This window comes from Leptospira andrefontaineae (genome assembly GCF_004770105.1).
GTDB classification, from domain to species: Bacteria; Spirochaetota; Leptospiria; order Leptospirales; family Leptospiraceae; genus Leptospira_B; species Leptospira_B andrefontaineae.
Genome location: NZ_RQEY01000019.1, coordinates 346028 through 403698 on the forward strand (window position 1 = coordinate 346028; position 57671 = coordinate 403698).

General features: G+C 38.9%; 46 protein-coding genes and 1 pseudogene (2 of these 47 running past the window's edge). 18 read left to right on the top strand and 29 right to left on the bottom strand.

Features of this window, described 5'->3' with window-relative positions; translation table 11 throughout:
* From EHO65_RS15665 to EHO65_RS15675, 3 genes are all read right to left on the bottom strand, one after another.
* Positions 1-144, bottom strand: the start of a protein-coding gene (locus EHO65_RS15665) for a methyl-accepting chemotaxis protein (RefSeq protein ID WP_135775496.1). Its footprint begins 1425 nt before the window's first position; 144 of the gene's 1569 nt are visible here — the first part of the coding sequence; it begins with the start codon at positions 142-144; the stop codon falls past the left edge of the window.
* A gap of 164 nt (positions 145-308) precedes the next feature.
* Positions 309-3455 carry a SpoIIE family protein phosphatase gene (locus tag EHO65_RS15670; RefSeq protein ID WP_135775497.1) on the bottom strand — a complete coding sequence of 1049 codons (3147 nt, stop codon included), beginning with the start codon at positions 3453-3455 and terminating at the stop codon, positions 309-311.
* 126 nt (positions 3456-3581) lie between these two features.
* Positions 3582-5033 carry an NAD-dependent succinate-semialdehyde dehydrogenase gene (locus EHO65_RS15675; protein ID WP_208744130.1) on the bottom strand — a complete coding sequence of 484 codons (1452 nt, stop codon included), beginning with the start codon at positions 5031-5033 and terminating at the stop codon, positions 3582-3584.
* Between the two features lie 248 nt (positions 5034-5281).
* Here EHO65_RS15675 and EHO65_RS15680 point away from each other — a divergent pair, with 248 nt between their 5' ends.
* Positions 5282-6586, top strand: coding sequence for a hypothetical protein (locus EHO65_RS15680; RefSeq protein WP_135775499.1), 1305 nt, complete (start codon positions 5282-5284; stop codon positions 6584-6586).
* A 39-nt stretch (positions 6587-6625) separates the two neighbouring features.
* On the opposite strand, the gene EHO65_RS15685 is transcribed toward EHO65_RS15680, so the two are convergent.
* Together EHO65_RS15685 and EHO65_RS15690 are read right to left on the bottom strand one after the other, a co-directional pair.
* A complete protein-coding gene (locus EHO65_RS15685) occupies positions 6626-7564 on the bottom strand; it encodes a CPBP family intramembrane glutamic endopeptidase (protein ID WP_135775500.1) in 939 nt (312 codons plus the stop codon).
* Positions 7565-7639: 75 nt separating this feature from the next.
* On the bottom strand, positions 7640-9343 hold the full coding sequence (locus EHO65_RS15690; protein WP_135775501.1) for a GMC family oxidoreductase: 1704 nt from the start codon (positions 9341-9343) through the stop codon (positions 7640-7642).
* A gap of 120 nt (positions 9344-9463) precedes the next feature.
* On the opposite strand from EHO65_RS15690, the gene EHO65_RS15695 reads away from it, so the two are divergent.
* Together EHO65_RS15695 and EHO65_RS15700 are read left to right on the top strand one after the other, a co-directional pair.
* Positions 9464-10900 carry a flavin-containing monooxygenase gene (locus tag EHO65_RS15695; protein WP_135775502.1) on the top strand — a complete coding sequence of 479 codons (1437 nt, stop codon included), beginning with the start codon at positions 9464-9466 and terminating at the stop codon, positions 10898-10900.
* Positions 10881-11915: an alpha/beta hydrolase gene (locus EHO65_RS15700; protein ID WP_135775503.1), complete on the top strand. Its 1035-nt coding sequence runs from the start codon at positions 10881-10883 to the stop codon at positions 11913-11915. The genes EHO65_RS15695 and EHO65_RS15700 overlap by 20 nt, the downstream gene beginning before the upstream one ends.
* An 18-nt stretch (positions 11916-11933) precedes the next feature.
* Here the strand turns inward: EHO65_RS15700 and EHO65_RS15705 are convergent, their stop codons facing one another.
* The 5 genes from EHO65_RS15705 to EHO65_RS15725 all read right to left on the bottom strand — a co-directional run bounded on the left by EHO65_RS15705 (position 11934) and on the right by EHO65_RS15725 (position 19423).
* Positions 11934-12290 (bottom strand): hypothetical protein, encoded by a 357-nt coding sequence (locus EHO65_RS15705; RefSeq protein ID WP_135775504.1) that lies wholly within the window; start codon positions 12288-12290, stop codon positions 11934-11936.
* Positions 12280-14202 carry a S8 family serine peptidase gene (locus EHO65_RS15710; protein ID WP_135775505.1) on the bottom strand — a complete coding sequence of 641 codons (1923 nt, stop codon included), beginning with the start codon at positions 14200-14202 and terminating at the stop codon, positions 12280-12282. Before EHO65_RS15710 ends, EHO65_RS15705 begins: the two co-directional genes overlap by 11 nt.
* Before the next feature lie 9 nt (positions 14203-14211).
* Positions 14212-15633 (bottom strand): choice-of-anchor D domain-containing protein, encoded by a 1422-nt coding sequence (locus EHO65_RS15715; protein WP_244243550.1) that lies wholly within the window; start codon positions 15631-15633, stop codon positions 14212-14214.
* A 359-nt stretch (positions 15634-15992) separates the two neighbouring features.
* On the bottom strand, positions 15993-16529 hold the full coding sequence (locus EHO65_RS15720; RefSeq protein WP_135775507.1) for a hypothetical protein: 537 nt from the start codon (positions 16527-16529) through the stop codon (positions 15993-15995).
* Between the two features lie 14 nt (positions 16530-16543).
* Positions 16544-19423: a choice-of-anchor D domain-containing protein gene (locus tag EHO65_RS15725; protein WP_135775508.1), complete on the bottom strand. Its 2880-nt coding sequence runs from the start codon at positions 19421-19423 to the stop codon at positions 16544-16546.
* 533 nt (positions 19424-19956) lie between these two features.
* Between EHO65_RS15725 and lsa26 the strand changes: the two genes are divergently transcribed.
* The 6 genes from lsa26 (at position 19957) to EHO65_RS15755 (ending at position 24147) form a co-directional block, all read left to right on the top strand.
* Positions 19957-20748, top strand: a complete 792-nt coding sequence (gene lsa26 / locus EHO65_RS15730; protein ID WP_135775509.1) for a surface adhesion protein Lsa26 — start codon at positions 19957-19959, stop codon at positions 20746-20748.
* A gap of 138 nt (positions 20749-20886) precedes the next feature.
* Entirely contained in the window at positions 20887-21315 is a 429-nt protein-coding gene (locus EHO65_RS15735) for a MarR family winged helix-turn-helix transcriptional regulator (RefSeq protein WP_135775510.1), read from the top strand.
* Positions 21316-21369: 54 nt separating this feature from the next.
* A complete protein-coding gene (locus tag EHO65_RS15740; protein WP_135775511.1) occupies positions 21370-22119 on the top strand; it encodes a glucose 1-dehydrogenase in 750 nt (249 codons plus the stop codon).
* 113 nt (positions 22120-22232) lie between these two features.
* Entirely contained in the window at positions 22233-22820 is a 588-nt protein-coding gene (locus EHO65_RS15745; protein ID WP_135775512.1) for a DNA-3-methyladenine glycosylase I, read from the top strand.
* Entirely contained in the window at positions 22817-23473 is a 657-nt protein-coding gene (locus EHO65_RS15750; protein ID WP_135775513.1) for an SAP domain-containing protein, read from the top strand. Before EHO65_RS15745 ends, EHO65_RS15750 begins: the two co-directional genes overlap by 4 nt.
* A 77-nt stretch (positions 23474-23550) precedes the next feature.
* Positions 23551-24147, top strand: a complete 597-nt coding sequence (locus EHO65_RS15755) for a hypothetical protein (RefSeq protein ID WP_135775514.1) — start codon at positions 23551-23553, stop codon at positions 24145-24147.
* Between the two features lie 20 nt (positions 24148-24167).
* On the opposite strand, the gene EHO65_RS15760 is transcribed toward EHO65_RS15755, so the two are convergent.
* Positions 24168-24764 carry a TetR/AcrR family transcriptional regulator gene (locus EHO65_RS15760; RefSeq protein WP_135775515.1) on the bottom strand — a complete coding sequence of 199 codons (597 nt, stop codon included), beginning with the start codon at positions 24762-24764 and terminating at the stop codon, positions 24168-24170.
* 100 nt (positions 24765-24864) lie between these two features.
* Between EHO65_RS15760 and EHO65_RS15765 the strand changes: the two genes are divergently transcribed.
* Together EHO65_RS15765 and EHO65_RS15770 are read left to right on the top strand one after the other, a co-directional pair.
* Positions 24865-25689, top strand: a complete 825-nt coding sequence (locus EHO65_RS15765; protein WP_135775516.1) for an acyl-CoA thioesterase — start codon at positions 24865-24867, stop codon at positions 25687-25689.
* A gap of 45 nt (positions 25690-25734) precedes the next feature.
* Positions 25735-26418 carry a YwaF family protein gene (locus EHO65_RS15770; protein WP_135775517.1) on the top strand — a complete coding sequence of 228 codons (684 nt, stop codon included), beginning with the start codon at positions 25735-25737 and terminating at the stop codon, positions 26416-26418.
* 6 nt (positions 26419-26424) lie between these two features.
* Here the strand turns inward: EHO65_RS15770 and rsx are convergent, their stop codons facing one another.
* The 4 genes from rsx to EHO65_RS15790 all read right to left on the bottom strand — a co-directional run bounded on the left by rsx (position 26425) and on the right by EHO65_RS15790 (position 30872).
* Entirely contained in the window at positions 26425-27783 is a 1359-nt protein-coding gene (gene rsx, locus EHO65_RS15775; RefSeq protein WP_135775518.1) for an LIMLP_03685 family anti-sigma factor, read from the bottom strand.
* A 1-nt stretch (position 27784) separates the two neighbouring features.
* Positions 27785-28315 (bottom strand): RNA polymerase sigma factor, encoded by a 531-nt coding sequence (locus EHO65_RS15780; protein WP_135775519.1) that lies wholly within the window; start codon positions 28313-28315, stop codon positions 27785-27787.
* A gap of 143 nt (positions 28316-28458) precedes the next feature.
* Complete coding sequence (locus EHO65_RS15785; RefSeq protein ID WP_244243551.1) at positions 28459-30261, bottom strand: RICIN domain-containing protein; 1803 nt, start codon at positions 30259-30261, stop codon at positions 28459-28461.
* A gap of 209 nt (positions 30262-30470) precedes the next feature.
* The gene (locus tag EHO65_RS15790) at positions 30471-30872 is read right to left on the bottom strand and encodes a hypothetical protein (RefSeq protein ID WP_135775520.1); all 402 of its coding nucleotides are present in this window, start codon (positions 30870-30872) and stop codon (positions 30471-30473) included.
* Positions 30873-31223: 351 nt separating this feature from the next.
* Between EHO65_RS15790 and EHO65_RS15795 the strand changes: the two genes are divergently transcribed.
* Positions 31224-31520: a DUF433 domain-containing protein gene (locus EHO65_RS15795; RefSeq protein ID WP_135775521.1), complete on the top strand. Its 297-nt coding sequence runs from the start codon at positions 31224-31226 to the stop codon at positions 31518-31520.
* 104 nt (positions 31521-31624) lie between these two features.
* Here EHO65_RS15795 and EHO65_RS15800 read toward each other — a convergent pair whose 3' ends face one another.
* The 6 genes from EHO65_RS15800 to EHO65_RS15825 all read right to left on the bottom strand — a co-directional run bounded on the left by EHO65_RS15800 (position 31625) and on the right by EHO65_RS15825 (position 38816).
* A complete protein-coding gene (locus EHO65_RS15800; protein WP_100722294.1) occupies positions 31625-32152 on the bottom strand; it encodes a NuoI/complex I 23 kDa subunit family protein in 528 nt (175 codons plus the stop codon).
* The gene (locus tag EHO65_RS15805) at positions 32139-33593 is read right to left on the bottom strand and encodes an NADH-quinone oxidoreductase subunit G (protein WP_135775522.1); all 1455 of its coding nucleotides are present in this window, start codon (positions 33591-33593) and stop codon (positions 32139-32141) included. Before EHO65_RS15805 ends, EHO65_RS15800 begins: the two co-directional genes overlap by 14 nt.
* Before the next feature lie 144 nt (positions 33594-33737).
* A complete protein-coding gene (gene aroC, locus EHO65_RS15810; protein ID WP_135775523.1) occupies positions 33738-34883 on the bottom strand; it encodes a chorismate synthase in 1146 nt (381 codons plus the stop codon).
* Positions 34884-34955: 72 nt separating this feature from the next.
* Positions 34956-36443 carry an HD-GYP domain-containing protein gene (locus EHO65_RS15815; RefSeq protein ID WP_135775524.1) on the bottom strand — a complete coding sequence of 496 codons (1488 nt, stop codon included), beginning with the start codon at positions 36441-36443 and terminating at the stop codon, positions 34956-34958.
* Positions 36444-36587: 144 nt separating this feature from the next.
* The gene (locus tag EHO65_RS15820) at positions 36588-38081 is read right to left on the bottom strand and encodes an HD-GYP domain-containing protein (protein WP_135775525.1); all 1494 of its coding nucleotides are present in this window, start codon (positions 38079-38081) and stop codon (positions 36588-36590) included.
* A 123-nt stretch (positions 38082-38204) separates the two neighbouring features.
* On the bottom strand, positions 38205-38816 hold the full coding sequence (locus EHO65_RS15825) for an ACT domain-containing protein (RefSeq protein WP_135775526.1): 612 nt from the start codon (positions 38814-38816) through the stop codon (positions 38205-38207).
* Between the two features lie 266 nt (positions 38817-39082).
* Here EHO65_RS15825 and EHO65_RS15830 point away from each other — a divergent pair, with 266 nt between their 5' ends.
* Positions 39083-40960: an ABC transporter ATP-binding protein gene (locus tag EHO65_RS15830; RefSeq protein ID WP_135775527.1), complete on the top strand. Its 1878-nt coding sequence runs from the start codon at positions 39083-39085 to the stop codon at positions 40958-40960.
* Positions 40961-40964: 4 nt separating this feature from the next.
* On the top strand, positions 40965-41363 hold the full coding sequence (locus EHO65_RS15835; protein ID WP_135775528.1) for an SET domain-containing protein: 399 nt from the start codon (positions 40965-40967) through the stop codon (positions 41361-41363).
* Here the strand turns inward: EHO65_RS15835 and EHO65_RS15840 are convergent.
* Complete coding sequence (locus tag EHO65_RS15840) at positions 41360-43405, bottom strand: sigma-54-dependent Fis family transcriptional regulator (RefSeq protein ID WP_135775529.1); 2046 nt, start codon at positions 43403-43405, stop codon at positions 41360-41362. The genes EHO65_RS15835 and EHO65_RS15840 overlap by 4 nt on opposite strands.
* 342 nt (positions 43406-43747) lie before the next feature.
* On the opposite strand from EHO65_RS15840, the gene EHO65_RS15845 reads away from it, so the two are divergent.
* The 3 genes and pseudogenes from EHO65_RS15845 to yihA all read left to right on the top strand — a co-directional run bounded on the left by EHO65_RS15845 (position 43748) and on the right by yihA (position 47621).
* Entirely contained in the window at positions 43748-45676 is a 1929-nt protein-coding gene (locus EHO65_RS15845) for a GAF domain-containing SpoIIE family protein phosphatase (RefSeq protein ID WP_135775530.1), read from the top strand.
* 2 nt (positions 45677-45678) lie between these two features.
* A pseudogene (gene tilS / locus EHO65_RS20135) lies at positions 45679-46931 on the top strand (tRNA lysidine(34) synthetase TilS).
* Positions 46932-46946: 15 nt separating this feature from the next.
* Positions 46947-47621: a ribosome biogenesis GTP-binding protein YihA/YsxC gene (gene yihA / locus EHO65_RS15860; RefSeq protein ID WP_135775532.1), complete on the top strand. Its 675-nt coding sequence runs from the start codon at positions 46947-46949 to the stop codon at positions 47619-47621.
* A 2-nt stretch (positions 47622-47623) separates the two neighbouring features.
* Here yihA and EHO65_RS15865 read toward each other — a convergent pair whose 3' ends face one another.
* From EHO65_RS15865 to EHO65_RS15875, 3 genes are all read right to left on the bottom strand, one after another.
* Complete coding sequence (locus EHO65_RS15865; protein WP_135775533.1) at positions 47624-48328, bottom strand: hypothetical protein; 705 nt, start codon at positions 48326-48328, stop codon at positions 47624-47626.
* 77 nt (positions 48329-48405) lie between these two features.
* A complete protein-coding gene (locus EHO65_RS15870) occupies positions 48406-48744 on the bottom strand; it encodes a PilZ domain-containing protein (protein WP_425269354.1) in 339 nt (112 codons plus the stop codon).
* A gap of 184 nt (positions 48745-48928) precedes the next feature.
* Positions 48929-49867: an MBL fold metallo-hydrolase gene (locus EHO65_RS15875; RefSeq protein WP_135775535.1), complete on the bottom strand. Its 939-nt coding sequence runs from the start codon at positions 49865-49867 to the stop codon at positions 48929-48931.
* A gap of 49 nt (positions 49868-49916) precedes the next feature.
* Here EHO65_RS15875 and trmB point away from each other — a divergent pair, with 49 nt between their 5' ends.
* The gene (trmB, locus tag EHO65_RS15880) at positions 49917-50570 is read left to right on the top strand and encodes a tRNA (guanine(46)-N(7))-methyltransferase TrmB (RefSeq protein WP_135775536.1); all 654 of its coding nucleotides are present in this window, start codon (positions 49917-49919) and stop codon (positions 50568-50570) included.
* 2 nt (positions 50571-50572) lie between these two features.
* On the opposite strand, the gene EHO65_RS15885 is transcribed toward trmB, so the two are convergent.
* The 4 genes from EHO65_RS15885 to EHO65_RS15900 form a co-directional block, all read right to left on the bottom strand.
* Complete coding sequence (locus EHO65_RS15885) at positions 50573-54145, bottom strand: tetratricopeptide repeat protein (RefSeq protein WP_135775537.1); 3573 nt, start codon at positions 54143-54145, stop codon at positions 50573-50575.
* Positions 54145-55764, bottom strand: coding sequence for an LIC10124 family lipoprotein (locus EHO65_RS15890; protein ID WP_244243552.1), 1620 nt, complete (start codon positions 55762-55764; stop codon positions 54145-54147). Before EHO65_RS15890 ends, EHO65_RS15885 begins: the two co-directional genes overlap by 1 nt.
* Positions 55765-55984: 220 nt before the next feature.
* Positions 55985-56914 carry a FecR family protein gene (locus tag EHO65_RS15895; RefSeq protein ID WP_135775538.1) on the bottom strand — a complete coding sequence of 310 codons (930 nt, stop codon included), beginning with the start codon at positions 56912-56914 and terminating at the stop codon, positions 55985-55987.
* 205 nt (positions 56915-57119) lie between these two features.
* A protein-coding gene (locus tag EHO65_RS15900) for a hypothetical protein (RefSeq protein ID WP_135775539.1) crosses the window boundary here: on the bottom strand, positions 57120-57671 show its 3' end. 762 nt of this gene lie beyond the right edge of the window; the window shows 552 of its 1314 coding nt (coding positions 763-1314); its start codon lies off the right edge, out of view; the stop codon is at positions 57120-57122.

Here is a 57671-nt window from a genome sequence, read left to right on the forward strand (position 1 = left end):
ATATGCCATATTTTGTTCAAAGGAACTTTGTTCCCAAGAAGCACCTAAAGAGGCTAAAATTAAAAAAACTAATCCTATGCGAATCCGATTAATAGTTAAAGGGCCTAACGCGGCGATCTTTTCCATGGTTCGTTCGTCATTCATTGGAGCCCCCAATAATGTTTGGTTTTATCTAAAGAATACTCTAAATTCAAACCAAAGGCACATAGAATCGATCTTATTTTTTACAAAGTGAGCAAAAACTCACATTTTAATTCCATACTCAAGGATTATATCTTTAAAAATTGATATTAGTCAGGAGTCTAGATCTACTGGCGCCAATTTTTCCTTAGAACATCTCTGATCCTAAGTACTGCTTCATTTTCAGGCTCTATATGCAAAGCAGATTGGACCATATACATTGCTCTTTCATAATTTTTTAAAGCAATATACACTTGGGCTAGATTCATTAGATTTTTAAAATGATCTGGCTCTCTTAGCCTTAACCTCTCCCCAAAGTCCAATGCCTTTTTTAACTGACCTGCCTTTCTTGCTGCAAAGGAAGCGACATATAAAATTTCTTTATCAACTGGTTTGATATTCAGATAGTCTTCTGCGTAATGTGCTGCTTTGGAATAGTCTTTAAGTTTTAAGAATAATTTTACAAAATTTTTCTTCACTTCAGGGATGCGGCTGTCAAGATTCTCCGCCTCTTCCAGATAAGTGATGGCCTCTGCTACGTCTTTGTTTTGAGAAGTTTCCTTTGCTCTATTAAGTAATTCTTTTATTTTTTGTTTTTGTTCATCATGAAGTTTCTGGTCTGAATCGGCTTCTTTAAAAGAAAGTCTGATCAGAGAAAGATCGTCTGTAAGTGGACCTTTTCCGGTAATACAAGTGTAGATCCCGCCTAGATCACCTTTACCTTCTTCCACTATACGAAGGAAAAGTTTTTCATCATCATTAATGATCCTTCCCCCATCAGGATCAGTTCCGATCAAAATATCATCTCTACCGTCGGAGCCGGCAATGATCACATCCCCAGGTTCCAATTGGAAGGTTTTAATATAGATACGACCCTCCATACCGGTAGTTCCTAGTTTACGGAACATCAACTCATCTTCAATGAAACTTGCAATCCCATCTCTGTACAATACGGTCCAAGGGTGTTCTGCATTAATAAAATATAAAATACCAACTTCGTCATCAACGAGACCCATTACGGAGGAGACCAACATGGAACCGTCGAAACTTTCGAAAACCTTATGCAATTCGGTAAACGCATTCTTCAACCAACGTTCCGGAGACTGATTTTTCATATTATCAGCAAGCCTGGTCCTTTCTATAATGGATTCAAAAACGGATCCTAATACGAGTGCACCACCCGCACCTTGCATTGATTTTCCCATCGCATCCGCGTTCAAGAATACAGTATAAGACCTACCCATTAAGTCTATATGATTGGAAATGTTCAAGTCTCCACCGATCTCATCGTGATATCTTCTGAACGTGAATTTTTTCTTCTGCTCTAATAGAAAATCCACCTTTACGTTTTCATGAACTGCTTTATTCGCACCTAAAGGTTTGATCAAAAGAGAAGTTAAGAAGTAGTCTCCATCCTGTTGTTGTTTAAGCTCTTGTACTTCTCCCAAGGTTTGTTCCAATTCCTTGGTACGCTCTTTTACTTTTTCTTCTAGCTCATTAGCATATTGTTCCAATCTTTTTCGAGCAGCTTGGATGGACCTTGCCATTCTGTTGAATGATCTCGCTATAAATCCGATCTCATCTTCTACTCTCGGTTCGAGTCTATAATCCAAGTTTCCCGAATTTACTTCAGTTAAACCTACAACCACTTCGTCCATAGGTTTGATAAGAGCATTTTGGAAGAAAAATCTGAATCCTAGGCTGATCACCAGCACGATGGCGAGTAAACATACAACTAAGATCAATGCAGGTTCATGTATGAATGTTCTAAAAGATATGTAAGTGAAACCGACTTCGTAAACGTTTCCATTTGTAGGATGTACAACCAGGTATGAAACATAGTATTGTGGTTTCTCATCTCCTACTTTATAATATTTCGTTCCTCTATAGATCCGTTCTCCCATTTCTCTGATCGGAGTTAAGGGTAGAAGGACCGTTTTATCAAAATCTGACTCCGATATATCTGCTTTAAGATCAGCTTCCGCCTTTACTTTCACTTTCTCTAAAATTGCAGAAAGGCCGACTTCTTCTGATTTTAAAAGTTTATAAATTGCAGAAGCATCCGATTTGGAAGGTAAATGAGAATATTTACTTCGAACGACTTTTAGTCTTTTATTCAAATGCCTAAAAAACTCTCGTACATCTTCGTCAGAAACCTGATCAGTTCCTTTCGATTCTAAAAATTGTTTCACCCCTTCCCGATAAGCATAAAATTCTTTGGGAGAATTTTCTAGAATCGTTTCGGACCTTTCTAGTCTTGTATTGGCCGGGAGCCTTCCTAAATTTGTAAGATTTTTAGAAATATAAAAGAATTTAATCTCTAGCCTATCCTCAGAATCGAATCTTGGATCCTTAAAACCCTTTTCAGTTTGAAATCGATTTTCATTCGGATCGTAAGAAGTTAAATATGCGAATCCGTTCGGAGTTTCTCCCTGTAAAACAACCAATTTAGCTTCTTCTTTTTTTATCAGATCAAAAGAAGAATCATATCCGTTTAATATAGCAAATCCCACCAACTGGAATGCGAGAAGGAAGGTCGCCATACTCACTCCAACAATCCTACTTAAGATTGTGGTTCTTTCTTTGGTTGCGTTTACATAAACGATCAGAATTAAAAACAATCCAGCTACAAGAAGAATGTCTGCTGTTTGCTGATAGACTGCTCGAGATACAGTACCTTCTCTACTTAAGGCATTCGTAATTCCCGGTATAAGTGTGATCGTCAGATAAGCAAGAATGATATAAATTACGGACCTTCTCTCTCCTCCTTTTTCGACGATCGCTCTCCAAATCCCCGCAATCAAAAATATAAAATTATAAAGGAAAACTATAAGAGAGAAAATTTTATAGAATAAATGAGTTTCAAAATCCCAATAATGACTGCCCATTACGAAACTTCGAGTAGACTTTAAAGAAAGAAGAATATAAAAAATTGCTAATGTTATAACTCCTGCGTATAAGATCGCATACACAGTCAGTCCTAATTTTTCTCTTTTAGGTGTTGGGAAATAAAAGAAGAATATAAAAAGCTGGGTATAACCCACCATTGGGAATGGGATCACGATCCATCTATGAAAGATCGTCCAATCTTCTGGAGAACAAAACGCAACCAAATATCCAAAATGAAAAATGGTAGTGGATAAACTGGAAAGTCCTAGGTGAAATGCTGCCTTACTTCTGTCCTTAATGGTCAGAAAGAAAAAAGAAACGTACAAAGAAAATAAGGAAGCGAGTAAGGATCCGAAGAAGTAAAAGTTAAAATAAAAAGGGTCCATAAAAAGGGCAGCCTAAGAGATTGATCCGAAGGACCACTTCGTCAAGAAAAATGCGAAAAGAAGTCCGAACTCAAAAGACGAAAATTTTTTTACAAAACTAACACCGCGAATTCGAAGTTTTTACGACTAACTTTGTCCTCCCCAACAGATATATTTTATTTCCTGATACTCTTCTATCCCATATTTGGAACCTTCTCTACCCATGCCGGATTCTTTCACTCCTCCAAAAGGAACCTGTTCTGAGGATAAAATACCTTCATTTACGGAAACCATCCCAGCTTCTAAGGCTTCTGAAATTCTCCAGATCCTGGCGGGATCGTTCGTATATACGTAAGAAGCCAACCCTACGTCGCTCGCGTTTGCAATTTGTAATGCTTCTTCTTCCGTTTTGAAACTTTTGATAGGTGCGAGAGGGCCGAATGTTTCTTCTTGGAAACATAATGATTTTTCGGAGATTCCCGAGAGAACGCTCGGTTCGTAGAAATTCGCACCGAGTGAATGAGGTTTGCCGCCAATTAGCAGTTTTCCTCCTTTTTCGATTGCATCTTTTAGATGTGAATCTACTTTTTTGACCGCGTTAGAATGGATCAAGGGGCCAATATTGACCCCTTCTTCAAAACCGTTTCCTACTTTAAATCTGGAAACTTCTTCCGCTAAACCGTGAGCAAATTCTTCTGCGATTTTTTCCTCAACTAAGAATCGGTTTGTGCACACACAAGTCTGACCTGCATTACGAAATTTTGAAACAATTGCTCCGCGTATCGCTTCTTTTATATTTGTATCTGCGAATACAATAAAAGGAGCATTACCTCCCAACTCTAAAGAAATCCTTTTAACTTGGTTCGCCGATTTTTCTAAAAGTATTTTCCCTACTCTTGTGGAACCGGTAAAGCTGATCTTACGCACAATTTTGTTTTCTAAAAATTCATCTGCTATCGGTTCAGGCTGTCCAGTGACCACTTGGAAAACTCCGGACGGAATTCCCGCTTCCTCTGCAAGAACGGCTAACGCAATTGCAGAATAAGGAGTAAGTTCGGAAGGTTTAGAGATCACAACACATCCTGCTGCAAGTGCAGGCCCTATCTTTCGAGTGATCATGGAAGAAGGAAAATTCCAAGGAGTTAAAATCCCTGTAACACCTACAGGTTCTTTCCAAGCCATCAATCTAAGTTCTTTTCTGTGAGTAGGGATCAAATCTCCATATGCACGTTTTGCTTCTTCTGAAAACCATTCCAAATATGAAGCCGCATAATCAATCTCTCCCCTGGATTCAACCAAAGGTTTTCCTTGTTCCCAGGTCATAATTTTTGCTAAGTCTTCTTTATTTTGGATCATTAGATCCGCCCAATCCCTGAGAAATCTAGCTCTTTGTTTAGGAATTGTTTTTGCCCAATCTTTTTGGGACTTCGCCGCAAACTCCAAAGCCTTTCTTACTTCCTCTCTCGGAAGATCAGGCACTTCTCCTATCTTCTCACCCGTTGCTGGATCAAATACCGGTATAGTTTTCGAGACGGTCCTCCATTCTCCCGAATAAAAATTAGAATTTTTGAATAAAGAAGGTCGATTGAGTTGGATCATATTTTTGCCTGAAAGAAGCTCTTTCTCCAAAGATAGATCTTTGTTACATTACTGAAAACCGAATTTTCTATGAGCAATAAATACAAAATAGTTTGAGGATCGTATCTTCGTGGGACTCTCAGGATAAGAAAAAGTTCATAGCATTTAGGAAAATAAAGAATGTTATACATCAATTAAGTGATTAGTAAATAAATGATTACAAATGTATGTGTATTGAAGAAACTCCCCCAATTTTGAATAATGGTTTTATGGGAAGAATTTTAGGTATTTCCTCAATCCTCCTACTGATCCTCACTTTCCCTCTCGAATCAATTTTAGCTGTAACGATCCAAATGAATGCGGGTCGTATATTCAAAAAAGTTTCCATTCAAAAAGAATCGGAAACCGAGATAGAGGTGGTCGATCCGGACGGAGTCATATATAGAATCCGCAAGGATAAAATAAAACAAATCACGGAAGATACTCCGGATACTGTTCCGGAATTTGCCTCCGACGAAAGTATTCCTACGGGAGCGGTCAAAACACCTTCTCCCAAAGATTCACTTCCGGAACATTCAATTCTGCTTTCTCAATCTTTGTCTAATGATGGTGCCTTCCAAGGTTCAGATCTATTTGGAGAAAGACAGGCGAGAAGGAACGGAACTTCTTACAAAGATTTTTACGAGGCTTATTTCTTAACTACTAGCGTGGAAATATTAGGTTTGCCTAAACAATTTAAACTAGGGCTTACCATGATGAATCCGCTAGTGGATAGAAGTAACACTGACACGGATCTAAGATTACAATCTACACCGGGTGGTCCCGACCAAACTTATTTGCTAGATAAATCTATTGCGACCGGCGTTTTACAATTCGATCCGAATGAAGTAAAGACTAGGAAAGAAAAGAACGGGCTTTACGATTATCTATTCACAAGAGCGATGTACGATCATGAAACTAAGCTTGGAACATTCTCCGCTGGATTTTTATTCATAAACCAAAACGATCCTACTTATGTAATGAGAGGATATTGGGTGATCGGATGGAAGGCTCCTTTTTGGGAATGGCTTAATCCTCAGTTCTCGATTAATAATAAAATGTTAAACGATTACGGCGGAACTTTCCAAGGTACACATAACTATCGTCTGACGGTTTCTCACGAATTTTTTAAAGGGGAAACATTTAGGATCACTCCTAGTTTGGTTGTAGGTTACGCAGAAGTAAACGATAACACAGATCGAAAAAAAGGGATCAGTGATATAAGCCCAAGACTTCAATTCGATTATGGAAAATTTTTCTTTGCGGCGAATATGATGTATAGGGCGACACCTGCATTAGTAGATAATGCAACATATACACCGAATATTGGTGCCTATCCCGACAGCAATGCAAACGACGGGTTGACTATCGATCCGGCTAAAGCCTACGGATACAAGAATGAACTGATCATAAACTATATATCTTCCTTATCGGATGATCCTGCGGTAAAAAGGGCCTTAGTTGACCATTACCAGCAGCAACATATAGTACATGTGATCTTTTTCTATAATATCGGATACACGATCCGGATTTAAATTCTCTCTTTCTTCGGTTCTCCCAGAGCCGGAGAATATTTACTCCATAAAATATAAAAATTGTAAAGTGGCGGCAAGTTCCATTGCCAAAGCGACTCCTATATGTATCAAAATTCCTGCATATACTGATTTGGTTCTATATGAGATCATTCCCAGAATAAAACCTCCGAAAAAAGAACCTAATGCCTCGAATTGGGGTTTTGTAAAATGTAATAGACCATACATGAATGCCATAGCCAAAACAGCTGGTTTACTTCCTGCTCTGGAAGCTAAAGGAAAAACCATAAATCCTCTAAAGAAGGTTTCCAAAACTGCAAAGTCCGCTGCATAAGAAATTTCGAATAGAATGATCCATAAAGCAGGCGGATAGATCAAATAACCGTCGGACATTCTTCCTGCAAATCTAGGATATACGGAAAGAAACGAAAGAGAAAAGGATGCAATTGCGATTAAAGGAAGCATCAATCCTAATAAAAACAATACCTCACCGAACTTGGGGGACTTATCTAATCCTAAAAATCTGTCCGGAGAATTTTTGCGAAAAATGATCCAAGCCAAAGGTAACGCAACATAGGCAAGAATGGTTCCTACATAATTTATCGTAAGCATCGCAATTTCAACGGAAGAAGAGCCGGCCCAGTTGAATAACTCTGAATCCCTAATCCTTGCGGAACATACAATCGCAAGAACTATCACAAAACCTAAGATCAAAGGAATAGAAGGTTTAAATTCGTTTAATTTTCCATAAAATGCAAGAACGATCGGGTAGATCACCAAAGCGCCAGCAGCAAAAAATAAAAAGTAGAATAAACTTAAACCGATCTGATTATCTTTTAAAGCCTGGGTAAAAAGTGGAGCAAATCGGAAGGAATAGTTATAAGACCAAAAAATTAAGAATAGAAGAAACACTCCTCCAAAAGAAATCCAATCCCTTTTGGTTTGAAAAAAATCCTTTAAACTTTCTTTTAATAAGCCCAAAATCCTTCTCCGGATCGGTGATGCCCGATACGGAGAGAATTTTCTTAAGCGAAGTCTAGGTCTATCGTTTTCGGATCAGATTTTAGGAAACACCACAGATGTGATCCCAAATTGTTTTTCGAATTCGAAACTGGAGACAAACTTATTCTCTTTTGGAGGGATCATGGACATTGCTCTTTCAGTCATTGCAGTGATGGAAAGAGAAGGGTTCACTCCAAGGTTAACAGGTATCATAGAACTATCGCAGACTCTCAGATTTTTGTAACCATAAACTTTGTTTTCAAAATCGATCACACCTTCTTCTGGATTTGAACCCATCACACAACCACCCATTATGTGACCGGTAATTGGAGCATTCAGAAGAACATCATTTAAAGAACTCCGAGGAATTCCTCCTATCTTCTTAGCAACCTTTCTTGCAGTTTGATTTGCGATTGGAATATAAGAAGGTACTTTCTCTCCTGAACCGATAGCAGAGGTCATTGATTTTTCGAAAGGCCAAGACATTCTTCTTTTTCTAACTAACTTAACCTTATTATCCAAAGTTTGCATGACTAGAAGAATAAGTGAATTTTTAGCAAATCCGAAAGGCCAAGAAGCTTTTAAAAAATAAATAGGCTGAGTGAACATAGTGAAAAAATATTTAAGAGGCCTAGGAAAGAATCCCCCACCATCAGTAAGAACACTCGCAAGAGCTCCAAAAAAGTCTGAACCTTTAGAATAACGAACAGGTTCTATATGAGTATGTTCATCCGGATGAATGGAAGAAGTGATCGCGACTCCATTAGAAAAATCTACATTCTTTCCGAATTTTGTAACTCCTAGAACTGTTTCACTATTTGTACGAACATCATCTCCTAAACGAGCAGAAAGACGTTTCATATTTCCAACTTCTCTAGAGCGTAAAAGTAAACCTACAGTTCCCATCACAGCGGCGGAAAGTACGACAGACCTAGCTTTGAATTTTCTTTTAGGAGAACCGAACCAGCCGGTTGTGGACCTGCTAGAAAGTTGGTAACCGAATTCTCCACTCGCATTAGGATCTGGTTCTCCATTTTCATTTAAAGGAACTATATCAGTAACTTTTGTTTCAGGAAGAACATCAGCTCCTAATTTCTCCGCAAAAAATAGATAATTTTTATCTAATGTATTTTTAGAATTAAAACGACATCCCACCATACAACCTCCACAAAGATTGCATGTAGTTCTTTCCGGACCTTCGCCCAGGAAGTAAGGATCTTTTACCGTTTGCCCGGGTTTCTCTCCGAAAAATACTCCAACAGGAGTTGCAGAAAAAGTTTCACCTCTTCCCATTTCTTGCGCGATCTCTTTTAAAATAGAATCCGATTCATCCAAATGAGGATTCTGAACAACCCCCAACATTCTGGAAGCTACTTTATAGAAAGGAAGCATTCCGTCTTTACCACCGATCTTCTTATATGTAGGATGATTTAATGTTTTATCAGAAGGAACGTAAAGTGTGTTTGCATATACTAAAGAACCACCACCCACTCCAGCTCCACTGACTAGAAAAAAATCTTTCAGAAGATTGAGTCTTTGGATCCCATAAAAACCTAATCTAGGCATCCATAAATATTTGTGAACTGACCAATTCGTTTTAGGAAATTCTTTTGCAGTCCATCTTTTACCGGACTCGATTACCAAGACAGAATACCCTTTTTGGCTTAATCTCATAGCAGAAACACTTCCACCAAAACCTGAGCCGACTATGATATAATCGTAATCAAAATGAACATTTGTTTTCTCTTCTGTCTTCATAAGTCCGACCTAAACATATCGATTTATTTACTCAATCCATTTTCGGACTTGACTATGCGTTCGAAAAACTTCTACTACTAATTCGTTTTATCAACCTCATAAAAAAAATCGGAGAACTATATGCAAGAGTTACCGAAAGTCTGCGTTATCGGCGCTGGCTCTAGTGGAATCACTGTTTGTAAATCATTGCAGGACAAAGGAATCCCTTACGACTGTTACGAAAAAGGAAGCGATGTAGGAGGTAACTGGAGATATAAAAACGACAATGGTCTGAGTAATATTTACAAGTCATTACATATCAACACTCATAGAGATAGAATGGAATATAGAGATTATCCGATGCCGGATTGGTATGCGGATTATCCTAATCATGAACCTATCCAAAAATATTTTATGGATTACGTGGATCATTTCGGACTTCGTAAACATATTAAATTTAAGAATGGTGTCGCAAAAATAGAACCCCAAGACGACGGAACTTATTTGGTTACCAGTGAGAAGGGAGAAAAAATATTTTATGACGCAGTCATAGTGGCTAATGGGCATCATTGGTCTCCACGTTGGCCAGAACCCGACTTTCCCGGTAAATTTAATGGAAAGATAATACATTCTCACGACTATGTAGATCCTGAACATCCAATCCAATTGACCGGTAAAAGAGTTGTAGTACTCGGAATGGGAAACAGCGCTATGGATATTTCCGTGGAGTTAAGCCGGCCGGGAGTTGCAAAAAAAGTTTTCTTAAGTTCCAGAAGAGGAGCATGGGTAATCCCGAACTATCTTTTCGGAAAACCTTTAGATAAACAAACTGAACTACTCCCTCCTGGAACACCCTTTTGGTTAAAACAATTTCTTTTTGGGACAATGTTAAAGATCGGTGTCGGTAAAATGGAAGATTTCGGACTTCCTAAACCGGATCATAAACCTGGAGAAGCACATCCAACCATTTCCCAAGATATCCTAGTAAGACTCGGAAGAGGAGATATCAAATACAAACCTGTAATCCAAGAATATAATGGAAACAAGGTAAAGTTTGCTGATGGCTCCGAGGAAGAGATCGACGCGATCATCTATTGCACTGGATATAACGTTAAGTTTCCGTTTTTCAAACCTGAATTTATCTCAGCACCCGATAATCATCTTCCTTTGTTTCATAGGACTTTCAAACCGGATCTGAATAATTTATTCTTTGTAGGATTGTATCAACCACTTGGAGCGATCATGCCTCTTGCAGAGTTCCAAGGAAAATGGCTAGCAGAGTATCTTACTGGAAATTACAGCCTACCTACAGCTCCGGAAATGCAAAAGCAGATCCAAGATTACGAAAAGAAAATGAAGAAAAGATATGTGTCTTCTGCAAGACATACAATGCAGGTGGATTACGAAGACTTCTTATATTATATGCAGAAGGAACTAAAAGCAGGTAAAAAGAGAGCTTCTAAAAGTTTACAAACATTACCTGTTCCATCCAAAGCAAAGTATAAACATTCCGGAAAACAAAACTCTTCTAACGGAAAATCGGAACCAAGGAAAAAAAGTGCTCTGGCAAAAGTTTGAGGCCTTAGCGGCAAGAGTTTTACTTTCTCTTCCAAATCCGGTTCTCAGGGTTTTCGGAAAAGATATCAAAAGGGGAAGGACCTTAGATCAAAAGGTCCGGACCGCATTAGTTTTAGCTAAAATAAAGCCGAAGCCTGAAAATCTTCCTCCTCCTAAAGCGAGAGAACTTTTCAAAAACATAATGGGTCTTTTCGATCTGGAAAAAGAAGAAGTTCCCAGAGTCGAAAATTTTTCCATACCCGGAACCGGCCCGAGGATCAAGGTCAGATTATATTCTTCTAATATAACTAAAGAATTAGAACCTTGTTTGCTTTATTTTCATGGGGGCGGGTTCGTTATCGGAGATCTAGAATCCCATGATGCACCTCTAAGATATTTAGCTAAAATGTCAGGGCGTGCAATACTTGCAGTCGATTATAGATTGGGGCCTGAACATACTTATCCTTCTTCTTGGGAGGATGCATATTCTGCTTACAAATGGATAAGGGAACATGGAAAATCACTTGGAATTGATCCTAAAAGAATCGCGGTAGCCGGGGATTCCGCTGGAGGAAATTTAGCTATCTCCATTTCTACTCGTGCAAAAAAAGAAAAATTCACTCTTCCTCAATTCCAAATACTTATCTATCCTTGGATCGATTTAATCCAAGAAAGAAAAAGTGTAGAAGAATTTGCAAACGGATACGCTCTCACTCGTGATTTACTTCGTTATTTCAAATATCATAGTGTGCCAAATTCAAAAGATTGGAAAGACCCTAGAGTTACTCCCTTCCAACAAACGAACTTTTCTCATACACCTAAAACCTACCTGTTGATTGCAGGGTTTGACCCGTTGCAGGACGAAGGACTCGCATATGCGGACCTTCTTCAAAAAGCAAAAGTAAAACTTGAGATCAAAACATACGACACTTTGATCCATGGATTTTTCAATTTAGGAAGAAGTGTCCCTGAAGCTAAAAATGCTTTAGACCGAATCGCATTCTGGCTTAAAAACGGATTTGCGAATAAAAATTAAATTTTTATAATATTAAATTTAATTGGATTTGTATACCAGATTATGTTGTACATATTCCACAATACCGGATTTGGTTGAAACTGATCTAAGGCGTTCAATTCCAGGATCTGATTTATAAGTTACCTTGTAAGTATCTTCCGTAATTTCTTCTATACTTATTATGGCTGAATTTGGGACCAATTCGCGGATTCGTTCGGAACGAATACCCGATTTTAACTTAAAAATATATTCATTCGGAACGACTCGACCAGGCTTTACATACTTATTCTTTTCAGAACCTTCTTTTTTTGGAAAACCCTGGCCATTCACAAAAGTAAAAGCTGTCACTAAGGAAAATAGTACAACTAATACTTTGAGAAAAAATTTAAGGTACATCTACCGTTAGATCCTTAGGTGCCTCTAAATTGCGCATCGCTCCGTCTGCGTTCGCAGCCTTTCCGGATTTTGTATTGGACTGTAAATTGCTTACTGTAGTTCCACCTGCTAAAATCGCAGTAATCGTATCCTTGTAAGTAAACTTCGGATTATAAGATCTCAATAGGGCAGCCATTCCGGTTACATGCGGAGTTGCCATAGATGTCCCGTTGATCGTATTGTATTGATTAGTAGTTCCTACATCTAATGTAGTCACTCTAAATGCTGTAAAAGCAACCCCGGCACGATTCACAGTTTGATCTGCAATAAACTCAAGCCCTATGTAGCAATTCGTTGATCCTACACAATTAGGCGCTGGAATTTCTAAATTTGAAATTAGTTTTCCATTCGTTTCGCCGGAAAGAGTAGTAATAACATTCGAATTATAGTATAGAGAAGAATTTCCATTCGCGTAAATATTAATACCGTCATAACCTGCTTCCGTATCTAAATATAAACTCATTACAGCAGTTACTGCATCTGCATTCACACTGATCGGAAAAGCTACATCTGCTTGTGAATAGGAATACGCATAATAACCGGCACCAACTCCAGTGAATGCAAAATTACAGCTATTCGATAATAATAAAACTGGAAAACTAAAACAAGTAGTTGCAGTCCAATTGGTTCCGCTTCCGCCACTAGTAGACCAACTTGTAAATGGAAGATTGGAAGTAGCTTCTAAACCTGCCCATGAACTTCTGATATTTGTACCTGGAGCACCGATATCCACATTCTTTTTAGAAGTATCATAGTTTGAAAAGCTAGCTAATTGGAATTTCTGATCTAGGGCAGCTACACAAAGAATATTTGCGTCACCATATTCGCAAGGATACGAATTCTTAACGCTCAAATCATTGCTTTCATTTCCTGCTGCAACCACAAACAACGCATCGTATTTTTGGCCGGCGCTAGCCATCGCAGAGCGCATTGCAGAATCATAGCTTGGACCACCTAAGCTCAAATTTAAAACCTTCGCTCCGTTCTTCACTGCAAAATTGATTCCCTTAATAATGGTGGCAGTATCTCCGGAACCGGATTGGTCCAAAACTCGGACCGCCATAATCTTTGCAGTCCAACAAACTCCAACAGTACCTGTTCCGTCTGCTGCAGCTCCAATCGTGCCTGCAACATGAGTACCATGCCCATTCAAATCCATAGGATTTGAATCATTGCCTATATAATCCCAACCGTTTGTACAAGTCCCTAAAGACACTCCCTTGTCGGAAACACAAGAATTGGAGCTCCACATATTTGCGTTTAAATCTTGGTGATTATAATTCACCCCAGAATCAACAACCGCTACGATAGTATTAGAACAATTAGTCGTGATAGCCCAAGCGTTTTCCATTCTCATGTCGTCACCGCTGGTTCCCGGATTGTTTGCAGGACCACTACTAGGAGCATAAGTAGCAGTAGCAATCGTTTGGCCTGTATTGTTCAGTCCCCATAATTGAGAATAAAGTGTATCCGTAGGAGCAACATTCGCATGATAGATATAATTTGGCTGAACATATTCAATATCAGGATGAGAAGAATATTCCGAAATTGCTTCTTCTACAGATTGACCTTCCCTAAGTTCTACCTGAGAGATTCCACTATCGTCTAAGTTGTTTACAACTTTTCCTTGGAAAGTATCGACTGCATAAGATTTAACCGAATCTCCCGCTCTTTCTCTAAATTTTATGATTACTTGCGAGGATCTAAATGGTTTCTTCTCATTCTTTTTTGTATTATCCTTATTACTAATACCGGAAAGAGGTTTTAATAATTTAGAAAAGATTGGGATCGAATCATCTTCTTTCTCCGCAAACAAATAACCGATTGATGCGAAAAAGAAAACCGCTAAAGAAACTAATATTTTATTTTTCATGATAATTCCTTAATAACCCGGAGATGTTACCTTTGCCTGGATCGCTTTGGAAAATACCGAACCAGTTGGATTAAATTGGGAAAAGGACTTCACTCGAATATACCAAGTTCCCGAAGAACTTACTGTAATCGTTTTATAATTAGAAGTATAAGGGTCTCCTGCATACATCACATCCGGATCGCAGGTAGCCTCGGCTTCTGTACTAAAATCAGAACCTTTTTTATAACAAACTCTGTAAGCACCTGAGGCAATATGAACTGCATGTTCCTTAGAATGTGCCCAGGTTACGATAATATCCCTTCTTCCCCCGGCTCCGGAAACATCTAAAACGGAACTAGAGGGACTTCCTCCTTTACCATTGCTGGTACTTAAAGTAACAGTAGCAGACTTGGAGCCAAGACTTGTAGGGTTAAACTTGATCAAGAAGGTAGCAGAAGAATTCGGAGAAAGACTCGTGACAGAAGGTTGGGTTACAATAAATTCCCCCGGATCTGAACCGCTTGAAGCCACTGGAGTGCCTGAAAGATCTAAATTAGAATTTCCTAAATTACGAATCGTAATCGTTTTGCTGGAAGATATTACTCCGGGAAAAACACTTCCGAAAGAATAAGAAAATCCAGTGCCACTCGTAATATCTCTAGAGATATTATTATTATCCGAATACATTACTGAAATTTGCGGCGCACTTACGGAAGTTCCTACTCCGGCAAGACCAATGGTATAACTTGCAATATTCGGATCATTGCTATCGATTGATAGGGAAGCTGAAAATGTAGCGACGGAACCTGGGCTGAAAGAAATCGTAAACGTATAGGTTTTTTTGGAAGAAATCGTAACCGGAGAACCGGTTTGACTAAATAAAACTGCATTCGGTCCACTTAAGGAAATATTAGAAATTACTAAATCTTGATCTCCACTATTTTTAACTGTAATGGCCTTAGAAGAAGTCTCTCCAGAAGTAGCGTAAAAGTTCGTCTGTGCATTCGGAATAAAATTAAAACTGCCTTCGGAAACCTGGATAGAAGGAGCAGGTGCTTCGGTGCCAGATCCTTTTAAATAAAGAATATAAGTACCAATATTCGGATCGTCCGAATTAATAATCAGGTAGGCCGACTTTACACCGGCAGAGTTAGGTTGAAAACTGATCTGAAATGAGCTAGAATCTCCATCTGCCAGACTTGTGCTCGAAGGCTGTGAATCGATTACATATTGAGAAGCATGGACCCCACTTTTAGAGACCGCATCCGGATTACCGGTAAGAGTAACGGTAAAATTTCCATCATTCTCAACCTTCAAAGTATTCGCAGATGAAGAACTAATTAAAACGGAACCTAAGGAAAGTGTAGAACCAGAAGAATATCTATTGCCTGCCGAATCGGAGACATGCAAGCCCTTGATACCGGAAGAAGAAGAAATTGGAAATAATTTCATTCCGCCTCCACCTCCTCCACAATTCAATTGAGGAAGAATCCCCACCAAAACACATAAAATAAAACGATAAAAACCCGTAATCAATCTCGAATCCCTACTTTGTTGGAATTCCCACAAGAAATCCAATATAAGTTATGATATTATAAACAAATGGAGACTATGTTTCTCCCATTCTATTGCCAATTGTTTGGAAATGTACGTCCAGAAAAATACGATCTTAGGATCAGGAAGAATTGGCAGAATAATTCTAAAAATTAGTGAAAAAAGGGAACTTATAAGAGAAAAATCAGACTCTTTATGGTTCTTAATAAAAAAAGAGCCGCATAATGCGGCCCTTTTTCATTCGAGTAAAACGAATCTTACTTTTTGATCGGTTTATTCTTTCTTAGATTTTCTATATCAACCTCAGTAGGTTGGCTAGTCTTTCTAAAGTTTTCGAAACGTACTTTTTGCAAAGATTTAACAACAGTAGTTCCTATCTTCTTATCAGATTGAAACTTTTTTAAAAACGTTTCTACTTTTAACGGATCACTTGTATAAAATCCGTCGGTATAACCTTTCACAGCAAATTTACGCAAAGAAGGATGTAAATTATCTTGTTCTATTCTACTTTTTAAAAAATTAGCAGACTCATCTGTTTGATAATCTTTCAAAAGATAGATTGCCTTTTCTTTTACGTAAATTCTAACTCCAGATTCTTGCGAGATCGCGACCAAATACGGAACAGGATTACTCGAAATTCGATCTATACTCGCTTTCAAATCTACACTGCTTGAATGCCTGGTTAAAATTAAGGATTCCTTAATTTTAGAATATACATTGGTATCCAAGTTTTGTGCAGAGACTGGCAGCCCTAAGGCTACCAATCCGATCATGAATAATGATTTTAACTTCATCTCTTTTTCCTCTATTAATAAGCCAACGGGTTAAGCCGCAATAGCCAACCTTGTTCGCCTGTAAGTTGTGTCTGAGATGTAACTCCGTCCCCTGCCCAGAACATTAGATTTGATGCTCCGGAATTAGTGAAACCAGTACCGCTACACTCACTGATAGATACCATTCCATCTGTATTTGAATCATTCGACTTGCTACAGAATGGAGTGTCGGACATAGCATCCTTATTGTAAACTCCGAACGGCCAATTGGCTACCGAAGAAACAACGGAACTATCATATCCACCTCTTTCATTTGTGTGGAACAATCCAAGGAAATGCCCGGCTTCGTGAGCAATAGTATCTCCCATAAACGTTAGATCTCCTGCAGAAAGGGTTGATCCTGCTGTTCCAGAAGTTCTATGCGCCTCCAAGAATACGATCATACCGGCTTTCTTCGTTCCAGTCACGCCAGGAAGACCAGGAATTCCAGATGCAATACCTAATACTCCACCTACTTCACTTTCACTTGCAGTGATATAGATATTTAGACTGTCCGCCGCTTGCGCACTTCCAGGGTTAGAAACATAAAGTTTGGTGAGAGACCCAGATACAGTTCCAGTATCATCACTCAGATCAGATATATCCTGGAATTCAGCTGCACTGATAGAAGTTGCAGAGAATTGCAGATCTATCTTAACCGAATTCTGCCCATATATCGTAGTCATTCTGTCTACGGCTTCTTGAACTCCCGCAACTGTATAAGTTGGGTAAGTTCCTTGAACGAAGATCAAGTTTACTTTCATCTTCTTACGATATGTCCAAACTTTAGAAAGCCCGCTTGAACTTGTAGTTCCAGTAGTGGAAGTGAAGGATTGCTCTTCCAGTAGAGAAGGACTACAGCTACGGACTACTTTATAACTCGCGTTTGCAGTTGCAAAACTTGTAAACGAGTCCAGAGCAACTAACGCTGTTACACTAGTACTTGGTGAGAATGATAGAGAACCTGATCCGAATTCTTTATATAAGAATTCAGAAGTATTTCGACCATAAGGCCACATACCGCTTATCGCTGTTGTTCCAATTCCATCTCTACCATAAAAACCTGTGCTTTCTGCAGCAGTTGCATAGTAGTACGCATACATCAAACTACTAGATCCGGCACTTGCTTGATCAGCATAGAATAGAGCTGTCGGGAAGGCTGTTCCTGTAGTCAGTGAAATATTTGAACTTTCAAAAATACTTCCGAAAGTTGCGTCATTGGAGACTTTTGTTCCTGTACTAATATCGAAACAAGGAGCGCTTGGCTCGACTCCGTTCGCAGACAAATTGATCACATAACTACTTTCATCCGAATCATTATTTGCGATCGTTAAAGTTGCATTCTTCGTTCCTATTGAAGTAGGAGAGAATGTAACTGTGAAAGTAGATGTTCCACTTGCTGAAACAGTAGCAGAAGGTTGAGAAGCAACACTAAACAGAGAAGAATCAGTTCCTCCCACAACTACGCGTGGGCTACCGGTCAAATTCAAAGTTGCAGTTCCAGTGTTTTCTACCGTAAACGTAGTAGTTGAACTGGTTGTTCCAATTCTTGTATCAGAAATACCTGAATAAGTTCCAGAACTTGCGATACTTGTAGAAGCTTGCTTCAAATTAATTTCCGGAACAGGTGTTGGAGTTCCAGTACCTGTGATTGTAAAGTTATACGGATTCTCGTCTGAATCGTCATTCGCTATCGAAATAGAAGCAGTTTTTGCACCGGTAGAAGTTGGAACAAATCGAACCGAGAAGGTAGCATTTCCAGAGCTAGCTACACTTGTGCTGCTAGGTTGCACAGTAACTTCAAACTGATCTGAATTTGTTCCGGTGATGTCAACGATCGGAGTTCCGGACAAGCTTAAAGAGGCAGTTCCTAAGTTCTGGATCCTGAATTGGACTGCAGAACCGGCAACATTCTCTACTTGGCTTCCGAAGTCGAAAGATCCACTTCCATCAGCAATATTTACAGAACCGGTGACTCTCTGAACATTTATTTCAGGAACAGGTGTTGGAGTTGCGGTTCCGGAAAGACCGAAAGTATAATTTGGAGTTCCTGCATCATCACTTGGGATAGTAATCGTAGCAGTTTTAGTTCCGGTAGAAGTAGGGGCGAATGTAACTGAGAATGTTGTAGATCCAGAAGCTGCAACGGTGCTGCTTGTTCCGGTTACATCTAAGCTATACTGATTCGAATTTGCTCCAGTTAAAGTAATCGTACTTAAATTTAAAGTAGCATCCCCGATATTGTTAATCGTAAAAGATACTGCAGTTCCCGACGTATTCTCTTGAACACTTGTAAAAGTATGAACGCTAGATCCGCTGGTAAAAGTAGTAGATCCCCTTTTTACTTGGATATCAGGTGCAGGTGCAGGATTTGCAGTACCACTCAAATTCAAAATAAATGTAGGTGTATTCGGATCATTAGATGCTATTTGCAACTGAGCCGATTTAGTGCCGGTTGATCCAGATGGAGAAAAAGTTACAGTGAACTCAGTAGTTTCTCCAGGATCCAAAACATTATCAGTACCCGACTGATCCACAGTAAATTGTGCAGCTTCTGCTCCCGTTTTCGCAACGATAGGAGTGCTTGTTAGATTTAAAGCTAACTCACCGTTATTTTGGATCGTAAAAACTCGGGCAGTACTACTTTCCGTAATTTTTACACTTCCTAAATTTTCGGTAGAACTATCTGGGACCGAAGTTACTGTACCACTTCCTCTATAAACTCGAATGGTGGGATCTGGACTAGGAGTTTCTGCAGTTTCACCAGGCGGCAAAAGCAAAGGCCCCTTTCCTCCACCCTTCGGACAATTTACAAAGGAGAAAAGAATAACAAGAGTTAGGATACTCTTGAGAAAAAATGTCGTAGACCGTTTCATATCGGAACTTTTCGACCTCTCTGTTTCCAATTTTATTAAGCACCAAGCCCAAGATGGGATGGAAATGCCTTCATCCTACGTTAGCCAAAACTGTATACAACTCAGACAAAGGTTCCCAAAAAATTCGCAAAAATGTGCAGTTGGACTTGTTTTACCGACTATTTTTATCAAAAAAATTTTAGTATACGAAAAGTTATTCTCGCTTTCGATGATTTACCTCAAAGAACTATACCTCAAATTGGATAAGAGCCAATACTGTGTCGGATAACGTTGTTGGAAGAATAAGAATCGTTCCATCGAAAGATCGCGGTATTTAGTGATTTGAAATGCTAGGAAAGTCCATCTCATCTACGAGAACTTCTCCCCGAAAACCGTAAATAAAGGCAGTTTTGAAACCAGATTGTGATAAATTGGAAAGAAAAAATTTCGATATTTTGCTTTGGATCGGCTTATAAAGGGAAAATACTTGGATCCAAGGATCTAAGAATGCCGATAAGTAGTAAGAGCCCAAAAACCTCGTCCAATAGAGATTTATGACCCTCAGAAAATATTCCGTCTTCCTCTATATTTCGGTCTTATTGTCCCAAACACCTGCGTTTGCCTTGGGAACCTATTCAGAGGGCTGGACAATTGCTAAACTGACCCAATTCGAGAGCCGAGGGATTGTATACGAGTCCTATGAAGGCGTGATAGAAGTCTTAACATTCGATCCAGCGGAAGAATGTGATGAAACCAGAGACGAATGTTACATGCCTGTGCGAAAAAAGGCGAATATTAGTGTTCGTCCTGAAAACGCTGACGTAGTGAATTTTTTGATGAAAAATCTGAACCAAACGATATTGGTTCAATTCAATATCCACAGGATCCAACCTATTGCACTTTCTAGTAGCATAGAAGTTGTCAACGCACAATATCAAGAAAACATAATACCTCATAGTACTCCTGTGAAAGATCCAAGCGGAAGGATTACCGTATGGGTCCAAGCTCATGATACTTCTCATCCGATCGAAAAGATGGCGACCAATAAGACAGGTGGAAAAAGAAACTTCTCAGTAACGGGAAGGATCGTAAGTTTAGAATACAAAGGTACAGTTGTAGGAACTTATGAAGGCCTTTATATGGATGAGTCTAGGGGAAGGATACATCCATTTTCAATCACTTCCGAAGAAATGGCCGAATTCGCCTGGAAGGCTATGAAGTATACAGGCAAATATTATCTAGGTGTCTCTGTGGCATACGTAACGGGTGTCAGAGAATCACATTATGATATATTCGAGATCAATTTCAGAGAACCTGCAGGATCTCAGGAAAGACCTAAAAAATAAAATTGGTTAAATAAGATTTAGCATCCGTTAATTCTACCGGAGCTTCGACTCCCAAATGAAAAATGTCCCAATTTAGTTCTTCTTTCCGAAAATTTTCCGACTTGACAAAACTTATCAACTATTTCGATGTCTAAATAAATGAAGCCTGAATATGTAATTCATCTATTATCCAGGACCAGGGATCGGATCCAAAAACATTTGTCCGAAGAATTCCTAAAACAAGGTATCAAAGATTTGGTCCCTGCTCACGGAGGTGTACTTTTTGTATTGGGTAAAGAAGGTCCTCTTACAATGAGTGAATTAGCCAAGCTACTGGACAGGACCAATTCTACAGTAACCGCCCTTTTGGATAAGATGGAAGAATTTGGCTATATTAAAAGATCCAAACCTTACGAAGACGAAAGAGTAACTTCTGCAGAATTAACTGAGAAAGGAAAACAAACTCTGGAGAAAGTACAAAGAGCCTCAAAGGCGACGCTCACAAAACTCAGTCAGAATTTGGAGCAAGGGGAAAAAGAAGAATTCATGCGAATTTTAACTAAGATCCATTCGAATTTCGATCTATGATGTAAATTTTTTTTGAATTAATATTTCGATATCGAAATAAATAGGAGAACGATTATGTTAGAAGGTAAAACTGCGGTAATTACAGGATCGGCCAGAGGAATTGGGAAAACGATCGCAAAGATGTTTTTGGAAAGAGGGGCCAATATCATTCTTTCGGACCTAGAGGATTCCAATTGTAAGGAAGCAGCAGACGAATTGGCAAAACTCAATCCGGAAGGAGTGTTTTGGAAAACCTGCGATGTTACTTCTAAAAACCAAAACAAGGAATTGGCGGAATTCGCAATTGAGAAAACAGGGAACTTGGATATTTGGATCAATAATGCCGGAATAGTTCAAGATGATCTTCTCTTAAGAATGTCTGAAGAAAAATGGGAGAAGGTACATTCAGTAAATTTAAAAGCTGCCTTCTTCGGTATACAAATTGCGGCAAAGTTTATGCTAAAGAAAAGTTCGGGTAGGATCGTAAACATCGGATCAGTTTCCGGATTTTATGGCAATGCGGGGCAGGCAAATTATTCTTCTGCAAAAGCTGGGCTATTTGCTCTTACAAAATCTGCAGCCAGAGAACTTGCTTCTAGAAATATCACCGTGAACTGTGTTGCCTCCGGTTTTATCAACAACCGATTTGCCGAACATGTTCCGGAAGAAATTAGAAATTCTATCTTGGATTCTATTCCCTTGAAGATCAAAAGAAATCCGGAAGAAGCAGTTGCATCTGCTGTTGCCTTTCTTTCTTCCGAGGAAGCGGATTGGATTACGGGAGCAACTCTTAGAGTGGATGGGGGAATGTTGATCGGTTTTTAGACCGAATACTTAATTATAAGTTTTATGAACAGGTAAGAGAAGTATCCAAAAAATTTCTTGCCTGTTCTTTTGTAAGAAGCGACTTAATTCTTAAGATCCCTTCTTCTTATCTTATGAATTCTCTCACAAAATATTGTCATTATGTTCTCTCGTTAGAGAAGGACAAAGATCCTGAAAACAAAATCTATCATGATACCGAATACGGTTTTACCTTAAAATCAGACGACGAGCTATTCGGTAGACTTATTTTAGAGATCAATCAGGCCGGCCTGTCTTGGACCACGATCTTACGGAAAAAAGAAAACTTCCGTAAAGCATATAAAGATTTCTCAATCAAAAAGATCTCAAAGTTTTCTGAAAAGGATTTTGAGCGACTTATGAACGATGCGGGTATCATCCGGAACAGACTTAAGATAAACGCAGCCATTCATAATGCGAATGTGATCATATGTCTCCAGAAAGAATTCGGAAGTTTCCAAAATTGGCTACATTCTCATCATCCCAAATCATTGGAGGAATGGACCAAACTATTCAAAAAAACTTTTGTATTCGTTGGCGGAGAGATAGTGAATGAATTTTTAATGAGCACAGGTTATTTAGAAGGTGCTCATGGACCAGGTTGTCCCATTTACAAAAAAGCACTAAAGTCCAAACCTGCTTGGAATTCTAAAAAGAAAAGAAGATCAACAATCCAGAAATGAAACCTCGCCCCTCTTTCGAAAAAATTAAAACAATCTCGGAATTCGAATCCTATTATTGGTACAGAGAAGAATTACAAAAAATCTGTCTGAACTTAGAGATCTCTTCCAAAGGTGCTAAAGCGGAATTAGAAGAAAGATTAAAATCGTATATTACGTTAGGTAGAGAGAAATTTATTAAAAAAGAAAACTCTTCTAAAAACCAAATATCCGTTCGTAGAAAAGCTAAAAGTGAAAAAGAGATTACTCTTAGATCTAAAATTATCCCAGAAGGAATTCGATTTGATTCTAAATTTAGGGAATTCTGCAGAAAGTATTATGATCTCAAAAAATTCAGTTTTACAAAAGCAATGGCAGAAGCAGTTCGAGATGCGGAGAAGATCGGGAATTTAAAACTCAACGTCCAAGATCTTTTAAAGGTCTATGAAAACCCTCCCAAGGAAGAACGAGCCGACGATCGTGTCCTGAGATGGAATCGTTTCGTAAAAGATTTTCATTCTGATCCGAAAACTTCTCCGCTTAAGTACAAACTGAATATTGCTGCTTTTTTATGGGGGAAGGTTCGGGACCGGCCTGGCAGTAAAAAATTCGATCCTTCCCTTTTAAAAGAATTTGCGAAAGAGATCCAAAAACTGGAAGAAAAGAGTAATAAGTAATGCTAAATCTGTAATGAAAATCAGGTTTTTCTGCTGGTAGAGTATCCTAACTCATTATAAAATATTATTCTAAACAAATGAAAGTTAAGTTATTCTCATTCTCTATTCTAATCTGTTTCGCGATTAGTTTTCCTTTTTTCTTAGGGGCTCAATCGCAAAATAGAACGGTATGTTTAAATTGGGAAAAAAATTTCCCTAAAATTGATTCCAAACTATATTTAGAGATCAGCGGTTTAGAATTGATACTCAGCCCTCCTTCCGGTGCAATAATGAGAAGTAGTAGACCGGGAGAATTAGTACCAATTATACATGGATCTTATAAGACCGAAGGAAATAAAGACGTACTGATCGAATTTCCGTATGAGCCTGCCGATCCGGACGAATGTTCTTTCAATTGTAAGGAACAATCGCTCACTCTCCGCTCTAATCAAAACGCGGAAGAAGTATTCGATAGCTGTTTTAAATCATGTAAAAATAATACGAATTTCAAATTTGGAAAAGACAAATTTAAACTTCATCTGAAATTCAAAATTTACAGAGATGAATCAGATACTTTAAGAATAGATTCCGTTTCTTATAAAGATTTAAACCCAATCACCGGAAAATTGGCTTATTCTTTCCCTCATTATTTCGCGGGAGATCTAATAGAATGTTCTAATTCTATTTGGGATTAATATATTTTGAAAATATAATATTATTTGTCTAAAGACAAAAGTGCTTTTTCCAATCGATGGATATGTTTGAAATCACCGGACATTCCATATAACTGTAACGCGCCTTGGTAATAAAAAAGAATACTTTCCGAGATTTCTTTTAACTCGGATTCGGTTTTTACCTTTTTAGAACTCCAAGTAATTTCTTTTAAACAATTTTCGAAATCTTGGACCCACCGACTCAATGCAACCTTTACAAAATCCGATATCTCGGGTTCATCATGCGTTTGGTTGGATAAATTCGCGTAAGGACAACCGTAGATATAAGTGTTTTTCAAACCTCTTCTTAACATCTTCATCCAAGATTTGATAAAGTCCGAATATTTTTTTTCTCTCTTAGCGATCCTTTTAACAAATCCTAATATTGCTTCTTCTTGTTCCAAAAGATAAGCCTTACCCAGATCCTTTTTGGAAGGAAAATGGATGTACAAGCTCTTCTTAAAGGCTCCCGCTTCTTCCAAAATTTCGTTTATTCCCGTGTTGGGATAGCCCTTGGAATAAAATAATTTGAAGGCTGCCTTTAGGATCCTTTCTTTTGCAGGGTCTTCCGACCGAATTAAGTCCTTTTGGATTTTCATCTTTTTTTCAACTTTGATTATAATTGTGGTAGACTGATCTGTCTACCACAATTTATCCTGGACTTATCGAGTAGACCACTTTGTCTACCGGAGGCTTTTTATGAGGCTCATGGAAAAAACGGATAAGATTATTACATCCTTTGCCGTTCCTGTCCGTAAATCTGATATAGATGTAAACGGACATGTAAACAACGGGACCTATCAAAGTTATTTTGAAGAAGCAAGGATCAAAACCTTCCAGCTTTTAAAAGAGGAAGGGGAGACAATCCTAAGTTCAGACCGCTTAATTGTCCGCCAATGTGAAATAGAATACAAAGCAGAGTTAAAATATCCGGAAGATGCAGTCATTACTACGGACATCCTTCACTCCGATCCTGAATCTACAGAGATTGTGCAGGAAATTTTTCGTGCCTCCGATTCATTATTAGTATGTAAGGCAAGATTTGTATTAAGTCTTTTCGATGATACGGAAGAAGTCTTCTATTCCGAAGAAAATTATCCCTATGCATTCTATCATCCAATCAGCGTAGGCTGGGCAGAGATGAATCCAGAAGGTAAGGTAAATCTAGATACTATCCAATATTATCTGGACGATGCGAGGATCCGTTCTTCCTACCAATGTGGATTGGATTTACATTCATTACAAGCGAAAGGGATCGGCCCAGTGGTTTACAAAGCAGAATTGAATTATTTCGATTCTATGGGTTTTCCGGATGATTTTGTGATCGTTACGGTTTATCAAAAGGCGGAGAAGAATCGGTTGGCTTTCCGACATGATGTATTCTCTAAAAAAACCAAAAAATTGATCCTTACTTCTGTAGTGCATGGGCTCTTTATGGATCTAAAAAGGAAAAGACCTCATCAATTCACAGAAGAGGAAATGAAAATGATCTTTAGCGTGAAAAATACTCCTCTCTTTGACTGAATTTATGAATTGAAATTTCACTAACGTAAGGAGAGGGTAACTTCGATGAGATTTGAACATTGGGGCCCTCTCCATTTTATTATACTATTTCTTACTGCATTTCTAGGATTCGGACTACCTTATTTCAGCAAAAGAATCGCTTCTTCTAAAATCAAAAATACGATTGGATACGTTCTCGGGATCATTCTTCTTTTAAACTATCTAGTTTATGTAATATACAGGATTAATTCCGGTTATTGGCAGATCCGCTATGATTTGCCTATGGAGTTCTGTAATTGGTCAGCGATCGTAACTTCTCTGGCTTTATTTACTCGAAATAGGACCCTTGCAGAACTTTCTTATTTCTGGGTGATTGCGGGGTCTATACAAGGGGTCATCACTCCGGATCTATCTGTTACCTTTCCTCATATTTACTTTTTTATATTCTTCATTGCACATTCAGGTTTGGTGATCTCCGCTCTTTATGTTGTATTTGGTTTGGAGTTAACTCCTAGAAAAGGAGCAGTAATTCGATCCGTTCTATATAGCCAGATTTACGTTGTAGCCGCTTTGCTTATAGATTTTGCCTTAGATGCAAACTACGGATATATGAGAGAAAAATCCGCAGCAGGTTCTCTAATGGATTATTTAGGTCCTTGGCCTATTTATATTATTTGGATGCAGGTACTCGGAATGATCGTATTTACTCTATTATATCTTCCTTTCTGGAAGAAAAATGCGAGTGATTGACGAGTATTACTCTGATTCTATTTTTTCTACAGCATCCACAGGAATGATCAAGTTTCCGTCCGGTCTTAATACTACGTAGAAACTATCCTGCTGGTAGATAATCCCTCTTTCCATAGATCCGTCTTTTAGATAAAGAATGCGGACTTCTTGGGAGATTTCTTGAGAAGCACCTGGACCTTTGCTATTTAAGATATCCGTAATGGATGCCTTATCCACCTTCTTAACTAACTCCATCAGTTGTTCTCTTTCTTTCAGGTCTTTCGGAGGGAAACGGACCATACTCGCGAACTTTCTTTCCAGATCCGCTTTTTCATCCGGAAGTATTTTTTTAAGAGAATTCTTAAGTTCTTTTGGAGAGATCAAGAACGGATCCTTAGGAAGAGAATCCACATGAGGTTTTAGACTCTTGATTAAAGTTTCGTCTAGTTGAGCGCTAGGTTGGGACTTCTTACTAGCCTTAATCGAATCTTCGATCCTTTTAAGACCTTTCATTCTCGCAGGAGAGAATCCTTTCCATGCCAGTTGTTGTCCCGATTCTATGGTCAGTTGTTGTTTATCGAATAAGATAGGATATTCTTTAGCAAGAAGAGCAATTTCTTCTTTGGTTAACCAACTGGAGACCGACTCAAAGAAAATTGCATCACCAGATTCTAATTTAACTTTTCCTTCTAATACTTTTACAGAAAGAGAAGAATCTGCGCGTTCTTTGTTGACCGAGACCTTAGTTCCTTCTAAGATTAATTTGAAATCATCAGAACCAATGGAAATATTTTCGCCGTCTTTCGGACCTTGGCTATCAAGAAGAACGGTTCCGTATCCTAGAGAAACATGGATCGCATTTTCTTTACGTTCTGCGGTGAAGTCCGTATTAGGTAGGGCTCTAACAGCGACACTCCTTTCCCCTTCTAATTGAACGTCACAGATTGAAGATTTTCCTGATACGATCCTTTTGCCGGATACATCCTCTCCAGCTTGAGAAGTTTTACCTTCGATGGAACATTCACCATAGGAATAAGTAAACTTATCTAAAGTGGCTTCTCCCTTTTTGATCGAAGAATTTTTATAGAAGTATATTCCAAAAGATGCAAATACCAGAGCTGCTGCTGCAAGATAGATTGCAGGTTTAGGGAAAGGAATGATATTTTTAGAAGAAGTCTTAGGAGAAAGGTTTTTTAACTCCAGAGAGGCAGCAGAAGTCCTAAGTTGCGATTGGATCTGAGTAATCTTTCGATATTCCGCCGCTCTTTCAGGGTCTCTTAACACGATTTCCAAAAGTTGTTTTTTCCCGGCAGCATCAAGCTCTTCGGAAAGATATAACTCTAGCAGATCTTCGAAACTATTTGACTGTTGGGTATGTAATGCCATCTTATAGTCCGATCCCTTCTGCTTCAAGATGTGCTTTTAATAATCTAAACGCACTTAGCAAGCGACGACTAACGGTCCTCTCGGATATTCCGAGAGCATCCGCAGTTTCTTTGAGAGTTTTCTTTTGGATTTCCTTCAGTAATATTATACTCTTTTCAGGCTCAGGAAGACGGGAAACCCCATCTTTTAATGCTAAATTGAGAGAATTTTTCTCTAATTCCAGAGGGTCTTCATGATTCCCCCCTGAGAGTTCCGGAAAATTCTCTACATTAATTGAGACGTTGCCCGTCTCCTTCTTTGTACGATTGAAATGTTTAAAATAAAGATTTTTAGCGATCGTGCAAGACCAGGAAGAGAAGCTTCCCCTATTTGGGTCAAAGCGATCCATGACCTCAAAGGCCTTTAAGAATGTCTCTTGGGTCAAATCTTCGGCAATTTCAGGATTTCCTGAAAGTTTGAGCAGGAAATGATACACTGTATTCTTGCAGGACTCGTATAGAGTGATAAATTCCTGTTGGGAAAGACCTTGCATTTTTAGTTTAATCGGGCCAAAAAAAAGGATTTCTGCTAATTTTTGGGATATTCCGATTCTGCGGAAGCAGAAAAAATAAGGCCCCCGAAAATCGAGAGCCCTACCTTTTTTGGATAAAGTAGCAGTTTTCCCGCTACGTAATTTTAGCGCAAGAACTGGAATTTTTCGTTATCAGTCCAAGCACAAGGCCATTGGATCAAGAGACCTCCGTCTCCGGTCGCACCGCCTGCAATATCCAAACACTGGCTGCTATGTTTTGCTTGAAGAGCGAAGAAACCATCTCCGTAAGAGAGTAGTTGGAATCTTTCGTTGTTTCCCCCACCGCAAGAATATTGAATTACATTCATTCCTGCCGCAGTAGACCCACCCTTCACATTCATACATTTGCCGCTATGTTTTGCGATAAATCTAAAGTATCCATCACCTGTGGACTCAAGCGCCCATTTTTGGTTGTCCTGGCCAACATTCGTCCATTGCCAAATATTAACATTGTCGTTGGTGCTAACACCGGAGACATCTAATACCTTACCGCTATGTTTTGCAGAAATCGCTGAATACTCCAAACCCGTAGGATCGTTCACGAAAGAATTGCTTCCTCCTACAGATGATCTTCCACAACCGTCAGATCCACAACCTGCGTAGGAACGCCAGTCTCCTCTTTCCATTGGGTGACCGATTCCGTCGAAACATCCGCCTCCTTGGCAATTCATCCAACTTGGGGCATCTCCACCTCTTCTCAAACGAACAAGGTTGTTCCAAGTGTCTTGGTGATAATCATTGCCACCTGGATTTCTGAAATCTTCGAAATATAAACATCCGCCGGATCCACCGCTATCATGGAAAGATCCATGTGCGTTTTTACCAACGTATGCAACTGGGTGAGTGCCGTTTGCTACTTCAAAGTTACCGGCTTCTTTAGAATACCATCCAGAGTGTTGAGACCAAGCAACTCGTTTCATTTGCCCGTTTACTACCAGGACGCTCATTCCTTCCCAGTCAGCCGCGTGGCTTCCAAAGCTTAGGAAACAAGTACTTTGCCATGCGTAGAAGAACCAGTATCTAATCAGAACTGCATTCGTTCCAACTAGAGAAGTCTCATAGAAAATAGGAACCTGGTTGTTTGAAATTGTGGAATAATCTTTATTACAAAGATCTTGAGCAGAAACTCCTGCAGCTCTTTGAGTATAATAAGTCTGAGGATCACTAGTAAAACATTTTCCAGAATCTCCGGAACCTGTTGTGGTCTCTTGATCGAATCTCAAACGAGGTGCGAATTGTTGCGCAAGTGCATCCTGATCAACGTTTGGTCCACCGTTATCAGCTTGGCAAAGATATAAGCTCATGCTATCGCAATAGCGACCATTACAGCTTGCACCGGCGATATACATAGATTCAGGAGCTACGAATTTTCCACCGTCTTCTTCTGAAATGCCGGAGGTCCAATAACATCCTGTTCTAACACCGTTATTGTTTAATTGAGAACATTTCAAGGAAACGTTATCACAATAACTTCCGGAACATTTAATACCGGTTACGAATGCATTATTATCGCAAACACGATAGTTGGTTCCTTCTTCAGAAAACCAATCTGTCCACCAGCTATTCGTATGAGTGTATCCGGATTCACTTGCGAGAAGATTTACGTCATCGCAATAACGTCCGCTACATTTCAAACCGCGAGTTAAGAAAGTAGGTCCTGTCTCAATTGGGTTTGCACCATCAGTGGTCCAATTCAACCAATGTGGAGGATAAATCTCGTTATGAAAATAAGTGCTGGCTGCGCTAAATAACTTAGATCCATTTCCGCTTTTAGAAGGAAGAAGGCTAGAAAGCACTCCTATTTCCGCTCCGTTCGACGAAGACTTATCGCTGCAAGCCACGAATGACCCACCGAGAAGTCCTATGATTACCAGAGTATATACACCCCGGATGATGATTCTCTTCATTATGATCCCTCTTTAGTTTTAATGTGGAGGTTTTAAGTATTTAAACGACAGAGTAATATAAGCGTCTTAATTCTCACTTATTTTCGAAACGAGATAATATAATTTCTGAAATAAATAAAATTTTTATTTATAAAGCTCGTTCGATTTTAACGAGTAAAGTTTGTTCTATAATTTTTAAAGAAGAAGAAATATTGATACTAAAGGGATGATTAAGATTTGCGGCCCTTCTTTTTAGGAGAAGCAGCTTTTAGATTTTTTGGATCCGTATCTTTGCTCATGCGGATCAATTGTGGTCCCATAAATTTTAGAAATTCTTCTAAGAAGGTAACAAATCCTTTAGAACCTCTATTCTCACTTAGGAAGATCAAGATCCTACGAATTGCTGGATCTTCCGTTAGATCGCCTAGAGCAGTTTCATGAACATTCTTCTTATCTTTATCTAAGAATGCTTTTAGCTCCAAACGAAAGAACAAACAAAGATTGATAAAATCGTGAGTAAGTAATCTGGATTCTCCCCTTTCAATTTTTCCTAAAAGGTTAGGGTTGAATGGAACTCCGTATTCTTTTTTAAGAGCATCAGCAAGCTCCTTTAAAGAGAGACCTTTCTCCATCCGGCAATATCTGAAGACGTCGCCTATTTTAACATAAATTGATTCGATGGAGCCGTTTTCCATATTTTGAACACTAAAAAGTGTTAAGAATAGAATATGATCTGCGAAGGGGCTCAGCTTCGAATCGAATTCTTTTTCTCCGGATTGACTTAGCTCGATTTATACTGAATTTTCTATTCTAAGAGTATTTTAATTACTTTTATATATTTTTTATTCTCTATATTACTTTCTTACTTTTCCGCAATGTTGCTTATTCCCTAAATCTTAGGGATTATTTCTTTCCCGGGAAAAATTTCAGACTTCAGAATTAAAGATTCAAAATTTGGTTTGGAGCTTTGTTGTATAATTAGAATGGAAACAGATACAAAAGAACTAGACCGTATTACCTCTCATCCTTCCATCTGTGGAGGTAAACCAGTAATTCGGGGAACCTCAATCCGAGTTTTAGAAATATTAGATATGATTTTTTTAGGATTCGGATACCGTGAAATCCTGAATGAATATCCAAATATTAAGGTTTTGGATATCGAAGCATGTTTGGAATACGCTTCCAAAAGATTACATTCTCCGATATTAGATAAAGCAAATCGAGAACTTCCACGAGAATTCGCTTCCGAATTAAGAGACGCTGACCGGAGAGTTTCTTAAGTAAGTTCAGATTTTTGAAGCCCGCGTTGCGGCGGGCTTTAGTCGCTTTCGGTTCTGAAGTCAAGTCCGCATAGCGGACTATAAAAAATAGAAAGCTCAGAGGATTAAAGCCTTTCTCCTAAGATCGGTCCTCCGACTTTTTGCATCATTCTCTCTTTAGTTAAGATAAGATCCTCTCTATTGTCCGCAGCCATCTCTGCAGGACCATCCAAATAGATTGCACCTTTAGGACATGCCTCTTCGCACATTCCGCAGAATATACAACGTAATAGATCTATCTCGAACTTCTTAGCGAATTTATCTTCTGGATGAAGATGTTGAATTTCAGGAGTTACATGTCCTGCTTCTATCTTAATTGCGTCCGCAGGACAGATCCACATACAACAGAAACAGCTAGTACATCTCTCTCTGCCGATCTCATCCCGTTTCATCGTATGCATTCCGCGGAAACGAGGTGAGAACTTTCTCTTCTTCTCAGGAAATTCTAATGTGACTGCACCTTTTAGAAAAGCGGCTTTGATAAAATGTTTAAGAGTGATCCAAAGACCATTTGCAATTGAATAAGAATAAAGTCTTTGATACCAAGCGGGCTTATGTTTTGCCGCTACATTAATTACATTAACGGTTCCCAACGGCTGCCTCTCTAGGGTTAGAACGTAATTCTAAGGTTTTCTTTTCTAATAAGGAGAAAATTTCCGCAGAGCTTGATAAACCTTTTGGTGCTTCCATAGATTTACTGAAGTTCTGGATCCATCCCTTCTTATTCGTGAAACTTCCACTTTGTTCTGAATAAGCTTTGATCGGTACGGAATACTTAGCTTTAGTCGTATCTTCCGTAAGATTCGTTTCTAAGATTACTATAGATTCGGAAGGAACACCAGCCAAGATTTCGGAAACCTTTTCTTTAATTACAAAGATCAGATCAAATTCACCTTTTGCGGCTGCAGAACGAATAGAGTCTATTCCTTCTGCGGAAACAAAACCTGCATCTAATGCACCTTTAGTATTCGGTCTTTTGTCGGTGGTGTATAGGAAATCCACTTGTTCAGGCTCTTTGTATTGTTCCGAACTTACTCTTGCTTCAGTTACAAATGTAACTCCAAGCTTGGATAAAGATTCTTTGATAGATTTTAAGTTTTGATCTGACTCGTGAGCCCCGCCTATAACAGCGATCTTTTTGGATTTAGAAATTTTTTCGGAAATTTCATCCAGAACAGTGATACTCACACTTGCTTCTCCATTTTTATAGAAGGAGAAAAGTCTGTTTGTATTTAGCCAATCCACATTGAATCTTCCTTTATCACAAAGGAAATACTGGTCTTTCTCCTCGTCTACACGAGGCATATAGCGGAACATTTTGTTGTCTCTTACGTTTGTGTAAGTTTTACAACCTGTACTACATCCAGGACACACTGATTCTTCGGATTTATACCACCAAACCCTGGACTTGAATAATGTTTTATGATTTAATAATGCACCAACTGGGCAGATATCTGCAAGCGCACCCTGGTAATTATGATTGATCGGTTCTTCTTTTGCGAGACCTATAATGGAATGATATCCTCTTTCGAAGAGTCCTAAGTTGGATTCTCCGACCATTTCTTCTTCGAAACGAACACAACGATAACATACGATACAACGATTATGATTGATGATCAGGTTGGAACCGATCTCTTCCTGAGGAATATTCCTTTTTTCTAATGTGAATCTGGAATTCCCTTTTCCTTCTTTAAAGGAATTGTCTTGGAGTTGGCATTCTCCGGCTTTATCACAGACAGGACAATCTAATGGGTGGTTCGCAAGTAGGAATTCCATCGTTCCTTCTCTCGCTTCTATGACTCTATCACTCTTTGTAATGATAGAAAGTCCTTCAGTGACTTTAGTATTGCAGGCGACTTGTAAACGGGGAATCCCTTCTATCTCAATGAGGCACATGCGGCACATGCCCACTACAGACAATTTAGGATGATAACAGAAAAACGGAATATCCACTCCGGCATCTTTGGCTGCGGATATCAGATTTTTTTTCTCGTCGACCTCGTATTCGATCCCGTCTATCTTTATCTTGACCACTCGAACCTCCGTTTTTCTAAACAAACCAGGGCGCCAAATTTCATTTGAAACGTACTATTCTAAGTTGGCAACCCGTTTCTAGATGCAAAGATCTGAGAGCCTGTCTCAGATTCTTAAAGTCGATTAGCGGACTGAGAGACAAATTCAGAGTTTTAGATCTTTGTAATAATCTGGAACTTTGGCCCATTTTTGGAACCACTGAGGATTCATCGCCCTTTGGTAGAGATACGCATCTACTAGAACCAGGTTTATCGCTGCTTCCACAATCGGAACCGCTCTTGGTAGAACGCATGGATCATGCCTGCCTTTCGCTTCCAGTGTAGTTTCTTTTCCGTCGATATTTACAGTATTTTGTTTTTTGAAAATAGTAGAAGTGGGCTTAAACGCAGCTCGAACCACCAAAGTTTCTCCGTTGGAGATCCCACCTTGGAGTCCTCCGGAATTATTTGTACGAGTACGAACTCTTCCGGTTTCTTCTTCTACATAGAACTCGTCGTTATGAGTGCTTCCGGTCAGAAGAGTTCCAGAAAATCCGGAACCTACTTCAAAACCTTTACAGGCGGGAATAGAGAGAATTGCTTTAGCTATGTCGCCATCTAATTTATCGTAAACAGGATCTCCAAGACCTGGAGGAAGATTATAGGAAGCAGAGCGTATAATTCCGCCTACACTGTCTCCCGCTTCTTTCATTTCTAAAATGAGAGAACGCATTTTATCTGCTGCCTGGGTATCAGGACAACGGACCTCATTTACATCTACTTCTTCCCTTGTTTGCGGATATTTGTTTTCTGCAATTTCAGAAGAGATGGTTCCGATTGTGTCCACCCAAGCCACTGTTTTAATGCCCAGATCATCCTCTAAGATCATTCTGGCAATTGCACCTGCAGCCACTCTTGCGATTGTTTCACGGACAGAGGATCTTCCTCCTCCTACGTGTGCGCGGAAACCGTATTTGGTTTGGTAAGTATAATCTGCATGAGAAGGACGAAAAGTTTCCCTTAGATTTTCATAATCTTTGGAGATCGTGTTCTGATTGTTTACGATCAATGCGATCGGACTCCCGATCGTTTTTCCTTCAAAAACCCCGGAGAGAACTCGAACAGTATCCGATTCGTCCCTAGGAGTGGTGAGTTTACTTTGTCCGGGTCTTCTTCTGTTTAAATCCTTTTGGATCTCATCCAATCGGATCGGAATCCCCGCAGGAACTCCTTCAACAACAACTCCCACGGCTTCGCCATGAGATTCTCCGAACGTACTAACTTTGAATATTTTACCCCAGCTGGAAGGCATACAGTACCAGAAAACAGGAGACCACCAACGGAAGAAAGTAGGATTCCGAAGCGATAAGGAAAAGAGAACTGTTTACGCGACAGATTTCGGAGCTGTTTTACGGTAACTTCTATCGATGAGATCGAATAAAGGCGGATCCAATTCAGGATCGATTGAATAGATCACCCGTCTTGGGTCCACGGCATTCGCTAGATTGAAGACCGCCTTTCTAATATCAGGACGGAAAGTTTTACGATCGTAACCTACGATCTTTAGTTTTCCCTTATTCGAAAAAACAGGCCTGATCGTTCCAACTCTTTCTAGAAGAGGGCGAGTTTGATTTTTGTTAATTTCTCGGATCACGCATGTCTCAAAATGGATTTTATGCTGAGAATCCGTAGAAACTACGATGACATAATCTCCCACATTCAGAACACTTTTGTTCTCACATAAACTCAGGGCCATAAAATCGAAAAATTCCTTAACTACTCTTTCATTATATGAGAAAAAGCTGTTATTCAAGATCAACTTCATAGCAGTAATAGGGGAATATGCAGATCTCCAACGTTGCTCGCTACTAAGAGATGCGAATTCTCCCGCGATCGAAATAATAGCGGGATCATCTTCACTATAAGAATTGTTTTGCAGAATATACAATTGTTTCTGCATATCTTCTACAAGTACACTTCTAGAAGGATCGTTCTTATATTTTTCGTAATATTCTCCTAGTCGTTTCTGTAGGAAAGTTGTAGAAGGATAATTATTATTTAATCCTTCTCCTCTATATGGTCTATGACTGTTTAATACTGCGGTTTTTACAGGGCTTTGGATAGAAGCCATGTTTCCGATCATCAAGTAGCTAATGATAGGATGGTTTTTTACATATTCGAATTCTTCAGTGCTTAGATTTCCATGCTCAGGAAATTTCATTCTGACCTTGCCTATATCTACCATATAAGCAGCCATCATCAGATTCAATTGTTGAGCTTTAGAATTCTCGCTATCCTTAATGGAAATAGCCTTCAAGCTACGAAGCTTCATTGCCATAGAGATAACAGTTCTTTTAGTCAGAACTTCCGAGTCAGTTTCAACTCCAGCGGATTTCATAACTTCGATTACGTTGACTAAACCTAATTCAACATCTTGGCTATTCGCGAAGTCATCTAGGATTACATCAATCGCCTTCGCAACATTCTTCACATGATTTCCGTTTAAAGGATAATCTCTCAAATCCTTGAGAAGATCGGAAGCCTGCCTTGCCATCTGCAAGGTAAGATCAGGATTCACTAATTTTATATAAGAAACTTTTTTGCCGTTTACTGAGTCAGGCTGGTCTACTTGTATCCCTACTTTATGTCTTTCGGATAGTAGGTAATAAATACCTTGTAGTTCGAACTTTTGTAGTTTATTAATATCCGCTTCGGTTGCGCTGTCTTTGCGATGGATTAAGATCTGTCCGTTCTTATTGTAAAAGTCAACCGGGATAGATTGACTTTCCTTAAACTGTCTAATTACTTCCGCATTGAACTCAAATCTTTCAAGTCTGAGAGGATCGATTGGACCACTTTGAAATTGAGTCATAGTAAAAATCCATACGCATTACCAGAGGGCCAAATAAATAAGCCCAAAGTATATAACGTTTAAGTAAGATATTTGTTTAGTAACAAAGAAATGATTCAGCCTCGCAAGTAGGCAAGAATAAATTTCCGAAATTGTGTCAATCGATCAAGAAACGGGCGCTTTAGAGGCAGAATCCGAATCGGAAGAAGTCCTAGAGGGATATGTTTCCCTAACTTTACGATCCAATGAGTCAAAAAACTCAGGATCGATTTCCGGATCTACTAGATAGATGATCCTTCTAGGGTCAGCATTACGTTCCAAGTTGAATATCGCTCTTCTTCTATCCACGGTCAAGCTGCCCATTTCGAAGCCGGAAATCCTTACCTTTCCATTATTTGCAAACTTCGGTCGGATGGTTCCAATCCTTTCTAACATAGGTCGGATCGAATTTTTATGAGAATCTTTGATAATACAGATCTCGAAGAATACCTTACGATTTGAATCCTGAGAAGCTACAATAACGTAATCTCCGATTTTCACGAATGGCTGGTTATCACATAAAGATAGGCCTACATGATCGAAAAAATCTTTGAGAGTTTTTTCGTTATAAGCAAAGAAACTATTATTCAGGATAAGTTTCATCGCCTTGAGACCGTCCATCGGTTCTCTCCAAGGCTGAGGAGTAGTTAGGGAAGCGAATTCACCCGCGATGGAAAGAATTCCGATATCTTCGTAAGAAATAGCGTTAGTGAGAATGGACTTAACCTGTCTTTGGATATCAGTAGCTAAAAGATTTTTGCGATAATCGTCTTTGTATTTTTCTCTGTAACCTTGGAGCTTTTGAACTAATGGTTTGGTTTGGGGATAATTATTATTCATCCCCTCTCCGCGATGAGGTCTATGGTGATTCAAAACTACTGATTTGACCGGATCCTCGATCTCGGGAAGATTAGCGATCATTAGGTAGCTGATGATCGGATGGTTTTTAATGTATTCCAACTCTTCCGGTTTTAGATTTGCGTGAGTCGGGATCTTCATTTGAGTATAGCCGATATCCGCGAGATAAGAAGCCATCATCAGATTCATCTGTTCCGTCTTCTTCTGATCCATATCTACTTTGGTAAAAACCTTTGCGGCCCTTACCTTCAATGCCATTGCGATCACAGTTCTTTTAGTGAGAACTTCTGAGTCCACAGGCATTCCGGCATTCTTCATTACTTCTATAATATTGACTAGTCCGGTCTCCATATTCGGAGAAGATTTAAAATCATCTAAGACTGCGTTAATGGATTTATTGATCTCTTTAACATGATCTCCATTTAAAGGGAACTTTTTGATATCGGATAATAGATCGGTTGCTCCTTTGGACATATCCAAAGTGAGTGTTGGATTAATAAGTTTATCGAAAGAAGGATCTAAGGAACCTTTTTTACTCGAGCCTGGATGGATCTTAGCAATCTCAGCAGTTAAAAAATAGATCCCTTGTTTTTCGAATTTTTGAAGGCGACTGATATCGTCTCCAGTGGCCATATCCTTTTTATGAATTAGGATCTGTCCGTGTTTATTATAAAAATCGACAGGTATAATTCTATTTTCTCGAAAGTGTTGGATCACTTCTTCCGTAAAATCGAATTTTTGTAAATCTCTGGCTGCGTCCATCGTTAGGTGGAAGGAACTCCTACAATATAATATCGGCAAATTGATCCGATGAATCGAATCATTCCAATACTATAATACGTCTCTTTATGGGTTTAGTAATTTGGACGTTTCAAATATGCCCGATCAAACTTGATTTAGGCTGCTTTGCAAAATATATCTGCGGATCCGTTCTTCTGTGGAGCTTCCTGCGAACCCGAGTCCTGTACGCGAGTCGGTTAGTATGAATGTGTCCTGGGCTTTTAAGGACTTACCGTCTGTTCTAACTTCGCCGGAGAGAATATTTATCCCCAGATCCTTAAGAACTCCGGTCACAAAGTATAATAAACCTTTTCTATCCGGAGCTTCTAAGTAAAACTTTGTAGCGGAATTACCAGGTACGTCTTCAAACTCCAATTGAGAATCTTGTCCTAAATAAAATGTATTTCGAATATCTATTTCACTTGAGGTTTGGATCATCTCTTCCAACGCATTATCATCGGAAAAGACAGAAGACATTAAAATGCCTAGTTTGGATGCCTTGATTTTAGAATCTGTTTCAGGAGATCTAAGAAGAAATTCATCGTAACTGATCATGGAGTCGCCGTCTTTAATCGTGCGAATGTCTCCGGAAAGGATCTCGAATCCCATAAAGAACATTGCCTTCACCATCTTGTGAAGTGTTCCTGGGGCAGTTTCAGAAGTCTTGAGAGTAACTCTATAGACCCCGTATTCTTCTTTGTAGTTAAATTCTATCATAGTTTCCGCTTTCCTACAAAGCCTGCATAATCCTTGAAAAATAACACTCAAAAACCCGAGTTTTCGAGGAATGTTTTCAAAGTCTAAATGAGTAGTAGCTCCTTTTTCAATATTCTGTCTCCTAAAATTTTTCATCAATGAGACAGAAGTTCGAGGAAAATCCGCTGCTACCGGATATACGGGGAAAGCCCTCCCGAATATACTGGGGAAATCGGAGAAATTTTTTTACTAACCGATACGCCCTTCTTCCCGCTGGGGATACATATATGACAAATAAACAGAAATTTACCGAAGGATTCAAATTCGGAAAAACACAAGCGACGTATTCTAACTCAACTGTGGCCGGACCTAAGGTTCCACAAGGAAGCCAGGCTGCAAGAGGCTCTTATTCTTCTTCTTTAGGGCCAAGTTTTGGAGGAACCGAACCTTCTTCCGAATCTCCTTTTCTAGTACTTCTCGGACTAGGCAGATATTTTAAGAATTATAAAGTACGATTGGGGATCGTTTTAGGCCTTCTTTTTACCGAAATCATCGTTTATTCTGCGATTCCTTTCTCTTTTAAGTTTTTGATTGATGAAGCTTTGATTGGGAAAAATGAAAAAGTTCTATATATCACAGGTGCCCTGCTGATCGGAGGCACGATCTTAATCACCGCTGCAGGAACTGTCCGCGATTATTTATACAATTGGGTCTCCGCTCGTGCCATAAGAGACATGAGAGAAGAGTTATTCATTCATTTACAAAGAGTGAACCTGGACTTCTACGCAAATACCCGATTGGGAGATATTCTCGCAAGATTTTCTACCGACCTGTCTGCTCTAGAAAACGCAGTACTTGCATTGATTCCTTGGGGAATTTCTCCATTACTCGAAGCAATCTTTGGAACCGCTTTATTATTTGCTCTAGATTGGAAATTAGGCGCCATTGCTACTTTGATCTGGCCAATTACTTTCTTAGGGCCTGTATTCTTCTCTACTAGATCTACCGCAGCAAGTTATGAAAGAAAGATAGAAGAAGCCAAGGTCCTCACCGCCGTTGAAGAATCTATCTCCGCTCAAAACCTGATCCGAGTTTATGATCTGGATGGAGCTTTTTGGGATAAATTTAAAGGAAATTGTGAAAAACTATTTCATGTTTCTTTAAGACTAGGGCTGACCAATTCATATCTGGAACGTTCTGCCTCCGGTGGAATTTTACTTTTACAAGCAGTACTTTTAATTTCAGGCGCATGGTTTGCTTTCCATGGAATGGTGAGTGTTGGAGCGTTAGCGGCTTTTCTTCCTCCATTCTTGAATTTATCTTATTCTCTGCTTTATGTGTCCCAGTATTTTCCAACTATGAACCAAGCAAGTGGTTCGGCTAGGAGAATATTAGAGATTTTAAGAACTCCTACTTTCGAATCAGAAGGAGGAGAACGTCCATTTGCACCTTCTGAACTACAAAATTCCATTAAACTAGAAGATTTACATTTCCGTTATAAAGGTAGAACTAAGAACCTTAGCGGCGTAAACCTAGAGATCAAAAAAGGAACTTATACTGTTATCCTTGGACAAAGTGGTTCCGGAAAAAGTACCATTCTGAAATTCATATTAGGAATGATGGAACCGAACCAAGGAAAGGTTTCTTTAGACGGGATCGCAATGGAGAAGATCCGTTTGGATGCACTTCATTCCATGATCGGAATCGTATTCCAAGATACTTTCTTATTCCATACAAGCATTCTGGAAAATATTCGTATGGGACGCCCGGACGCAACTCCGGAAGAAGCGATTGAAGCCGCAAAACTTGCAGAGATCCACGAATTCATTTCCGCACTTCCTGATGGATATGAAACAATCGCAGGAGACAAGGGATCTAAACTTTCCGGTGGAGAAAAACAAAGGATCGCACTTGCAAGAGCTCTAGTGCGTAATCCTCAAATTCTACTCTTGGATGAGGCTACTTCCGCCTTAGATCCAATTACGGAAGCAAGGATCCTAAAAACTCTGCAAAAATTAAGAGAAGGAAGAACCATTGTTTCTGTGACCCATAGACTGACAGGTTTACACGCGGCCGACCAAGTAGTGGTCTTAAAAAATGGAAGTCTGGAACCTTATCCTTCTCCGGAAAATGATTCACTTTCCGCGGCCGCAATCGGATTATAGGAATATGCTGAAAGTACCGACTTACGTTTCCGAGTCTCCTATCGGAGGCCTTGGAGTTTTTGCAGGTAGAGATATAGAAGAAGGTGAACTCGTGTGGGAGTTCCATCCTAAAACTGTTTGGACCCTAACAGAAGAAGAAGTCCAAGCTCTCCCGGAAAGACTACAAAATCTGATCTATACATATTCTTATTTGTTCGAAGGGCAATGGTACTTTTGCGTGGATAATTCCCGTTTCATGAACCATAGCGATCAATCAAACACTTTGGAAGATAAAAGTGGGGTCCAGGGAGAAAGTAATCCTTTAGGAAGGGACAGAGCCGTCCGCAAGATCCTAAAGGATGAAGAATTAACCTGCAACTATAAACAATTCGATCAGAACTGGAAAGATAAACTTCCCTCTTAATAATCTATCTTAAGATCTTTGATCTTCTTATCCAGGGTGTTTCTGTTGATGCCTAAGAACTTAGCAACTCTGGTCTTGGTATATTTAAATTTTTTCATTGCATACTTGATCAGTCTTGCCTCGACTTCTCCCACTACAACTTCCATAGCTCTTCCATCTAGCGCATCTAAATGAGCTGGAGAGAACTTGGAACTTGCTACTTCGGAAGTGGCATCCGGATCTACACCAACTTCTACTTCTTCTCCCTCGTCTCCGTAAAGAATACGTCCGCTAATCTCGGAGAAGTCCTGTATATCCAACATTTCTAATTGAGAAAGTACTACTGCTCTTTCAATTACGTTCTCTAATTCACGAACGTTACCAGGCCAGCTATAACTCATTAGAAGTTTATGAGCCTCTCTAGTAATACCTTTGATCTTCTTAACATTCTCAGAAGTGTATTTAGTAATGAAGTGATTGATCAGAAGAGGGATATCTTCAGGTCTTTCGCGAAGAGGCGGGGTCAACATATTGACCACGTTCAAGCGATAGTATAAGTCAGCTCGGAATAGTTTTTGGGAGATCAGATCTTCCAGATCCGCGTTAGTCGCAGCTATGATCCTTACGTCGATCTTCTTAGGTTTAACAGAACCTACCGCTTCTATTTCTTTTTCTTGAAGAACTCTCAAAAGTTTAGATTGAAGATTGAGATCCATTTCTCCGATCTCATCCAAGAAGATGGTTCCGGTATCGGCCATCTCAAACTTTCCTTTTTTATCCGCAACTGCACCGGTGAACGATCCTTTTTTATGACCGAATAATTCAGACTCTAAAAGATTTTCAGGAATCGCGGCACAATTGATCTTGATAAAAGGTTTATCACCTCTGGAAGAGTTATAATGGATTGCTGAGGCAATCATCTCTTTTCCGGTTCCGGATTCTCCAGTGATCAATACGGATGCACGAGAATCTGAGACAAGTTGGATCATCTCGAAAAGTTTTTCCATGGACTTGGACTTTCCGATTAAAGAACCGAACTTATACTTATTCTTAAGTTCTCGTTTTAATAGAATGTTCTCTCTAGAGATCTCTCGTTTTTCTTCATCGATCAGTTTTTGGATACGGATCGCTTGGTAAATTACTGAGGCGACTACCTGAAGGAAGTCCAAATACGTTTTTAGATCCACGTATTTTTTATGAACGAAGAATACGCTGACTACGCCTAATACATCCGTGTCCGACTTAATAGGTGCCGCAAGGAAGCTAACGTTCTCAGGATTGTTCTTAAAATGGCTGGCGTTTCCTAATCTATTTAGGAAATTTTCATCGCTAACGATTGATTCTACGATGACAGCTTCTCCGGATTCATAAACTTTTCCGGTAACACCTTCTCCGGGAAGGTAGACTCCTTTTTCCATTTCCTCTGCAGTGAGTCCTGACGCAGCGCTGAGTTTCAGTATATTCTTCTCTGAATCGAATAGAACGATGGAACCTCTTTCCAAGTTAAGAGATTTATCCAATCGATCCATCACATCGTCGAAAATTTCCTGAAGAACTAATGTAGAAGTTACAGTTCTAGAAATATCTATGAGTACTTGTTGGATCTTATTCTTCTGCTCCAATTGTCTGAAAGTCTGGAGGTTCTTGAAGATCTGAGCCGCCATATTGGCCAGAGTGGAAACGAGTTCCAAATGTTCTTCGCTAAAGGCCTGCTTTCTGCTAGAGTCGAGGGAGATAACACCGATAACCTCGTCTTCCACAATCATTGGAACGGCAAGCTCGGAAAGGATATCATCCTTAATGGAAATGTAATGAGGGTTTTGGGTAACATCATTAACGATCATCCCTTCACCGGAAGCCGCAACGATACCAGTGATACCTTCTCCTACTCGGAGTTTCACTTTAGTTCGGACCGAAGGGTTCATCCCGCGGAAAGTAACGATGTCCAAGACCTCGTCTGCTCTGCTAATAAGCATGAGGGAACCGGAACCAACCTCACAAATTTGGATACATCTCTCCAAAATCAGATCCAGAAGGCGATCTGGATCTAAAGTCGAATTCATTGCGGTTGCCACTTCTTGTATGTGGCGGAGAGGGCTGGGTTTTATGTAACCGGACATCTGCTTAAAAAAGGTGCTGATTGATGATTTTGCGGTCAAGGAAAAAAACTTAAAATCCAAGCACCTCGCTTTCTTTCCAGGAAAGAATGCAGAATTTGTATCAAAATAGATTTATACTCACGATTTCAGATGACATAATATTACGAATGATCGATATACTTTCAAATTTCAGAATAAAATAATCTTCGAAATTTAGAACGAATTCTCGTTATCTGATGATTTTATTTAAAATAAGATGAAAACGTCTTTCCTCTGATAAACATTTTCTTTACCATTTTTCTCCGGATGTCCTGCGTATTTTGCGGAGAGTTTTATCTTCCGGACGGGAAACTCAAAGACGGAAAATTTCTTTGTAATACCTGTGGAAGAGAATGGATCTTAGAAAAAAGAAAACGAAATAGGATCAAACCTCCTGAAGTCCATGCATTATCTAACGAGATCTTATTAGAATTTCTTTCTCTTTTTAATACTAGCCCGAATCTGGACGACCTTCTTCAAAATTTTACTAACCTAGCATTCAGAAAATTGAATCTTCCCGGGATCTCAGTCATGGTGTATGAGCCAAGATTGGATCGTATCCTAGTAAAATCCTGCAAAAATAAAAAAGGTCCTGCTTTAGAAAAATTAGCATTCAGGATGGAAATCAAAAAAGGAGAACAGAACGGCCCCTTAGGGCAAGCAATCGAAACTTGCAAATCCGTTTATTATAGGTTTGATGAACAACCTCATAAACAAATCAGACAATATGGTCGTGTAAATAAAGTAGAATCAGAACTTTCAGTCCCAATCCATCTCAAAAAAGAAGTATTAGGATTAATTAATGTAGATTATGAAAAAGATGATCCGATCCAAGCGGAGAAGGATCGTTATTTTCTGGAATTGATCGCAAGTCAATTTGCAACCACTTTAAAAAATAGGATCCTTTTCGAAGTATCTCAAACCCAATCCAGAAATTTCAGAAATCTTCACTCTGCTGCTTTAAAACTAAGTAGTTTAGGATTTAAATATAGGACCGAAATTTTTCGGGTCATTCTTCTTTCTTTAACCGAATTTTCAGAAAGTAATCTTTTCGTTTTGTTAGAAAGAAAAATAGATGAGGCAGGAAAAACTATCTCTACAGAAGGACATATACTTACAGGAAGTCCAAGAGCACCAGAAATCAAATTAAATGTACAATTAAAAGGAGAATGGAACGTACTTAAAAAATTAACAGAATCAGCCATCCTAATGGATTCCGTCGATTTGAAAGAGTGGAAAACATTAGGGAGTAACGGGAAGAAAAAACATTTAGCGATCTTACCTGTATTGCGTTCCGATAATTCAGAGATTTGGATACTTCTCGCCAAAGAAGAAGAACTACATTGGAGCCCTGAAGAAATTGATGTATTAAATGCATTTGCAGTCCAAGCTGGGATTTCCATACAAAATTTTCACTTATTCCACCAGAGAGCTGAAAAAGAAAGATTAGATAAAGAAATAGAGATCGCAAGAGATTTACAAAGATCCTTACTTCCTAGAAAAATGCCCGATCATCCGAATTACGAATTTGGAGGGATCATGGTTCCTGCAGTTGGAGTTGGTGGGGACTATTACGATTTTATAACACATCCAACAAACAAAGAAACTTATGTTTGTATCGGAGACGTGAGCGGAAAAGGGGTCCCGGCAGGAATTGTAATGGCTACTGTTAGAACAGTGATCCATTCCTTGGTAAGAAAAAATCCAAGTCCTTGGGAGATTTTGCAAACCGTAAACACGTATCTATATCAGAATTATTTTAAGGATATTGTATCTCCTCGTTTCATGTCTTTGACAATCATTCATTGGGATCGAAACGAAAATCGTTTCGTATTCAGCGGCGGAGGCCAGGGAAATATCCTAGTCTATCGTAAAAAGGAAAATCGTTTAGAGGAAATTCCAACGGGTGGAGTAGTTTTAGGAATAGATCCCGACATAGATCATTTTGAGAACAGTGGGGAATTCAATTTAGAGCCAGGAGATTTTTTCCTGATGTTTACGGATGGAGTTTGGGAAGCCATGGATCCTTCCGAAGACTTTTTCGAAATGGAAAGACTTCATAAATGTGTTTTTGAAGCCAGAAAGGAAAGTCTTCCCCTTCTTTTAGAAACTGTTTTAAAAAAGATAAAAAACTTTACCGGGGAAAGGGAACAGACAGATGATATTACTTTAATAGGCGTAAAACGCTTAAAATAAGAATGAACGAAACCTTAGAATCCATTTTTCAATCCGCTTGGTCGAATTTAAAAAACTACCAAGACTTCATGAAAAGTAAACCTGCAGTGATCGCTTTCTCCGGCGGAAAAGATTCTTCTTTACTCCTTCAATTCTACCTTTGGCTTCATAATGAAAATTTAATCTCTCATTTTCCTACGATCTATCATTTGGATCATTCCATTCGTGATAACCTAGATCAGGAATCCGAAATTTCAAAGTATATCAACTCAATAGCTCCCAATTCTACTTTTAAAAAAAAAACGTTCCTAAGTTTGCAACTAAGACCAAACTAAGCTTAGAAGAAGCAGGAAGAGTTCTTAGATTTAGAGATCTAGAAAAAATTTCTGAAAAGATAGGCGGTTATATTGCAACTGGTCATCATGTAGAAGACTATTTAGAAACAGTACTTCTACAACTCATCAGAGGTGGTGGTTGGAATTCTCTACGCACTTTGGGAGTTTTAGAGAATAATAGATTTAGACCATTAATATTATTCGGAGAAGAAGATCGTAAAATAGCACTATCAAAAGCAGATTGGCCAGTATTCGAAGACGAATCCAATCATTCTTCGCGTTATCTTAGGAATAGGATCCGATCCGAACTTCTTCCTGTACTTTTAAAAGAAGGAGCCGATCCCGATAAAATTTTTCATAATTTTCATGATTCAGATATTCCTAGACGCGGAATAACAAGCCGCAAAGTAAATGAAGATGAGATTAGAACAGTATCCAGACAAATTTTGGAAGAAGAGCCGGCATCGATCTGTAAACAAGTTCTGGACTTACATTTGAAAAGTTTAGGCCTTCATCCCTTGAATTCTCAATTCCTTACGGATCTTCTTCATAATCTGGACAGAAAAGTTTCTTTCTCTCTCGAAAACAAAGAAGTTTGGTTTTGGAAAAGTGTTTCGTCAGATTTGTACATCTTACCCAAAACTGCTTCTTATTTGAAACCGTTCAGTTATAACTCTGACTCTTTCTTTTTGAAGTGGAACGGTAAGACAAAAAAGATACCGAAAAATTGCGAGCCGTCTAACGACGGAGAAGGAGAAAAAATCCTGCTTGGAGGAATCCATCGAGACGTTTCCGAAATCCTTAGAGAGAAAGAGATTCCGGTTCCGGTCAGAAAAATGCTACCCATTCTAAAACGGGAAGGGAAAACTGTATTGGTTTGTCTTCGTATGTGGGATACCCGTTTGGATGATATTCGATCGGATGATTTCCTTCAAGATTAGAGAGTCCAGAGGTTTATGGAAGAACTCCAAGAATTAAAGCCGGACCCATTCTTTAGAGAAGTTAGATTTCTGTCTTCTTATGCAGACGCTTCTAAAGTTCCTTCCAAAGGTATCCCACATATTGCATTCGCAGGTCGTTCCAACTCCGGAAAGTCCAGATTATTAAACGCAATTGTAGAAAGAAAGTCCTTAGCAAAAGTTTCCGCAACTCCAGGTAAAACTAAACTTCTTAACTTCTTCTTAGTTTCAAAATCTTTATTCTTAGTAGATACTCCTGGTTTCGGTTATTCTGCAAATTCTCATAAAGACCATGAGCAGATGATGGACCTTTTGATGAATTATCTGAACTCGGCTAAAGATCTAAAATGTTTATTCTTATTATCAGATGCACAAAGAGAATTACCTGACGAAGAATTAGAATTGATCGGTACCTGTTTCGAAAAGGGAACTAAACCTGTTTTAATCCGTACTAAAGTAGATAAACTCAATCAGTCTGAACTTTCCAAACTTAGAAAGAAAATGAAAAATATTCAGGGATTATATCCTATGTTAGAAATCGTTTTCGTTTCTCCGAAGTACGGAAAAGGACTACCTGAACTCAGAAAGATCATTGAGAATATGATGAAATCATTGATCATTCCTCCGATGGAAGAAGACGCGATCCCTCAAGAGACTAACGAACAAGGTTGAAATTAAGCGTGAGTTTCTAAAAGGTTACCGGCGGAGTTAATTGCATCTCCGTAATATACCTGTCCTGCAAATTGGATCTGTTTTTGATTTAGTTCTTGGATTGTTTTTAAGGTCTCGTCTAAAAGAGCTTTCAGTTTTTCCTGGCTTAATGCCATTTCCAACTTACGTTTTCTTTCAATGAGTTCCATATGACGACGAGCTTCGTCTTCCGATTTTCTTTCCGGATCTTCATGAGAAGAAACCTGATTCTTATCCAAACGGTTCAATTCTAGATCGATATCGCGTAGTTCGGACATAAGTTCCCATTCTTTATCCGAGATAAGATCAGAATGTGTGGCCGCTTCTTTCTTCTTTGCAGAATCGACCTGTTTGTTGAAATTCCTACCTTCTTCTTCATTTAAAGGTGAAAGATTGGATTTCTTTTCCTCGGTCTTTTTAACCGTTGTTGCTTTGGTTTCTCCGGCAACGGCTACTAATTTACCGTCTCTAAGCTCGTATTCAATAGATACATCAATAGATCTAAGCTCAGCATTGTCTCGAATTGCTTCGTTGCGAAACTCTGCAACATGTGCAAGCTCATGAGAAATAACATGGAGTACAGAACTAGCCTGAGGCGCACTTTCCAGTTGCCCATGGCCAATGTATTTAACCGAAGTATCTTTCGGTCTTTCCATCATGGAAGAAGATTGTATAACTCCCAGGTTCATCCTATTATAAATGTCGGCCTGGCAAGCCTTGAGTTTAGAGCTTTGGAAAAAAATTCCCTTTACTTAATAGAAAAACGTTATTTGCAATGAGCTATCTTATTAAGTATCTCAAGTATGCTTGAGTCGCAAAGATCATGAAATACTATCGCATATCTTTGCCCCATGTCGCTAATCGTTTTACGAATAACCTCTCCTGGTATCTCACAAGTAAACATTGGTGACATAATCGTTATCTTTTTACCAGGAATCCAATCCTCATTTGAAAGAATGGATGCTCCTATCATAGATATATCTACCAAAACACCTTCGCTCCAATTTCCTCCCTCGAAAAGTTTAACCCGACTGTCTTTACGGAACCTTGTATAAAATCTTTGATCCGCCGGCAAATCAGGTATTACCTTTTGAGAAGGATTCACCCCGATCTCTGTTCTTTGCATAGCCGGGAGAGGATACAGTACTAAGAAATAATTTAAAAGAAGATTTCTTTGGAAGTTAAGATTCTTTTAAGAAAATTAATTTTGATATAAAAGATAGATTAAAGTTAGTACTATAATAGATGTTTAGATCTATTCTTAATCTATAACCAGTTCCAAAACAAGACTAGAGCTGAAATATATCTGCTTCTCTAGCTAATACAATCTCGGACAAGGCTGTAGATTGTTTTTCTTGATTGAACATTCGTATGATTTCTTCATCCGGATGATCTGGTTCATGATGAGTTAGAACCAGTTTATTTACACCCAGAACTTCTCCACAACGAACGGCCAATCTACCGGACGTATGACCCCAACCGATTTTACGATCTGCTTCTTCGGAACTGTATTGAGCGTCTATGATCAACATGTCAGGACTTCCGAATTTAGCGCGTAATTGATCGAATTCGGAAAGGTCTTCTTCTCTTACTTCTACGTCTGTGCAGAATAGGAAACTTTTACCGTTCTCTTCTATATGATAACCTGTACAGTTACCTGGATGTTTTAAGAGGAAAGGTGTTACTTTAAAATCGCCGATCTGAACCGTTTGTTGTCTTTGAAGAAGAGTGAATGTTTTTTTGGACATCATCTCATCCAAAGTGATCGGAAAGTTCTCAGGATTTTGTTGGCGATCGAATCTTTCTTTTAGATTGGAGATGGTAGAATAGAAATCTATTTGAACGCTTGGAATATATCCAGGTTTAAAAAAAGGCCAACCTTGTATATGATCCCAATGAGTATGTGTCACTAAAATTTTGATAGTGCCACCTTGAGCTATACCTTCTTTTAAAAGATCATTGCCCAGTTCTCTCATTCCGGAACCACAATCTATAATTAATTTTTGACCTTTTGCAGATTCAACATATACACAAGTGGTGTTTCCTCCCACAGGGTGTAACAGTTCCGGGCTTAAAGATTGTAAAAAAGCAGGAACGGAAAAAGTACCGTTCTTCTCTTTGAATTCCCTATGAGCAGACTCTAGGATCCTTTCTAATTTTTCTCTATATTCTGAACCGGAAAGCGGAGTAGGAAGTGATCCTCTTACTCCGTATAATTTTATTTTCACTGTATTAAATTAGACAACTAAGAGATTTGGTATTTGCAGGCATTCGGCGATGACATCGAATTTTCGTGAAAAACAATGGAAGATCGCTACTCGAATTCCCTTTACCTCTGATTATTTCTTAAAAATAAACTCCGGAAGTAAATTAAAAAAAAACGATTTGTTTTCTGAAGAATTCGGGACATATTATCTAGAGCTCGGCTCAGGTTGGGGAGAAGTAGCTGTATCCTTAGCTAGAGATAATCCAAACACCGGTTTTATTCTCATGGAGAAAAAGGCGGACCGTTTACGCAAAACAATCCGTGATCTAAAAGAACAAGATATCAAGAACGTTAAACTTCTTTCAGTGAATTTTAACTGGTTTTTAGAAGAAATTTTCGAAGAAGGTATCTTCGACGAGATACTTTTGAATTTTCCGGATCCTTGGCCTAAGCGCAGACATCATAAGCATAGAACTTTAAATCCTAGATTCTTAAATACGATCCATATTCTTTTGAAGAACGGCGGAATATTCCATTTTGCGACTGACTACGGCCCCTATGCTCGCAAAGGAATTCGTCTTTTTAGAGATGATCTTAGGTATAAGCCTGTTCAATCAGAGTTTTCTCTGCAAAGATTAAACTTCCCAATCTCCCATTTTGAGCAGGAAAAACGGGAGGCTGGCTCCCGTATCTATTATTTGGATCGGATCAAAGTCCCTAACTAATTTTAGTGATACAATAAAGAGTAAACATTGTCTGAATCTTGGACTAATTTATAAGTCCAAACAGTTTCCCCTTTCTCATCATATCTGACGGCTGTATTATCTTTATATAATACGATCACATCTTTCTTTTTGCCAGGTAATAGACCTTCGACTTCTTTGTCAGAAATTTTGATCTCTTTTAAGCTGGAAGAATCTGCATCCACACGATAAATTTTATCGTTACCTGCAAACCAAAGAGAGTTTCCTCTTACACTAAATAGATTCGCTGCTTTATCCGAAATTTCAGTCTTAGTTGCTTTTCCTTTCCCGGAAACATATACTATTTCTTTATCAGTTCGGAAGAATGTTCCATCTTCAGTAGCTCCAAGCAATCTAGGATTCGTAGTTCCAGTCCAAGCAGAGTCTATATCCTTGGTCAGTTTCGCATCTACATATAAGATCTTATCTTCTTTTGATGAAGATTGTACCAAGAACACTTGTCCTTTTTTAGATGCAGACCATGTTTTAGAGTCCAGTGGGATGGATTTATTTTCTTCAAAAGTATCTGAATAACTCGTTAAGGTTCTCTTTCCAGAGTTTTCAGTTTCTACTAAAATTCTATCACCGGAAACCATTGCCTTTTTGAACATTCCAGGTAGATTGATTGTTTGGAAAACGGAACCAGAGTTTTGGTCTCTGACTTCTAAACTTCTATCTGAAAAAGCATAAACTCTGCGATCCGCTAAAACATTACGGAAAGGTTTAGTACTCGTAATCCTCCAAAGACGGATTGCTCTATTCTTATCTAATGCTTCGATAGAAGTTCCATAATTCATCAATAATAGATCGTTAACAATGACTGGAACCCCGATCAAAGATCCTCGGTTTGGAAATGGTTGCAGGATCACAGGAGTATCAGAATCGGAAAGAACCAATCTTTCTGCTTGGCTGGAATAAGGAGAATTCGGGTATTTTTCCGCAAGTTCTCTTCCCAATTCTATAACTAATTTTTTGTACTCTGCGTTAGTAGGATTTTTAGTTTTTAGTTCCGAAAGAATTCTGATACGCGCATGTAAGAATTTTTCGTCTCTTTCAAGTTCAAGAGCCTTTACTATCTCAGCATCCGCAGCTTCCAGATCACCTTTTTTAAAATAGATATAAGAAAGTTGGAAATGTGCATCCGGGAAGTCCGGATTCTTCTTTATGATTTCTTTAAATATTTCTACCGATTGCTCCAGAAGATTATCATTAAAAAGAACAATTCCAATATTATAAGGAGCCAATTCATTTTCAGAATCCGCTTTCATAGCACTCTCGAATTCTTCTTTAGCTTCTTTACTCTTGTTCTGATTATAATAAGCGATCCCTTTACCGATCCTGGAAGCGGTAAACTCAGGATTTAATAACCAAGAACGGTTAAAGGACTCGATCGCTGCATCGAATTTTTTCTTTTGAAGAGCGATAATCCCAAGCTGGTAATGGCTATAGTAAGAATCTTGCTTTTTCTCCAAAACCTTTTGGAAACCTTTCTCTGCGTTATCCACTTCTCCTTTTCTAAGTAAAAAGGCATAGATCGCTTCTTGAGCAGCGAGATTTTTAGATCCTTCTGGAGAATTTTCTAGAAGAGAAATTCCTTTCTCTTCCATTCCCATCGCTAGATAACATTCAGCTACTTTTATATATAAAGTTAACTTTTTAGTTTTATCGTACGCGGATTGATAAAGAGGAACAGCTTTTTCGTAAGATTTATTATCAAATAGACGATTTGCTTTTTGGATAGTAGGAACTACTTCGGAGAACTTTCTGTTCTGATCAATAGTCTGTTTGGCCTCTGCAATCTCAGGAAGATCTTTGGTTAATTTTTCAGCTTTTGCTAACCAAGAACTTGCAGAATCATAATTTGCTTTTTCGTTTTCTTCTAAAGCAATCTTATAATAAAGAAAAGCCAGACGGAATTGAATAGATTCGTTGTCCGGGTACTTCTTCATTAAACTTTTATAAGTATTTTCTGCCTTATCGAATTCCTTTTTGTCCTCGTAAGTTCTCGCTAATACGATCCCGGAAAGCGGATCATTTCCAGTGATTGCTTCCAATTCTTTAGTGTATTGAACCACTTTAGATTGGTTTTTCTGAGCAGAATAAAGACGAATCAAACCTTGGAGAGCAGGGAGATTCCCTTTTTGAAGGCTAAGGGCTTTTAGATAATTCTGCTCTGAAAGTTTAACATCTCCACTTATCTGATACAAACGTCCGTAAGCGGTATAAACTCCCGGATCATCTTGGTCTTTTGCCTTTGCACGATCAAAGTAGGTCTTTGCGGATTTAGTGTCTCCTTTACGAAGACGTAAATCTCCTTCATGGATCAGCTCGGAAGATTCTAAGAAGGCGGCAACCTTCTTCGTTTCTTCATCTGGCTTTAGAGATTCTAATTCATTCTTAGCGGTTTTATATCTATGCTCGGACGCAAGAAGATACACAAGGTTCAGGACCGGTTCCTTATAATTCGGATCCAACTCGCGAGCCTTGCTAAAAGAAACCATTGCCTTTGCATTTTCACCCAAAGACTTTTGGTTCAAACCGATTTGGTTATAAATAGTTGCGTTTTTAGGGAAGAAAGGAATGGCCTTTTCTAAAACGGAAATCGCCTTAGGATTATTCCCTGATTTACTATAAGCAGATGCAAGACCGGAATATGCCTCTAAATAGTCCGCTTTCAATTTTAGAGATGTTTCGAATGCTTTAACGGCACCATCAGTATCATTAGAAAGTATCTTAGCGTTTCCTAAAAATACGAATGGAGAAGGATTCTTTGGATCTAATTGAGTAGCAGAAGTAAAATATTGGACCGCTTCTCTATAACTTTTTGCTTTGAGAGCAGCATTTCCTTTTTCTAATAGACCAGCCACTTTAGTTGCGGAAGCTGATTGTTTTGCAGATGTTAGATCCGGATCTGCATTTCTAGCTTTCTCAAAATAAGACTCTGCCGCTTCGTAATCTTTTACTTGGACAGCAGTATCTCCCAATTGCATATACAATTGAGCCTTAAATTTGAACTTATCTTCCGGAATGGACTTAAGTGCCGAATAAGCCTCGTCATATTTTCCGATAGTTTTAAGCAATACGGCTTTTTTGAATGTGTAAGCGCTTCCATCTACTTTTGGAAGTTTTTCTAATTTAGAATAAACTTCAAGAGCGTCCTTATTAGCTCCTTGAGATGTGTATAAAATTCCAAGAGTCAAAAGGATCTGCTCATTTTCAGGATCTAACTCAGTTCCCTTTTTCAAAGAGCTCAAAGAATCTTCTGTTTTACCCAAACGATATTCAGAAGAACCGATCAGGTAATAACCCTCTGCAGTAGGATATGCTTTTACAGCTTCTCTACCTTTAGAAAGAGAAACTTCGAATTTTCCTTTTTGGAAAGCGGAGTTCCCTTCGTTAATAAGCTTAGATGCTTGTTTTAATTTTTGAGCTGCAATGATGTCTTTTTCTAAGATCGCATCTTGAGAATTCGATTTTCTGAAATCTTTAGAAGCACATTGTACGACAAATGCGGAAACGATAGAGAATATTATAAAACGAGAAAATATACGATTCATCACTTATATCCCTTATAGAGAATCTTCAGATCTTTAATGGGAGTTTTTTCCCTAAATTCTTCTCCTCTGGTCAAAACGGAAATAGTCCAGAGTCCTCCTGCAGGTAAATCTCCCTGCCAAACAACATCTCTTCCCAAGTATAGAGATAACTTTTTAGTTTTTAAATCCGTTTTAAATGAAAAAGGGCGGCCAATATCCTTGTCCACATCCAAGTATTTATAAGTACTGATCGTTTTTCCATCGGAAGGAAATTGGAAGATGGAAACTTTTTCTTTTCCGGCCTCAACTCCCAAAGAAAGACCATTCAAGTGGAATGTAACAGCGACAGTTCCATCTCCATGATCTACAGGAAGTAAGAAGTAACCTTCGATCTCTAATTCTTCAGGAATGAATGGAAGAGAATACACTCCATTCCAACCGTTGGATAATTTTTTCTTTTTTGCAAATTCCAAACCATTCGGCCCAAAAGGAGAAAATCCAAATTCTCCGGATGGCTTCCAGAATTCTAACTCGGATAATAATCCGTATCCGAAATAAGGAAGTGCCAGTTCTACCAAACGATCCGGTTTTACATCTAAGATCCCTTCGTAATAAACATAAGCACCGTCAGCGCTTTCTTTTAGTAACTCCAACTGATAAGCACCAGGAGTTAAATTGCTCCGGAAGAAAGGAGTTTCTCCCTGCTTGTAACCATCCAAAGAAACGGATAATCCGTTTGGTACTGTAATTACTTTAGCGGATCCTAATGTACGATCCTCTTCCCATTCTTGGAAAAGAAAACTTTTTTTACCCGCTCTAACCTGGATAGTCTTAGTGATCGGTTTTTTTCCTTTTAAGACTACTTGAATATCTTGGATCCCTTCTTGGATTGGCACCTCGGTCAATGGGGTATTTCCCAATGATTTACCTTTCCAAAGAATCTCTGTATCTCCTGAGGAAGCTCTTACGGTTAAAGTCCCTTTGATGGAAGAATTTATGATTTCTTTAATTCTAGTTAAATCAGGTTTTCTATCCCAAACTGGAACAGTGGTTTGTTTGGATTCTAATGAAATAACCCGATCGGAAGATTTCCAGAAGATCGCCTGATTCCAAGCTCCCACTTCTTCGCTGGAAACTGGACGTTTGAAAGAAAGTTCGAAATCTCCATATGATATGGTATCCACCGAATCTTTTAATTCAAATTTGAAAGTCCAACCTGCATCAGATTCGGCTATTGAACCCAAAACTAAAACATCCACATCTTTGGATTTTAATTCTTGGGCTAATCCCGCTTTATTCTTCCATACATCTGAAGAAATTTTTGCGTTCGAGAATTTGACATCTTTCCAGATCAAACTGATCTCTTGCTCAAAGTAAGAGGCCAATTTTTTATCCACTGATTTAGGATATTCGATAGGAGAGAATGCTAAAATTGGGACTTCGTGTCCCGCCTTGCGAACCCGAAAGTCAGTGTCGGATTCTCTAAAAATAAATACGCTCTCGGAGTCGCCTATCGGCTTGTAATACGGTTCTTGTATCAGCTTAGAAGGTTCATTTAACTTCTGTACTGAGGAGCAAGTAAGCCCAAAACTCGTAATAAGAGAGAATATAATAAGATTACGAAATGAATTGTTCCCCATCCCGTAAAAAAATTTCCCAGGGACTGATTTAGCAAATCTTTTCCTAGTTCTGGAAAAAATGAGAGCCTTTTTAGAAAGAAATATCCGACCCCGGTTGGTCTTTCTATAGCATTAGAAAATTACGAACTATTTACGTGAGATGGGTATAAGAAGAGAAACCCCGCTGCATAGCGGGGTCCTATAAAATTTTAGAAAAGCGGAAAAGATAAAAGAAACTAAATTAGAAAGTTTCTTTAGGGTTGAGTTTCAACTTTTCTTTTTGAACGTCTTGTTGGACATATTTAGTTTCGTTCACTTGCTGAGCTGTTCTAGCTACTTCGTCCGCGTTGGCTCTAGTAGCTTCACGTTTCTGCAATTGAGTACGAACTTCTTCCACTGTGGAAGCCTGGCTCAAAATACGAAGTTCTTCGCTGGATGCTTTCAATTCATCAACCAAGTTATTGTATTCTAAAACGTCGTTTTTCTTAAGAACGATTAGTCCTTTCAGTTCTTTCACTGACTCAGGTCTTAGAGAAAGGATCAGTTTTTCGGTCAATTTTTGGTTTTTCTTCAGAGTGATCTCTCTGTTTCTTTCCAAAATGACTTCGGACTCTTCTCCAACTTTAGAAACTGCAACAGAACCTTCTAACACTGCGAATTTAACATCACAATGAGCTTCTGCACAGTTCACTTTTGTTCCTGTAGGATTTTCAACAGAAGTTAAGAAAGTAGTTCCGCGAACTCCCGCAAGAGCGGTAGGAGTTACTACACGGAAATCGGAGTTTTTATTCTCCTTACGAACTAAAGTTACGATCCTTCCGTAGTTCAGGTTGACCTTAACGTTAGTTCCGTCGTCTCCAACTAATGCAGCAATAGATACTTCAGTCTCTTTGGAAACTTTGATGATACCACTTTCGGCAACCATGATCTCTACAGATCCGTTTTTACCGGTAAGGATAGTGTCTGCAGCAGTTACTGTCTGACCGAATTCGGCTTTTTTTTCACCTTCGGCGGACTGGACTTTTACGTCACCATTGAGCCAAACGATCTTAGCAGTTGAAGATACTGCTTCTGATTTTACTTGGCCACTGCTTGTCTTAGGGCTACAAGCGATTAGATAACTAACTGCCAGTAGAGTCATTAGAATTAGGGTGTTTTTACTTTTTAACATATATTCTCCCCCGCTTTTTAAGCTTAAGAATCCTCTAGATATAACAAACTAACAAGGACTTTTTTACCAATACTTCTGTTTAAACCATTTTACAAAAAGCAAAAGATTTGGTTTGGAAAAAAATTTCCTAAAAATGTCCCTTTGGCAGATTCTTTTAGAAAGCAAGAAAACTAACCCTTAAGGGTTAGCCATTCGAGAACAAACTCTATTTTTTCTCTGCCTTTTTAGGCTCTATTTCAGGTAAAGAATCTAGCTCTTCTTCTAATTTACACTTCGGATAATGATCAGCGCTTAGGCTGGAGCCTACCCAACCGAATGCTTCTTGAGATGAGATGACGTGAATGTCCCAACCCTGTACTATATTCGGACAATCCCATACCTTATTCTTACATAGGACCTGACTTGCCTTAGGTTTCGGATAAGCCCAAGCAGCCGGAGGATGAAGACATTGCATCTCCACTTCTGCCAGCTTACGCATACGCTTTACGTTTTCTTCAAATTGTTTGAATAAGTTCACCAGAGGATTAGCGAGCACCTCGTTGAAATAACCTCTGGAAGTGTTATAAGCTAGGAAGTATACCAACTCTTCCATTACATATTCTTTATCATGGGTGAAGGAACTAACAGTATGAATATATCTAGCGATCTTTAGAGAATCAGTCAGAAGTTCTCGTAGCAAATCTTCTGATTTATCCGGAAGTCCTGCGTCTTCTTCGTCGTCAGGAGTAGAATCACTTTCTCCATCATCCACCATCAT

What these genes read in the sequence shown, in the direction of transcription:
- EHO65_RS15715 (WP_244243550.1), bottom strand. Translation starts at nt 15,633, where the DNA reads ATGAAATTATTTCCAATTTCTTCTTCTTCCGGTATCAAGGGCTTGCAT.
- EHO65_RS15830 (WP_135775527.1), top strand. Translation starts at nt 39,083, where the DNA reads ATGACAAATAAACAGAAATTTACCGAAGGATTCAAATTCGGAAAAACA.
- lsa26 (WP_135775509.1), top strand. Translation starts at nt 19,957, where the DNA reads ATGACCCTCAGAAAATATTCCGTCTTCCTCTATATTTCGGTCTTATTG.
- EHO65_RS15885 (WP_135775537.1), bottom strand. Translation starts at nt 54,145, where the DNA reads ATGAATCGTATATTTTCTCGTTTTATAATATTCTCTATCGTTTCCGCA.
- EHO65_RS15710 (WP_135775505.1), bottom strand. Translation starts at nt 14,202, where the DNA reads ATGAAAAATAAAATATTAGTTTCTTTAGCGGTTTTCTTTTTCGCATCA.
- EHO65_RS15750 (WP_135775513.1), top strand. Translation starts at nt 22,817, where the DNA reads ATGAAACCTCGCCCCTCTTTCGAAAAAATTAAAACAATCTCGGAATTC.
- EHO65_RS15835 (WP_135775528.1), top strand. Translation starts at nt 40,965, where the DNA reads ATGCTGAAAGTACCGACTTACGTTTCCGAGTCTCCTATCGGAGGCCTT.
- EHO65_RS15890 (WP_244243552.1), bottom strand. Translation starts at nt 55,764, where the DNA reads ATGGGGAACAATTCATTTCGTAATCTTATTATATTCTCTCTTATTACG.
- EHO65_RS15720 (WP_135775507.1), bottom strand. Translation starts at nt 16,529, where the DNA reads ATGAAGTTAAAATCATTATTCATGATCGGATTGGTAGCCTTAGGGCTG.
- EHO65_RS15780 (WP_135775519.1), bottom strand. Translation starts at nt 28,315, where the DNA reads ATGCAAGGTCTTTCCCAACAGGAATTTATCACTCTATACGAGTCCTGC.
- EHO65_RS15770 (WP_135775517.1), top strand. Translation starts at nt 25,735, where the DNA reads ATGAGATTTGAACATTGGGGCCCTCTCCATTTTATTATACTATTTCTT.
- EHO65_RS15795 (WP_135775521.1), top strand. Translation starts at nt 31,224, where the DNA reads ATGGAAACAGATACAAAAGAACTAGACCGTATTACCTCTCATCCTTCC.
- EHO65_RS15680 (WP_135775499.1), top strand. Translation starts at nt 5,282, where the DNA reads ATGGGAAGAATTTTAGGTATTTCCTCAATCCTCCTACTGATCCTCACT.
- EHO65_RS15760 (WP_135775515.1), bottom strand. Translation starts at nt 24,764, where the DNA reads ATGAAAATCCAAAAGGACTTAATTCGGTCGGAAGACCCTGCAAAAGAA.
- EHO65_RS15670 (WP_135775497.1), bottom strand. Translation starts at nt 3,455, where the DNA reads ATGGACCCTTTTTATTTTAACTTTTACTTCTTCGGATCCTTACTCGCT.
- rsx (WP_135775518.1), bottom strand. Translation starts at nt 27,783, where the DNA reads ATGGCATTACATACCCAACAGTCAAATAGTTTCGAAGATCTGCTAGAG.
- EHO65_RS15735 (WP_135775510.1), top strand. Translation starts at nt 20,887, where the DNA reads ATGAAGCCTGAATATGTAATTCATCTATTATCCAGGACCAGGGATCGG.
- EHO65_RS15840 (WP_135775529.1), bottom strand. Translation starts at nt 43,405, where the DNA reads ATGAATTCGACTTTAGATCCAGATCGCCTTCTGGATCTGATTTTGGAG.
- EHO65_RS15865 (WP_135775533.1), bottom strand. Translation starts at nt 48,328, where the DNA reads ATGAACCTGGGAGTTATACAATCTTCTTCCATGATGGAAAGACCGAAA.
- aroC (WP_135775523.1), bottom strand. Translation starts at nt 34,883, where the DNA reads ATGCCTTCCAGCTGGGGTAAAATATTCAAAGTTAGTACGTTCGGAGAA.
- EHO65_RS15790 (WP_135775520.1), bottom strand. Translation starts at nt 30,872, where the DNA reads ATGGAGAAAGGTCTCTCTTTAAAGGAGCTTGCTGATGCTCTTAAAAAA.
- EHO65_RS15695 (WP_135775502.1), top strand. Translation starts at nt 9,464, where the DNA reads ATGCAAGAGTTACCGAAAGTCTGCGTTATCGGCGCTGGCTCTAGTGGA.
- EHO65_RS15675 (WP_208744130.1), bottom strand. Translation starts at nt 5,033, where the DNA reads ATGATCCAACTCAATCGACCTTCTTTATTCAAAAATTCTAATTTTTAT.
- EHO65_RS15825 (WP_135775526.1), bottom strand. Translation starts at nt 38,816, where the DNA reads ATGATAGAATTTAACTACAAAGAAGAATACGGGGTCTATAGAGTTACT.
- EHO65_RS15785 (WP_244243551.1), bottom strand. Translation starts at nt 30,261, where the DNA reads ATGAAGAGAATCATCATCCGGGGTGTATATACTCTGGTAATCATAGGA.
- EHO65_RS15765 (WP_135775516.1), top strand. Translation starts at nt 24,865, where the DNA reads ATGAGGCTCATGGAAAAAACGGATAAGATTATTACATCCTTTGCCGTT.
- EHO65_RS15705 (WP_135775504.1), bottom strand. Translation starts at nt 12,290, where the DNA reads ATGTACCTTAAATTTTTTCTCAAAGTATTAGTTGTACTATTTTCCTTA.
- EHO65_RS15725 (WP_135775508.1), bottom strand. Translation starts at nt 19,423, where the DNA reads ATGAAACGGTCTACGACATTTTTTCTCAAGAGTATCCTAACTCTTGTT.
- EHO65_RS15845 (WP_135775530.1), top strand. Translation starts at nt 43,748, where the DNA reads ATGTCCTGCGTATTTTGCGGAGAGTTTTATCTTCCGGACGGGAAACTC.
- EHO65_RS15740 (WP_135775511.1), top strand. Translation starts at nt 21,370, where the DNA reads ATGTTAGAAGGTAAAACTGCGGTAATTACAGGATCGGCCAGAGGAATT.
- trmB (WP_135775536.1), top strand. Translation starts at nt 49,917, where the DNA reads ATGACATCGAATTTTCGTGAAAAACAATGGAAGATCGCTACTCGAATT.
- EHO65_RS15745 (WP_135775512.1), top strand. Translation starts at nt 22,233, where the DNA reads ATGAATTCTCTCACAAAATATTGTCATTATGTTCTCTCGTTAGAGAAG.
- EHO65_RS15815 (WP_135775524.1), bottom strand. Translation starts at nt 36,443, where the DNA reads ATGACTCAATTTCAAAGTGGTCCAATCGATCCTCTCAGACTTGAAAGA.
- EHO65_RS15690 (WP_135775501.1), bottom strand. Translation starts at nt 9,343, where the DNA reads ATGAAGACAGAAGAGAAAACAAATGTTCATTTTGATTACGATTATATC.
- yihA (WP_135775532.1), top strand. Translation starts at nt 46,947, where the DNA reads ATGGAAGAACTCCAAGAATTAAAGCCGGACCCATTCTTTAGAGAAGTT.
- EHO65_RS15755 (WP_135775514.1), top strand. Translation starts at nt 23,551, where the DNA reads ATGAAAGTTAAGTTATTCTCATTCTCTATTCTAATCTGTTTCGCGATT.
- EHO65_RS15895 (WP_135775538.1), bottom strand. Translation starts at nt 56,914, where the DNA reads ATGTTAAAAAGTAAAAACACCCTAATTCTAATGACTCTACTGGCAGTT.
- EHO65_RS15820 (WP_135775525.1), bottom strand. Translation starts at nt 38,081, where the DNA reads ATGGACGCAGCCAGAGATTTACAAAAATTCGATTTTACGGAAGAAGTG.